Source organism: Actinocrinis puniceicyclus (assembly GCF_018283645.1).
Taxonomy (GTDB): domain Bacteria; phylum Actinomycetota; class Actinomycetes; order Streptomycetales; family Catenulisporaceae; genus Actinocrinis; species Actinocrinis puniceicyclus.
This window is the reverse complement of sequence record NZ_JAGSXH010000034.1, coordinates 1-52,726: the sequence shown is the minus strand read 5'-3', so window position 1 is coordinate 52,726 and position 52,726 is coordinate 1. Positions and strand designations below refer to the sequence as shown.

Genomic DNA, 52,726 nt, shown 5'->3' with positions numbered 1-52,726 from the left:
GCGGTCAGCAGCGTTCCGAACAGCACCGTCGCGGTCAGCGCGGCACTCTTGCGGCGGGTCGCGGCGTGGGTGGGCCGCGGACGCCCGAAGCTCTTCATATGCGTCCTTATATAGTGGGTGTGTCCGGACAGAACGGACACCATCAGAGTACTGCGAGCTGACGGTGATTTTCCGTAAGCATCCGGTAAAGAACCGGTTGCCGCCCGGTGCTCGCCCGGTCGCCGCGCGGTCCGCCACCCGGTTCACCGCGCCGTTCACCGCGCGGTCCTGCGATCATCACCGTGTGGACCCGCTCACCGCGATTCTTGTCAACGGCCTGCCGGGGGCGGGCAAGACGACTCTCGCCCGCGCCCTGTCACGCAGGATGCTGCTGCCGCTGCTGAGCAAGGACGTGATCAAGGAGGCGCACGCCGACGTGTTCGGCGCGCAGCCCGCGGACGGCCTCCCGCAGCGGCGCTGGAACCAGGCCTTCGGCGCGGCCGCGAGCGAGACGATGTGGGCGCTGCTCGCCGACGCGCCCGGCGGCGCGATCCTGGAGTCCTTCTGGCCGGCCGACTATCACCGCCTCGCGGCCGGAGGTCTGGCCCGCGCCGGCGTCGAGCGGCCGTTGGAGCTCTGGTGCGAGGTGCCGCCCGAACTGGCCAGGCAGCGCTACGAGCAGCGCCTTCCCCGCCATCCCATCCACGGGGCGCTCGCCGACGACGAGGAATGGGAGCACTGGCGGCGCACCGCCAGGCCGATCGGTCTCGGGCCGGTTCTTCGCGTGAACACCGGCGTGCAGGTGGACGTCGAACAGGTCGCGGCGTGGATCGGTCAGCACAGGAGCTGAACGGCGTCCCGAAGCCGGAACGCGTGCGCCGGCCGCGCCGTTCAGGCGGCCGAGGGGCAGGTGCGTGTGCGCGAACCGCGACGAGGACGGCCGGCGTTCAGCGGCCCGCGCAGACGTTCGCGAGCAGCATGCGCACCTGCGCGCGGCTGCGCAGCCCGTTCGGGGACTGCGGACGGAACCACGCGAACTGCGGTGCGCGCCCGTCGCTGCCGCGTACCGGATCGACCTGGAGCACCCCCGAGACGAGCGGCACTTCCCCGGCCCGGAACGTGATAGGCGCCCACAGGTACAGCAGACAGGCTTCCTCCGCGCGCTGCATGCTCGCCTCGTCCCGTGGGTCGAGGGCCAACCGCCTGGCGATGTCGGCCGCGTCGTCGCGCGGCCGCGCAAGCACCGGGCCGTACTGCACGTTGACCGTCGGGCCGGCCGCGGCCGAAAGCCAGCCGTCCTGGCCGAGCCGGAAGGGCGTATAGAGCGTTTCAGGCTCCTGATGGTTTTCGGCGTAGGCGGCGCCGAGGTCGGCGTTGGACGGGAAGAGGTACCACAGATCCCCGGGCATGAACCCCAGCGGCACTCCCGCCATCTGCACCAGCCACTCGGACAGCGCCCCGGCGAGCGTCGGCGCCAGGTCCCGGCGCACCTCGCCCGGGTCGATCCGGTGTCGCGGCCGGGTGTGCCCGAGCGGTTCGAGCCCGCGCAGCGCCGGATGGCTCCAGTCGATGCGATGCGGGCCGCCCGACACGAGGTAGGACGCTTCGTTCGCGCGGTCGTGGCCCAGACCCCATGCGTGCCGCTGCGTGTCGTACGGCCGCCGGCTCGGCAGCCCCGCATCCGACAACGCGCCCCGGTCGCCGACGGCGAGGCGGCTGAGCACGGCGTGACCGTGCGCGACGCCACGCAGTCGCGTGACGATCCGCGGCGCACCGTCGACGGCCGTCGGCACGTCGGTCTGTTCCACTGCCGCGCCGCGGTCGCGGCCTCGGCCGCCCGACGGCTCATGGAACGGAAGGTGGCGAAACATCATGGACCGCCTCCGGGTTCGGGTGATCCCCGCGGCCGTGCCGTCGGGACGCCGCGCTAAGCCGCGCTGCATCTAGAAGAGGTGCGGTATGCGGCCGGTGATACACGCGGCCGGGGTCGTTGACCAAGCCGTGATTAACGAGTCCGCCACGCGGTTACCTGGACGAGCCGCTCCTGCGCGCAGCGCACGGCCGATCCGCGGGCGCATCCGCATGGACGCGGCCACCGGCGATGGGGATAATAAGGTTACTTTTGCTAAGCAAATTGGCGCGGGTGTCCGGTGAGCCGCGGCAGGGTGAGCGGCCCGCGCCGCCCGGGGCGCCGGCGAAAGGGCGGATGCGGATGACGAGCACGGGAACTCAGGGCGAGACCACGCCGGGAGAGACGCAGGAGGCGATCCGCGGCCGGCGGCGCGGGTGGGTGAGCGTCGACCACCCGCGCTACAAGTGGATCGCGCTGTCCAACACCACCCTGGGCATGTTGATCGCGACGATCAACAGCTCCATCGTGCTGATCTCGCTGCCGGCCATCTTCAACGGCATCCGCCTCGATCCGCTGCGGCCCGGCAATGTCAGCTACCTGCTGTGGATGCTCATGGGCTACATGCTGGTCTCGGCGGTGCTGGTGGTCGCCCTCGGCCGCCTCGGCGACATCTGGGGCCGGGTGCGCATCTACAACGCCGGATTCCTGATCTTCGCGGTCACCTCGGTCATCCTATCCCTCGACCCGCTACACGGCGGCGGCGGGGCGCTGTGGCTGATCCTGTGGCGCATCGCCCAGGCGGTCGGCGGCTCGATGCTCATGGCGAACTCCGCCGCGATCATCACCGACGCGTTCCCGGCCGCCCAGCGCGGCATGGCGCTCGGCGTGAACATGGTCGCCGCGATCGCGGGCTCCTTCATCGGGCTCGTCCTCGGCGGCGTACTGGCGGAATGGAACTGGCGCACGATCTTCTGGGTCAACGTGCCGATCGGCTTGATCGGCACGGTCTGGGCGTACCGCTCGCTGCACGAGACCGGCGTGCGCAGGGCCGCGCGGATCGACTGGTGGGGCAACATCACCTTCGCGGTCGGGCTGACCGCGCTGCTGGCCGGCATCACCTACGGGATCCAGCCCTACGGCGGGCACACCATGGGCTGGACCGATCCGTGGGTCATCGCCGGGCTGGCCGGCGGCCTCGGGCTGCTGGCGGTGTTCTGCGTGGTCGAGATGCGCGTGGCCGAGCCGATGTTCCCGCTGCGGCTGTTTCGCAACGCGGCCTTCACGGGCGGCAACGCGGCGGCGCTGCTCGGCTCGATCGGGCGCGGCGGCATGCAGTTCATGCTGATCATCTGGCTCCAGGGCATCTGGCTGCCGCTACACGGCTACGACTACGCGCGCACGCCGCTGTGGGCCGGGATCTACCTGCTGCCGCTGACCGTGGGGTTCCTGGCCGCCGGCCCCATATCCGGGCACCTGTCCGACCTGTTCGGCGCCCGGCTGTTCGCGGCCGGGGGACTGGTGGTGATGGCCGCGTCCTTCGCCGGCCTGCTGCTGCTGCCGACGGACTTCGGCTACCTGTGGTTCGCGCTGCTGGTCTTCCTCAACGGGCTCGGCGGCGGCCTGTTCGCCGCGCCCAACACCTCGATCATCATGTCGAACGTGCCGGCCGAACTGCGCGGCGCCGCCTCCGGGATGCGCGCGACCTTCCAGAACGCCGGCATGGTGCTCTCGATCGGAATCTTCTTCTCGCTGATGGTCGCGGGCCTGGCCGGCTCCCTGCCGCACACGCTCACCTCCGGCCTGACCGCGCAGGGCGTGCCGCTCGCCGACGCGCGCACGGTGGCCGCGCTGCCTCCGGTCGGCACGCTGTTCGCCGCGTTCCTCGGCTACAACCCGATCCAGCAGCTGCTCGGCCCGCGCGTGCTCGGGCAACTGCCGGCCGCGAACGCGCACACGCTCACCGGCCGGCAGTTCTTCCCCACCCTTATATCAGGCCCCTTTCACACCGGCCTGGTCGTCGTCTTCTCGCTCGCCATCGTCATGTCCCTGATCGCGGCCCTCGCCTGTCTGGCCCGCGAGAAGAAGCCACGGCCTGAGGCGTAGGCGTAGGGGCCGCCACCACTCTCAGGTTTGGATCACGACGCGCCCAGCCCGGCCGCTTCGAGGGCCTGAACGGCGATTTCGAGTTCTTCGTCGGTCGGCACGACCAGCACCGGCACCGGCGCCCCGTCGGGGGAGACGAACCGCTCGCCGCGCCCGCCCGACCGGTTGCGCCCGTCGTCGAGCGTGATGCCCAGCCGTTCCAGCCCCGCGAGCGACCGGGCCCTGACCTCGGGGTCGTTCTCGCCGACGCCCGCCGTGAACACGACCGCGTCGAGGCGGCCGAGGACCGCGTAGTAGGCACCCACGTACTTCTTGATGCGATGGCAGTACACGTCCAGGGCCAGTCGCGCATCCTCGTCGCCCCGCTCGCGGGCCTCGTGCAGATCCCGCAGATCGTTGCTGCCGGCCAGGCCGCGAAGCCCGCTGTCGTGGTTCAGCGCCGCGTCGATCCGCTCGGCGTCAAGACCCGCGACCCGGCGCAGGTACTCGGGCACGGCCGGGTCGAGATCCCCGCTGCGGGTACCCATCACCAGGCCCTCCAGCGGCGTCAGACCCATCGAGGTCTCCACGCTGCGCCCGCCTTCGACCGCGCAGGCGCTCGCGCCGTTGCCGAGGTGAAGCACGATCAGATTCGCCTCCTGCGCGGGCTTGCCCAGCAGCGCCGCCGCCCGCCTCGCCACGTACTGATGCGAGGTGCCGTGGAAGCCGTAGCGCCGCACCGAGTGCTCTTCCCGCCACTCGCGCGGCACGGCATAGGTGTAGGCGGCCGCGGGCAGCGTGCGGTGAAAGGCGGTGTCGAACACTGCGACGTGCGCGATGTCCGGGAAGGCCTTGCGAGCCACCTCGATCCCGGCCGCGTTCGCGGGATTGTGCAGCGGGGCGAGCGCACTGAGCTCCCTGATACCCGCGAGCACCGCGTCGTCGATCAGCGTCGGCCGGCCGTAACGCGTCCCGCCGTGCACGACCCGGTGTCCGACCGCCACCGGCGCCGTCCGGTCCAGGTCCGGCCCGGCCTGCTTGAACGCGGCCAGGATCGCGTCCAGGGCCTGCGCGTGATCGGCGAAGCGCTCCCGCGTCTCGTGCGGCGGGCCGTCGCCCGCACGGTGCTTCAGCAGCCCTTCGCCGCCCTCGCCGATCCGGTCGACCAGCCCGGTGGCCAGCCGCCCCCCGCCGTCCAGGTCGATCAGCTGATACTTCACCGACGACGATCCCGCGTTGAACACCAGCACGGCCCGCCCCATCCGCCACCTCCGCCGTCGTCCGGGACCCGCCCGGCCGCCTCGTCGAGACGCTTAGCGCGCCCGATCTTTACGTTCGCCGTTGCCGTGTACCCGCCCCAGGTGCGTTCGACCCGGCGCCGGTAGGACCAACGACCCATCCAGATCACCGGACTGAGCCACCACGCTGGTCTAGACGAAATACTGAAGGCAGAAGATCCGAAGAGGGAATGTGAAGCCGAAAGGGGCACCGGCCATGGCCGACCGCGAGGCGGGGGCGCTATCCCGTCGCGACCTGGACCTGATCGACGCCTATTGGCGTGCCGCCAACTATCTGTCGGTGGGACAGATCTACCTGCTCGACAACCCGCTGCTGCGCGAACCGCTGCGCGAGGAGCACATCAAGCCGAGGCTGCTGGGCCACTGGGGTACCACTCCCGGCCTGAACTTCCTCTACGCGCATCTCAACCGGCAGATCAAGGCGCGCGAGCTGGAAGCCATCTACATCACAGGGCCCGGACACGGCGGCCCCGGCCTGGTCGCCAACGCGTACCTGGAGGGCACTTACACCGAGGTCTACCCGCGCATCGGCCGGGACGAGGAGGGACTGCGGCGGCTCTTTCGCCAGTTCTCCTTCCCCGGCGGCATCCCCAGCCATGTCGCCCCGGAAACCCCGGGCTCCATCCACGAGGGCGGCGAACTGGGCTACTCGGTCGCGCACGCCTACGGTGCGGCATTCGACAATCCGAACCTGCTGGTCGCCTGCGTGGTCGGCGACGGCGAGGCCGAGACCGGGCCGCTGGCCGCGTCCTGGCACTCGAACAAGTTCCTCGACCCGGTGCGCGACGGCGCGGTGCTGCCGATCCTGCACCTGAACGCGTTCAAGATCGCCAACCCGACCGTGCTGGCCCGCATCCCGCACGAAGAGCTGGAGAAGCTTTTCGAAGGGTACGGATACCGTCCGATCACGGTCGAGATCACCGACCCGAAGGACCACGACGCGGCGCACCAGGCGATGGCCGCGGCCTTCGATGACGCCCTGGACGACATCAGGGCCATTCAGCAGTCGGCGCGCTCCGGCCCGGGCGCCGTCGAGGGCGGCGTCGTCGAACGGCCGCGCTGGCCGATGATCATCCTGCGCTCGCCCAAGGGCTGGACCGGTCCGCCCTCCGTCGACGGCAAGCGCACCGAGGGCAACTGGCGCTCGCACCAGGTGCCGCTGGCCAACCTGCGCGAGAACCCGGCGCACCTGGCCCAGCTGGAGCAGTGGCTCGCCTCGTACCGGCCCGCCGAGCTGTTCGACGAGGCCGGCGCGCTGATCCCGGAACTGGCGCAGCTGCCGCCGCGGGGAGCGCACCGGATGAGCGCCAACCCGCACGCCAACGGCGGCATCCTGCTGCGCGACCTGGACCTGCCCGACTTCCGCGACTACGCCGTCGACGTCAAGGAGCGCGGCACCACCTTCACGGAGGCCACCCGCGTGCTCGGGGTGTTCCTGCGCGATGTGATGAAGCGCAACGAGCGCAGCGCCAACTTCCGGGTCTTCGGCCCGGACGAGACGGCCTCCAACCGGCTCGGCGCGGTGCTGGAGGCCACCGGCCGCACCTGGCTGGCCGGCACCGAGCCCGACGACGACGCCGCCCTGGCCCCCGACGGCCGGGTGATGGAGGTGCTCTCCGAGCACATGTGCCAGGGCTGGCTGGAGGGCTACCTGCTCACCGGCAGGCACGGCTTCTTCTCCTGCTACGAGGCGTTCATCCACATCGTCGACTCGATGTTCAACCAGCACGCCAAGTGGCTCAAGACCACCCGCGAGATCCCGTGGCGCCGCCCGATCGCCTCGCTGAACTACCTGCTGACCTCGCACGTGTGGCGGCAGGACCACAACGGCTTCTCGCACCAGGACCCCGGCTTCATCGACCACGTGATCAACAAGAAGGCCGAGATCGTACGGGTCTATCTGCCGCCGGACACCAACACCCTGCTGTCCGTGGGCGACCACCTCCTGCGCAGCCGCCACTACGTCAACGTGGTCGTCGCGGGCAAGCAGCCCACGCACAACTGGCTGTCGATGGACGAGGCGGTGCTGCACTGCACCCGCGGCATCGGCATCTGGGACTGGGCCTCCACCGACGAGGGCGCCGAGCCCGACGCGGTTCTCGGCTGCGCCGGCGACATCCCGACACTGGAGGTTCTGGCCGCCTGCGCGATCCTGCGCGAGGCGTTCCCCGACCTGAAGCTGCGCGTGGTCAACGTCGTGGACCTGATGCGCCTGCAACCGGACACCGAGCACCCGCACGGCCTGTCCGACCGGGAGTTCGACTCCTTGTTCACCACGGACCGGCCGGTCGTGTTCGCGTACCACGGCTATCCGTGGCTGATCCACCGGCTGACCTACCGGCGCACCAACCACCACAACATCCACGTGCGCGGATACAAGGAGGAGGGCACCACCACGACGCCGTTCGACATGGTGATGCTCAACGACCTGGACCGCTACCACCTGGTCATCGACGTGATCGACCGGGTTCCCGGCCTGGCCGTGCGCGGCGCGCACCTGCGCCAGGCGATGATCGACGCGCGCGCCCGCGCCCGCGCGTACACCCGTGAGGTCGGCGACGACCTTCCCGAGGTGCGCGACTGGGTGTGGCCGTACAACTGATCACGGCCCGCTTGACAGCGGCGGCGGTCACGGCTCGTGCCGAGGCCGCCGCCGTTTTATCGGCGTGCCCTGCGAGAACCCGACCGGATAAGTTGGTCGCGTGCGACGGCGCGCACGATGCGACACCGAACGGCCGAGACCGGAGGCGCAGGATGACGACGGGGGAGATCAGCAGCCTGAGGAACCGCGGCCCGGCCGCCGGCGCCGGGCACGTGCTGGACCGTCCGGCCTGGTCGGCGCTCGTCGGCGGCCCGCACGCGCACCTCGCCGAACGCCGCGGGCGCGCCGTGCGCTACCGGCCGGAGGTCTCGCCCTTCGCCGCCCTGGAGGACCCCGCCGACGAGGAATGCTGGGCCGACGCGGCGGCGCTGCTCGGCGCTGGCGCGACACTGTTCTGCCTGCCCGGGACCACCGAGGCGCCCGCCGGCTGGGAGCCGGTATTCGCCGAAGAGTGCGTGCAGTTGACCGATGACGCGGTCGACGCGCGGCCCGATCCCGAGGCCGTCGTCCTCGGCCTCGGCGACCTGCCCGAGATCCTGGACCTGATCGAGCGCACCCGGCCGGGCCCGTTCCTGCCGGGCACCCTCGCGATGGGCACCTTCCTCGGTGCCAGGCGTGAGGGCCGGCTCGTGGCGATGGCCGGGCAGCGGCAGCGTCCGCCGGGCTGGACCGAGGTCAGCGCCGTGTGCACCGATCCGGCCTACCGCGGCCAGGGGCTGGCCACGCGCCTGGTGCGCGCCGTGGTCGCCGGCATCCGCGAGCGCGGCGAGCACGCCTACCTGCACGCGCTGGCGTCGAACACGGGTGCCGTCCGCGTGTACGAGTCGCTCGGCTTCACGCTGCGCCGCCGCGCCTGGGTCACCGGCTTCCGGCTGCGTTGACGCGGGGCGGGACGCCTGCTGCGGACCGGGCTCAGTCCTTGCGCGCCAGCAGCCCGTACGTGCGCAGAATGTGCTGGTGGCTCTCCACGTCCGGGCGCCACTCGTTGACCTGCACGATGCCCGGAGGCTCCAGCGTGAAGCCGTCGAGCCAGCCGGCCAACTGCTCCGGCGTGCGGTGGATGAACCGCACCCTGGTCGAGCGCTGGTAGTCGTCCACCATGCCCGCCTGCTCGGTGGGATGGTCCAGGTCCGGCGCGGCGTGCGAGAGGGCGAGGAAACTGCCGGGGCACAGCGCGTCCCGGTAGGCGTGCACGATCTGCTCCGGCTGCTCCTCGTCCGGCATGAAGTGCAGTACCGCGTTCATCAGCACGCCCACCGGACGGCTGAAGTCGAGCAGACGCCTGGTTTTCGGGTGTTCCAGCACCGTCGCGGGGTGCCGCAGGTCACCGTGAATCACCACGGCCTGCTCGTTGCCGGTCAGCAGCGCGTGCCCGTGCGCGACGGCCACCGGGTCGATGTCCACGTATACGATCCGGCACGACGGATCGGCGTCCTGCGCGATCTCGTGCACGTTCCCGACCGTCGGCACCCCCGAGCCCAGGTCCAGGAACTGGGTGACCCCGTACTCGGTGACCAGCGCCTTCACCACGCGGCGCAGGAACGCGCGGTTGGCCCAGATCGCCGCGCGCAGCGTCGGCATGGCCGCGGCGGCCCGCTCGGCCACCTCGCGGTCGGCGGCGAAGTTGTTGCTGCCGCCCAGCCAGTAGTCGTAGATGCGCGCCGGGCTGGGCCGCTCGATGTCCGCCGGGCTGAGGGCGGGCAGCCCGTCACTCGAATCCATGGGCGCAAGTCTGCCCCCAGCCGAAGCGGGGTGCTAATCCGGGGTCGCTCGTCGTTCGGTCGCCGTCGGCCCGTTCCCGGCCCGTTCCCGGCGTGTCGCCGGACCGTGGCGGACGGGCACGCACGGCTGAACGAACGCGCCGCACCCGGCGGCTGCACATGCGGGCGCACAGTGCTGAATCCGCAGGAAACCGCCCCCATCGGCCACGCTCGCGGGTACCGTGAAAACGTCGGCCGCACGCACCGGTCGCGAGGAAGGAGAGCGGCGCATGGACAACGCTGCGGTTGCGCGGGTGTTCGTGGGCATCGACCGCCGCCTTCCGGGACTGGCCGCGCTGCGCTTCGCGGTCGACCAGGCCAGGCGGCGCGACGGCGCACTCTACGCGGTCCGCGTCGCGCGCGGCATCTCGCCGGGGGAGGTGACGCTGATCGACGCGGCGTTCGCGGACGTCTTCGGCGGCGTGCCGGCCGATCTGGTCGTCCATCGCGAACTGCTGATCGGCCCGGTCGCGGAAACGCTGGTGCGTCGCGCCCGCGACCCGAGGGACCTGCTGGTCGTCGGCACCGACGGCTCCGGCCGCCGGCACGGCCTGGGGGTGCATTCCATCAGCCGCGACTGTGCGCGCAAGGCGCAGTGCCCGGTGCTGATCGTGCCGGGACCGCAGCCGTCGGCCGAGGTTCGCCGCCGCCGCTGGCTTCCGTACCACCGCGAACCGCTCTCCGGCCTGCGCTTGGAGGTTCCCGCGGCCTGATGCTGAACCGGCGGCCGGCCCGCCGCGGCGTTCGAGGCGCGCGTCCCGGGCAAAGACTCGGTCAAGCTTCGCGCCGGCAGCGATCGCGGGAGGCTGATTCCACGTGTGCACCGGCGCCGGGCGCATCGCGCGCGGCCGAGCCGCCGTCCGCCGGATGGGAGAGGAACCGTCACCGTGCGCCGAACCGCCGTCTTCATCACCACGACCGTACTCGCGATGCTGGCCCTGCTCGGTATGAAGGAGGGTGCGCGCGCCGGGTACGCCGCGAAGGTCGTGCGCGGCAACGACACCATGACCGTGACCGGCCCGCAGGTCGTCCTCGCGCACGGCATCGTGCAGGTGCGCGTGACGATCACCGGCGGGCGTATCGTCGACGTCGACGCAGTGTCGCTGCCGCACGACAACCCGCACTCCTGGGCCGGCGGCAACTACGCGGCGACCAGGCTGCGCGGCGAGGTGCTCGCGAAGCAGAGCGCCGAAGTGGACATCGTCTCCGGCGCGACCTACACCTCGCAGGGCTACATCAGTTCCCTGCAGGCCGCGCTCGACGCGGCCGGGCTGCACCGCTGAGGCCGCCGCTATCGCTTCTCGCCCGCGCCGAGGGCCCGAGACCAGCGCCGCTCGACCCCGGCCAGCTTCCAGTAAGCCAGCGCGGCCGCCCACACCGCCGCGAACGCGCCGACGATCAGGAAGCCCACGTTGTTCAGGTCCAGCCCGGCGACCCAGCCGGAGACCGGGTCGCGCAGCCCGAAGCGGTCGTGTGCCACCCCGACCAGTTCCACGGTGCCGACGACCAGCGCGACGGTGACCGAAAGCCCGGTCACGGCCAGGTTGTAGTAGATCTTGCGGACCGGGTGGGCGAAGGCCCAGTGGTAGGCGAAGTTCATGAACGTGCCGTCGAGCGTGTCGAACAGCGACATCCCGGCGGCGAACAGCAGCGGCAGGCACACGATCGCGTACCAGGGCAGCCCGGCTGCCGCCGAGCCGGCCGCCATGCCGAGCAGGAGCACCTCGGAGGCGGTGTCGAATCCGACGCCGAACAGTAATCCGATCGGGTACATCTGCCCGGGCCGGCCGACCGAACGGGTCAGCCGGCCCAGCAGCCGGTTGAGCAGGCCGCGCCGGGCCAGGCGCTGGTCGAGCGCCGCCTCGTCGTGCGCTCCCGCGCGCGCGGCCCGGTAGAGCCGGGCGATGCCGACGAGCGCGGCCAGGTTCAGCAGGCCGATCAGGTACAGGAAGACGCCGGAGGCGCCCGTGCCGATGATCTCCAGCGTCCGGTGCGTATCCGAGGTCTGACCGGTCAGCGCGGTGGCCTCGCGCGCCCCGGCCGCGATCAGCGCGGCGAGCAGCACCACCACGGTGGAGTGTCCGAGCGCGAACCAGAACCCGACCGAGATCGGCCGCTTGCCCTCTGCCATCAGCTTGCGCGTGGTGTTGTCGATCGCGGCGATGTGGTCGGCGTCGAAGGCGTGCCGCATGCCGAGCGTGTACGCGGTCAGCCCGAGGCCGAAGCCGAAGACCTGCTTTCCCACCGCGTAGTGGTGCGGCGCGACCAGCAGCGCGAGCACACCGAACGCCAGCGCGTGCATCAGAAGGATGACCAGCGCCAGCGCCGCGACGCGGTAGGTGTCCGAACGCTGCCAGGGGACGGCGGGACGGGGGACTGCGCTGCTGACGCACTGCTCGGGCACGCTCACGCGGGACCGCCTCCAGCACCTCGTGGATGGTCGAGTACAGTGCCGCGGCCGGTCTCCTGGCTGACGGGTCGAACGTTCCGGCTCCGCCTTCCCGGACACACGCGTCCAGTGGCCGCCCCGAGGGGCGAGGGAGCGGGAACTTCCCGATCACAGTGGCGAGGGCCGCTCCGGACTTGCCGCGGGCGCCCCCGCCGTCGGACGGCCGCGCCCGCCGCGCACCGGTCTTCCCGATCACCACGGCACCGCCAACGTACTGGGGAGCGCCACCTGCTGCAAGCCTCATCAGTTATGCAGGTGTCGCGCCGCGCTCCGGCCCAAGGGCGAGAATGGGCGCATGCATCTCGTGCCGGCCGAACACGCCCATCGCCGCACCATCGACGGGCACCGGGTCTGCGAGGCGATCGAGGGGGTGGGCGACCCGGCTGCGGTGCGCGCCTGGGCGCAGCGTTTCGCGCTGCTGTCCGACCCGGGTCGCCTCACGCTGCTGCGGGCGATCCGCCGCGTCCCCGGCATCAGCGTCTCGGACCTGGCGGTGGCCGCCGGCATGAACGACACCGCGGTCTCCCAGGCGCTGCGACTGCTGCGCGTCGCGGGCGCGGTCGCGGCGAGCAAGGACGGACGGATCGTGCGCTACCGGCTCGTGGACCAGACGGTGGCCGCGCTGCTCGATCTCGCCGCGGATCGCCCCGACGCGGCGAATCCGGGTACTGCGGCCGGCCCGGTCGATGCCGCGATCGATGCCCCGGACCGCGCGGACTGCTGAGCTGCGCGGGTCAGGTCACCGGGACGATGCGCGCGTGGACCAGCGCACCGCCGCCGATCTCCAGGACGCCGAGCGTCCCGCGCGGCTGCCGCCTGCGGTCCGTCGGCGAACCGGGATTGAAGATCCGCACGCCCTCGCCGCTCTCGTCGAGCGGTATGTGCGAGTGCCCGAATACGACCAGCCGCGCTTCGGGGAAACGACGGTGCATGCGCGCGATACGGCCCGCCGCCGGACCGGCGTCGTGAATCATCGCGACCGCGAGCCCGTCGATCTCGAACCGGTCCACGTCGCAAGCGCCCCACACCGCGACGTCCGGCCCGTCGTTGTTGCCGAGTACCGCACGGACCGGAGCGAATGCGGACAACTCGTCGAGCACGTCGGATGTGCACACGTCGCCGGCGTGCAGGATCAGGTCCGCCTCGCGCAGGTGTTCGGCGACCCCGGGCGGGCAGCCGCGCCACCGCCGGGGCGCGTGTGTGTCCGACAGGACGACGACCCGCATTCCGGCCGGCCAGGCTACTGCGTCGCCGGTTCGTCCATGGTCATGCGTCCTCTACGGTCACACCGCGCCAGAATGCCACGTGGTCGCGGATCTGCGCGGCCGCGTCCTTGGGCTCGGGGTAGTACCAGGCCGCGTCCGCGTTGCTCTCGCCGTCCACGGTGACGGTGTAGTAGCTCGCCACACCCTTCCACGGGCAGGTGGTGTGCGTGTCGCTCGGTGTGAAGTATTCCCGATGTACCGCGGCCGGAGGGAAGTAGTGGTTGCCCTCGACTACGACGGTTTCCGCGCTCTCCGCGAGCACCTTGCCGTTCCATACCGCTCGTACTGCCATGATTGGCCGCCTCCGCTCTCCGACGCCGTCTGTTCACCGCCGGCGATCGCCCGGTTGTCTCGCCCGCTGCGATCAACAGTCAATCAGTCGATCAGCTCGTCCGCGAGCAGATCCATCAGCAGGCCGTCGTGCCAGGTCCCGTCCGGCCCGCGCTCGTAGCCTCGCATGATCCCCACCGGCTTGAAACCGACCTTGGCGTAGCAGCGGATCGCGGCCGTGTTGTCCGCCGCCGGGTCGATCGTGATCCGATGGTGCCCGTGCTCGACGATGAGGTGCCGCGCGAGCGTACGCACCGCGTCGGCGCCCAGGCCGCGGCCGTGTGAAGCCGCGTCGAGGTAGATGTCGATGCTTGCGTGGCGGTAGTCCGGTTCGTCCTGCGCCGACCACTGGACGAGGCCGACGGTCCGGCCCGCGTGCTCGATGACGAAGCCGTACTCGTCCTCGACGGACAACTCCTCGGTGACGGCGGCGGTCAGGTCCGGGCCGCCGCGCCACCACCGATAGACCTGTGGCTGCGCGCGGATCGCGGCCAAAGCGGGTACGTCACCCGTGGTCGCTTGGCGCAGCGTGACCAGCGCGCCGCGCAGCGGCCCGCACCCGCCGGGCCGGTCAGTGCACTGTTTGTCAGTGCTCTGGCTGTCAGGGCCCTGCGCTTCAGCGCCCGGACTGTCGGCACCCGGCCTGTCAGTACTTTGTCTATCAGTATCAATACCCTGTTTGTCGCTGCCTTGTCGGTCCGCGCCCCGTCCGTCTGCGTCCATGATTCAGCACCCTAACGACCGGCGGCGGCGAGCTCACGCGCCTTGCGCCAGTCGGCGTAGCGGGCCGGATCCTCGATGATCCGGCGGATCGTCACGGTGGCGGCACCGAGCAGCGGGCCGCGCCGGCCCAGTTGCGAGAGCCGCAGCGCATCGGGGCTCCACGGCCGCACCGTGACGCGCGCGGCCAGCTCCCGCCGCATCTGCGGCAGCAGCCACTCGCCCAGTTCGGCGTACGCGCCGCCGAGTACGAGAGCCGAGGGATCCAGCAGGTTCACCGCGCCTGACAACGCCGTGCCCAGAGCCCGGCCCGCCTCCTCCAGCGCCTCCAGCACCAGCGGGTTGCCGCCCAGCGCCTGATCGGTCAACAGCCTGATACGGTCGCCGCCGGCGTCCGCCAGGCCCGAGGCGCGCAGCACGGTCTCCTCGCCCGCGTACTGCTCAAGGCAGCCGCGGGCGCCGCAACTGCACAGCGGGCCCTCCGGGTGCACGGGCACGTGCCCGAGTTCTCCCGCGAAGCCGCGCGCGCCGCGGAAAAGCCGCCCGTCGATCACCAGCGCCGCGCCGATGCCCGCCTCCGCGGAGATGTGGATGAAGTCGGGCGGCCGGGCCGGGGCGTGCCACAGTTCCGCCAGCGCCCCCAGGTTCGCCTCGTTCTCCAGCTCGATCGGCACCGGCCGCAGCGGCGCGGGCAGCCACTGGCCGAGCGACTGTGCGACCGGCACCGCGCGCCAGCCGAGGTTCGGCGCCTGCTCGACCGCGCCGTTCGCGGCGTCGACCAGGCCGGGCACCGCGACGACCGTTCCGACCGGGTGCAGGCCCTGCGCGGCGGCGTGCTGGAGCGCCGCCGCCGCCACGTCGCTCAGCTCGGCCAGCACTTCGCGCGGCGCGCGGCTCCGGTTCGGCGCCTCCGTCTCGACCCAGGTGCGCACCGTGCCGTGCAGGTCGATGACGCACGCGCCGAGCCGCTCGACCCCGATTTCCAGACCCAGGCCGGCCGGTCCGTGCTCGCTGAGCGCGAGCGCGGTGCCCGGCCGCCCGACCCGCCCGCTGGGGGCCAGGCCGAGATCGGTGGTCAGGCCCGCCGCGGCCAGTTCGTTGACGAGGCTGCCGACCGCGGCGCGGGTCAGCCCGGTGCGTTCGGCGACCTCGGCGCGCGAGCTGGGTCCGAGCGCTGCCAGCGCGTTCATGACGAGCGCGAGGTTCTGTCTGCGCATGCCCTGCTGCGACGCCGGGCCGGCGGCGCGGTGCCCGGCCGAGCGCTGCGGGCGTGCGACGTCGGTCCGGCCCAGCCCGCCCGCACTGCCCTGTTCGCCCGGATCGGCGGCGTCCGCGGCCGGTATTTCATCCGGGCCGCGCGCGCTGGCGCCACTCTCGCCGTCACGCGGCTGCGTTGACCGCGTCGAGCCGCCGCGCGCCGCAGCGCGCCGACTGGCCCGCGCCGGTAGCGCGGACTCCGCGCCGCTCTCCTCGCTCACGCTGCGTCTCCTGCCCTGTCGTGCCGTCCTGTTTTGTGATCCGTCGTCCGCCGCACCAGGGATCAGACGGTCTGTCGGGCTTGCCGGGTTCAGCGGTCCGCGGAAGCGCTTCCGATGTCATGACCGCCCGCGAACAGGCCGCCCTGCTCGGCACGTTGCAGGGTAGCCGCGATGAGGGCGCGGGCGGTGTCGTCGCGAGGCAACGGTTCGAGCACGGGCCCGGCCGCCGTGTTCCACCGCCGGGCCACCGCGTCCGCGCTCTCGCCGGTCAGCAGTCCCGCAGCCTGCGCCGCGGCCCCGAGCGCGACGATCTCCTCGGCCGCCGGGATGCGGACCGCGCGGCCGGAAAGCCTGCGCACCGTGTCCTGCCAGGCCGGGCCGCGGGCGCCGCCGCCGATCAGAAGCAGCGGGGTGTCGGACTCCGGCTGCTGCCCGCCGGCGCGAAGCACGTCGTCGAGGGCTGCGAGCAGCGAGTACGCCGCTCCGTCGTAGGCCGCTTGGAGCAGTTGGCCCGGCGTGGTGTCGTGGCGCAGCCCGGTCACCAGGCCGGAGGCGAGCGGCAGGTTCGGGGTGCGCTCGCCGTCGAGGTACGGCAGCACCACGGCGCTACCCGCCGGCTCCACGGCCTGCCGGTCCAGCCCGAGCAGGGCGGCGAACCGGTCCACCGCGAGGGTGCAGTTGAGCGTGCAGGCCAGCGGCAGCCAGCCGCCGAGCGCGTCCGCGAACCCTGCGACGATGCCGCTCGGGTCGGTCGGCCGGCCCCGGGTGACCGCGTATACGGTCCCTGATGTGCCGAGGCTGAGGACCGGGACGCCCGGCGCGAGACCGAGGCCGAGCGCGGCCGCCATGTTGTCGCCGGTTCCCGCGGCGACCAGCGTGCCTTCGCGCAGCGGCACGGCGCTGCCGAGTGCCGCGGCGCCGTCGCGCACCCGCACCTGCCCGGCAGCCTGGCCGGGCTCGACCACCCGGGGCAGCAACTCGGGGGAGAGGCCGACGTGGTCGAGCACCTCGTCGTCGTAGCCCTGGGGCGTCCACCAGCCGGTGCCCGAGGCGTCGCCGCGGTCCGTGGTCGCCTCCGCGGTCAGCCTTTCGGTCAGATAATCGTGCGGAAGCCGCACGGCCGCGACCCGCTGGGCGGCCTCCGGTTCCTGCTCGCGCAGCCACGCCCACTTGGTGACGGTGAACGATGCGGCCGGCACGCTGCCGACCCGCTGCGCCCACCACCCGGCGCCGAACCGCTCGACCAGCGCCGCGGCCTGCGGGGCGCTGCGCACGTCGTTCCACAGCAGCGCCGGGCGCACCGGCACGCCCTTCTCGTCGAGCGTCACCAGGCCGTGCTGCTGCCCGCCGATCGCGACCGCCTGCGCCGAGCCGGCGTGTCGCGTCTGTTCCAGCGCCGAGACCAGCGCCTCCCACCACTGCTGCGGATCGCTCTCCCGGCCCGCGCCGCCGCTGACCGTGTGCGGCGCCCGCCCGGTGCCCACCACCTTGCCCGAGTCGACGTCCACGGCCAGGGCCTTGGTCGACTGGGTGGAGCTGTCCACGCCGATGACGATGCGCGCTGCGGCCGGTGACATCTTCGTCCCCTCGGTCGGTCGATTCGCCGCCCGGGGGGATCCGGTGGGGGACGGATACCGCCCGGGGCCGCGAAGGAGTAAGTTGGGAGCGGAATTTGTATTCCGCGTTTACGAATGAGGCTAGCCCTCCGACACCGCTGGGAGCAAGCAATGACGCAGTCCCACACTGACCAGGGTCAGTACACGCCCACACCGGACGACAAGTTCACCTTCGGACTGTGGACGGTCGGCTGGGTGGGCCGCGACCCGTTCGGCGACGCCACGCGCGCGCCGCTCGACCCGGTCGAGTCGGTACACCGCCTCGCCGAGCTCGGTGCGTACGGAGTCACATTCCACGATGACGACCTGATCCCCTTCGGCTCCGCCGACGCCGATCGCGAGGCGCACATCAAGCGCTTCCGCGCCGCGCTCGACGAGACCGGGATGAAGGTCCCCATGGCCACCACGAACCTGTTCACCCACCCGGTGTTCAAGGACGGCGCCTTCACCGCGAACGACCGCGACGTGCGCCGTTTCGCGCTGCGCAAGACCATCCGCAACATCGACCTGGCGGTCGAGCTGGGCGCCAAGACGTACGTCGCGTGGGGCGGGCGCGAGGGTGCGGAGTCGGGCGCGGCCAAGGACGTGCGCGTCGCGCTCGACCGGCTCAAGGAGGCTTTCGACCTGCTTGGCCAGTACGTCCTGGACCAGGGCTACGACCTGCGCTTCGCGATCGAGCCCAAGCCGAACGAGCCGCGCGGCGACATCCTGCTGCCCACGGTCGGTCACGGCCTGGCCTTCATCGAGAAGCTCGCGCACCCCGAGTTGGTGGGCCTGAACCCGGAGGTCGGCCACGAGCAGATGGCCGGGCTGAACTTCCCGCACGGCATCGCGCAGGTGCTGTGGCACGGCAAACTGTTCCACATCGACCTCAACGGCCAGTCCGGGATCAAGTTCGACCAGGACCTGCGCTTCGGCGCCGGTGACCTGCGGGCGGCGTTCTGGCTGGTGGACCTTCTCGAGTCGGCCGGGTACCAGGGCCCGCGGCACTTCGACTTCAAGCCGCCGCGCACCGAGGACTACTCCGGTGTCTGGTCCTCGGCGGCCGGCTGCATGCGCAACTACCTGATCCTCAAGCAGAAGGCCGCGGCGTTCCGCGCCGACCCCGAGGTCCAGGCGGCGCTGCGTGCCTCCCGGCTCGACCAGCTCGCGCAGACCACGCTGGCCGAAGGCGAGACGATCGCCGACCTGCTGGCCGACCGCAGCGCGTTCGAGGACTTCGACCCGAACGCCGCCGCCGAGCGCGGCATGGCCTTCGAGCACCTCGACCAGCTCGCACTGGACCACCTGCTCGGTGCGCGCTAGCCGCATCGCAGGCCGCCAGGGATGTACGGACTCGCATGGGCCGCGTCGCAAGCTCCGCGGCCCATGCGACCTGACCCCCAGCGTCCCGCCGGCTTCGTGGTCGCCTTGTCGGCCGGCATTGCAGGGTGCTGACGGGGGAAGCGCATGGGTGTGTCCCGGTGCGCAAGAAGGTCGCCCGCAGGTGACTCACCGCCGCTTCGGCTGGGCCGCGTGAGGCATTGTGGCGCCGCCGAGCACCGGACTCTTGACAGTCTTCGAACCCTGTTTTAGCGTCCGAGCTACCGCCCGGCTCGCGACCGCTGCGCGAGCGGCCCGCGCCGTCCCTTACCGAGGACGCGGCGCCGGCGCCGCCGCAACCCGCCGATGGACGGAGTGTTCGAAGCGATGGCCCAACGCACGACCCGCAGCATCGCGTGCGCCCAACCCCGGTGACCGGCACCGTAGAGATACACGACGACGTCGCCGCCGTGCCCGACTGGGACGACCTCGCGGCGGACAGCGGAGCGCCGGTCTTCTACCGCAGCGCCTTCCTGTCCGCGTACCGCGAGTCCCGGCTGCTGCCCGCGGACGCCTACGCCTACCTCGTGTTGCGCGACGCCGACCGCCGCGCCCGCGCCGCGCTTCCGGTCGCGCTGCTGCCACGGATGGACCCGCTCGGCGCGCTCGCCGTATACGAACCCTCTATCGCCACTGAGCGCGGGCTGATCAGCCACACCTGGCACTGCTACGACACCTGGCTGCCGTCCCGCGAAGGGCCCGCGGACCTCGACGCGGTGCGCACCGTCCTGGCCGCGTTCCAGAGCCTGGCCGCCGAATTGTCAGCACCCTGGTACGGCCTGGTCAACGTGGACGCCACCGGACCGCTGGCCGCCGCGCTGACCGGCCTCGGCGCACACGGCGTGCCCATCGACCAGCGTTACGTCCTCGACCTGCCGCCCGGATTCGATCCGGCCGACCACCTCGCGGCCCTCCCCGGCCACCAGCGCTACACGCTGAGCCTGCACCGCCGCCGCGCCGAACGCGCCGGGGCGGTCACCCGCATCCTGGAACCCGGCCGCGGGCAGCCGGCGGCGCACGACGGGCTGGTCGCGTCCATGGAGGCCGGATACTTCGCGCCGGGCGGCCTGCACCGCTTACACCGCCTGCTCGGACCGGCCGCGCGGATCATCGAGGTCTGCGTCTCCGGTCGCGTGGTGGGCCTCGGGATCTGCCTGCTCGACGAGCGCAGCCTGCACCTGTGGACCTGCGCGGCCGACCGGTCCGCCGACGAGTTCAGCCCGTTCTACGTGCTCTTCTACGAGGCGCTGAAGTACGCCGCGCGGCTCGGTGTGACGCGGTTCGAATGCGGACGGCGCTACGGCGAGTTCAAGCGCCGCTGCGGCCTGCGTCCGGTGCCGCTGCTGGCATACGTCGCGCCTACCCACCGGCCGCTCGACCCGTCCGCACGTTGACGACCCCGTGAGAACCCACCCGACACGGGTGACAGGGTTCTGTCGGCGGCGCACGGTACACGGCACACGACGAGACCGAGCGCGCGGGCCGTACCCGGGTTCGACGCTCGTGCACTCGGGTGAACCGCTTCCCGGCGCCGGTTTCAACGTCGCCGGGCGGGTACTTGAACCGGGTGATCACGCTCGGGGTCGAGGAGGAGTACCTGCTGCTCGATCCGGTCAGCGGCCACCCGGTCGCAGCGGCCGACGCGGTGTGCAAGGCCGCCGGTCTGCAACCGGCTCTCGCCGCTGCCGAGGTGCAGCATGAGCTGCTGCTCGCGCAACTGGAGGTGGCCACCCCGGTGTGCGAGTCGCTCAACGAGGTGGGCGGCCACCTGCTGCGCCTGCGCCACGCGCTCGGCGAGGCCGCCCAGCAGAGCGGATGCCTGCTCGCGGCCACAGCGGCCGCCCCGTTCAGCGACGCCGGACCGGCCGTGATCACCGACACCCCGCGCTATCAGGTCATGTACCGCGACGCGCAGCAGCTCGTCGAGGAGCAACTGATCAACGGGATGCATGTGCACGTGGGGATTCCCGACCGGGACACCGGCGTCGTCATGCTCAACCGGCTGCGCCCCTGGCTACCGGTTCTGGTGGCGCTCTCAGGCAACTCCCCGTTCTGGCGCGGCCGTGACACCGGATTCGCCAGCTGGCGCACAGTGGTCTTCGGGCGCTGGCCCGTCAGCGGCCCGCCCCCGGTGTTCGCCGACGGCGCCGACTACGAACGCCGGGTGCGCGCGCTGGTGGACGGGGGAGCGGTACGTGACGCGCACCAGATGTACTGGCACGCCCGGCTGTCCGAGCGCTACCGCACTCTTGAGGTACGCGCGGCCGACGTCCAGCTGCGAGTGGAACAGGCGGTGATGATCGCGGGCCTGGTCAGGGGGCTGGCACAGACCGCGGTCTGGGAACATGAGGCCGGCGGGCCGCTGCCCTCCCCGCTGCCCGAGGTCACCGCGGCCTCCAGCTGGCACGCGGCCCGTCACGGCCTGGACGGCTCGCTGATCAGCCCGGAGGGAAAGCCGGTCGACGCGCGTTCGGCGGCGCGCGGGCTGCTGCGTCACGTGTCACCCGCACTGGCGGCGCACGGAGACGGGGAGCAGGTGGCCGCACTGCTTGAGCAGACCCTGCGCGATGGCAACGGCAGCCGGCGCCAGCGCGACGCGGTGGCCGGAAACGGGCTGCCCGAACTGGTCCGCTTCATCGCGGCCGAAACCACGAAGGACGCGCACGCTCGCGGCTGAGCCGGCCGTGTGGCCGTGCGGCCGTGCGGCGCCCGCCGCTACCGCAGCGCGCGTACGAACGCCTCGGCCCGTTCCGCGATCGCCGTGTGCTCGCCCTGCTCCACCAGGGTCGGCGGCACGATGTCCGCTCCGGCGCCCACGGCCAGCGCCCCGGCCTCCACGAAGTCCCCGGCGTTGGCCGCGTTCACCCCGCCGGTCGCGATCAGCCGCGCGTCCGGGAACGGGCCGAGAAGGTCGCGCAGGTAGGCGGGACCGCCGAGCCGCGCGGGGAACACCTTCACCGCCGCCGCGCCCAGGTCGACGGCGCGGCTCAGTTCGGTGGGCGTCAACGCGCCCATGATCAGCGGGACGCCGCAGGCCCGTGCCGCGGTCGCCACCTCCGGGCGGACGTCCGGCGTCAGCAGGAACCGCGCGCCCGCGGCCACAGCGTCGCGCGCATGGCCGGCCGTGAGCACCGTCCCGGCGCCGACCACGCTGCCCGGTACCTCCGCCGCCGCCTCGATCACGTCGAGCACCCCCGGGATGGTGAAGGTGAACTCCACCAGCCGGATGCCGGCGCCGGCCAGCGTGGCGGCCAGCCCGGCCGGGTCCGCCACCTGGTTGGCCCGCACGATGCACAGCACGCGGTCGCCGGCCAACACCTCCAGCGGGTCGAGACGCGCCGACGACGCGAACGCCTGCGCGTGCGCCGGGGAGTGCGCCTGCGGTGCCTGCATCCGAACCTCCGCCTCGGTCGGGACTGCCGTGGTTGCCGTGGTTGCCGGGTGCCGCGCCGCAGCGCCGTGCCGTGCCGTGCCGTCGACCAGAACGTACGCGGCCCCGCAAACGGTTCGGCACGGCCGTTCGAAGGTGAGCCTGTCCGCCACCGTCACGGGGTCGAACCACACTACGTCCGCGGCCGGTGCCTGCGCGACCCTTCCGCGGCCGCGTTCGAGCGCCACCGGTGCTCTGCCACCCGCGCCCGGTCGTGGCGGAGTGCGTCGGTCAGAAGAAGGTGCGCACCACGTCCACCACGTGCCCGTCCTCGACGACCGGGATCAGTTGCCACTTGTCAAAGGCCGTACACGGATGCGAGATGCCGCAGGAGACGATCTCACCGATCCGGAAGACCGTGTCGCCGCCGTATCGCAGGAACGCGTGCTGGTCCGCCAGAGCACTGACAGTGCAGTGCGCGAGCACTTCCACCGAACCGTCCGCGCGCTGCACCGAGTGCGGCTCGGGCAGGCCCAGGTCCATCGGAGCGTCGCGTTTGCCGAAGTCGAGCAGCACGAGCCCCGGCTCGGGCGCGGACACGACGCGGGAGCGGATGCTCAGCGCGGCCCGCAGGCCGTCCCCCATCGGTGTCAGCCTTCGATAATGACCGTCGTCATGCGTGATGTACGCGCCGCTGCGCAGCACTGTGCGAACCGGTCGCGACGCTTCCCACGCCCCGGCCAGGATTTCGACGACGTCGTCGAAGTAGGCGCTGCCGCCGGCGGTCGCGATGATCTCATCGGTCTCGTCGAACAGCCCGGCGTCGTCGATCCTGATCACCAGCTCCCGCAAGGAACGCAGATATTCGCGGATACGCTCGATGCTGCGCGGTTCGCGGTCCGGAGCGAGAGCCCCTTCGAAGCCCCCGGCGCCGACCAGGCGCAGCCGATCCGCCGCGTGCACGGCGCGGGCCACCGCCTCGGCTTCGTCCGCCGTCCGGCAGCCGGTCCGGCCGCCGGGCGCGCCCAGATCGATGACCACCTCAAGCGGCCGGGGCGCTTCCGCTGCCGACAGCGCCGCCTGCATCAGAGCGACCCCCGCGAGCGAGTCGGCGAAGCACAGCAACCTCAGACGGGGCGCGCGGCGCAGTTCTCCGGCCACCCAGCCGAGCGCGTCGGCGTCGATCAACTGGTTCGCCAAAACGATCGTCTCGACGCCGAACGCCCGGTATGCGCGCACGTGTGCGATCGTGGCGGCGGTGATTCCCCAGGCGCCGGCGTCCAACTGCCGCGCGAACAATTGGGGAGCCATCGTGGTCTTGCCGTGCGGCGCCAGGTCGACGCCGTGCGCCGCGCAGTACCGCGCCATCGAAGCCAGATTGTGCGTGAGCGCCGGGCCGTCGAGCGTCAGCAACGGGGTGCCGAACTCGGCCACCGGCGGCTCGGCCGCGATCAGTTCGCCGACGGTCAGGCCGTCGAAGCGGGCCGGGAATCCCTTGAAACGCCAGTCGATCCGCTCAGCGGCCAGCGCCCCGAGTGCTGCGGCGTCCACAGCGCCCCTCCTCCCCGGACAGCGTCCTGTTGCAGCATACGCAACGTGATCGCGTATGTCGCAGCTCGCGGCGCGAGATTGCGGGATCCCAAGCCGGCCTAAGCGGGTGCGGCGCGGCCCTCTTGCGGGCCGACGATCGGCCGGAACTGCGGGTCGGGCTGCAGCAGCGCGATCATCAGGCCGCTTTCGTCCGTGAGCAGGTCGTCGGCCTCGTCCCTGGTGGCCAGGTCGCCCGAGCGGAAGCCCGGGCCCTCGACACGCCACTGGTCGAACGGCGTCCCGGTCGAGCCGGCCACCTCTGCTACTGCATCCGGCCGCAGGCCGGGCGCCGCGAGACCCCGCCGGTCTCATCCGAAGATCACGTGCGCGACCTGCTTGACCGGGTACGAGAGCCCGGTCGGTGAAAGCGCGCCGCTCTCCGGGTCCAACCGCAGCACCGCGATGTCGTTCGACTGCTGATTCGCCACGAACAGGAAGCGGCCGTCCGGACTGAAGACGATGTGCCGCGGCCGGCTCCCGCCGCAAGGGTGGCGGCCGACCGGGCGCAGCCGCGCGCCGCCGTCGCAGACTTCGAATACGGTGATCGAATCGTCGCCCCGGTTCGACAGGTACGCGAACCGCGCGTCCGCGGACAGCACGATCCCCGCCGGTGCGTTCTGCCCGGCCCCGCCTTCGCCGACGGCCGGCAGTTCGGCCAGTTCCTTCACCGCGGCGGTCCCGGGATCGTATGCGCACACGGATACCGAGTTGCCGAGCTCGTTGGCCAGGTAGAAGTACTCGCCGGACGGGTGGAAGACCAGGTGCCGCGGGCCGCTGCCCGGCCGCAGCCGGTTCTGCGTGATGAGCGTGAGCCGCCCCGACAGCCCGTCGAGGGTGTACGCGTAGATGCTGTCGGTGCCCAGGTCGACCGCGAGCAGCACCTCGCCGCCCGGCGCTGCCGCGGTCATGTGCGCGTGCGGGCCGGCCTGGCGATCGCGCCGCGGTCCGGAACCGACGTGCTGCGAGACGTCGCTCGACGGGCCCAAGGCGCCGTCGGGCCGGATCGGGTGCACCGCCACGCTCCCGGCGGCGTAGTTCGCGGTCAGCAGGTGGCTCCCGCCCGGCTCGACCAGCAGATGGCACGGCAGCCCGCCGTGCGTGGGCTGCTTTCCGAGGAAGGTCAGCGCGCTGGTGCCCGCGTCGATCGAGAACGCCGCGGCCCGGCCGTCCGTCTCATCCTCCTGAACGGCGTACAGCACGCCGCCCGACGGATTGAGCGCGAGGAAGGACGCCTCGGGCAGCTGAGCGCCGCCGAGTGGCTCGATCGTGAGCCGCTCAGGATCGAACTCGGCGACGGTGATCCCGGGAGCGGGCTGCGGTGATGTGTCGCCCTCGGTATACCTGCCGATGAATAGCCTGACGCGGTCGCTCATTCAGACCCTCCTGTGATCGTAGGGAACAGTATCGCGCGTATGCCCACGTATGCCGGGCGTAGCGTGGCCGGCATGAGCAACCTCGACGTGCGCCCCGCGGCCACGGTCTGCGGAGGACGACAGGACGTGTCCGCGCGCCCAGTACACGAGCTGCTGACCGGCAAAGTCGTCCCCCTGGGCGAAAGCACGAAGGTGCGGCGGCTGCTGCCGAACCTGGGCCGCAGGATGGTCGGCGCCTGGTGCTTCGTCGACCACTACGGCCCCGACGACATCGCGCACGGACCTGGCATGCAGGTCCCGCCTCATCCGCACATGGGTCTTCAGACCGTCAGCTGGCTGCACGACGGCGAGGTGCTGCACCGCGACAGTCTCGGCAGCCTGCAGACCGTGCGCCCGTACCAGCTCGGCCTGATGACCGCGGGCCGCGGCATCGCGCACTCCGAGGAAAGCCCGGCGGACCACCCGGCGGTCCTGCACGGGGCGCAGCTGTGGGTGGCGCTGCCGGACGCGCACCGCGACACCGAGCCGAGCTTCGAGCACCACCCGGCGCTGCCCGCGATCACCGCGCCCGGACTGCGCGCGACGCTGATCCTCGGTGCGCTCGACGGCGCGCGCTCACCCGGTACGGTCTTCTCCGCGCTGGTGGGCGCCGACCTCGCGCTCGAAGTCGGGCGCGCGGGTCGCCCTGCCCGTCGAGCCCGACTTCGAGCACGCGGTCCTCGCGATGCAGGGCGCGGCCGAGGTGGACGGGGTGCCCGTGCGGGGCGAGATGCTCTATCTCGGGTGCGGGCGACGGGAGTTGCCGCTGCGCGCCGAGACGGCTGCCGGCCTGATGCTGCTCGGCGGCGAGCCCTTCGAGGAGCGGATCGTGATGTTCTGGAACTTCGTGGGGCGAACCGGGCAGGAGATGGCGCAGGCGCGTGAGGATTGGATGACCGGTGACCGCTTCGGGGAGGTCCACGGCTACGCCGGCCGGCGTCTCAGCGCCCCCGAGATGCCCGCCACGCCGCTCAAGCCGCGCGGCCGGGAGCGGTAGACCGTCAACCGGATTATCGCGCGGTAGACCGCCGTCCGGGCAACCGCCGCGTTCGATCGGAACCGCCGTCGTGCACCACCCGGCGCGGGCGTAGGGTCGAGGCGAGGACGAGCAGGAGGCCGCCATGCCCGCGTTTCCGACCACGACGGCACCGAAGGACCTGAAGCCGGCGCTCGAGCTGCGCCGCCCGCAGGACCGTTTCGCCACCCGGCTCCCGTGGCTGGACTCGAAGCACTCGTTCTCCTTCGGCCGCCACTACGACGCGCGCGACACCCACTTCGGGCTGCTGCTGGTCAACAACGACGACGTGGTCCGTGCCGGCACCGGGTTCGAGACCCATCCGCACGAGGACATGGAGATCGTCACCTGGGTGCTGCGCGGAGCACTCGTGCATCAGGACTCTGAGGGACACGGCGGCGTCATCTACCCGGGCCTCGCGCAGCGGATGAGCGCGGGCCGCGGCATCCTGCACTCGGAGAAGAACGACTGCTGGCGGTTGACCGGAGGCGCGCAGCACGACGAGCCGGTGCACTTCGTGCAGATGTGGGTCGTGCCCGACGAAGCCCGCATCGACCCCGGCTACGAGCAGTCGGAGATCGGCGACGAATCGCTGCGCGGCGGCCTGGTGCCGGTCGCCTCCGGGATGGCCCGGCACGACGGCGCGGCCGCGATCCGGATCAAGCAGAAGGACGCCGCGCTGTACGCCGCCCGGCTGGAGCCGGGCGGTTCGGTCGCTCTGCCCGCAGCGCCATACCTGCACCTGTTCGTCGCGCGCGGCTCGATCGACCTGGAAGGCGCCGGCCCGCTCGCCGCCGGGGCCGCCGCCCGCATCACGGCCGGTGACGGGCAGCGGGTCATCGCGACGCAGGCCGCCGAGATCCTGGTGTGGGAGATGCACGCGCGCCTCGGCGCCGGCTGAGCATCGCTTCGTCGGCGCCGCGGTGAGCCGCGAGGACGGCGCCCGCCAAGCAGGTCGCCGCATCAGTTCCGGGAGTGGGGCACCGGGCAGATCAGACCTCGACGATCAACGTCACCGGTCCGTCGTTGACCAGGCAGACCTTCATCTGCGCGCCGAACACGCCCTCCTGCACCCGCGCGCCGAGACCCCTTAGCGCCGCGGCCGTCGCCTCGACCAGCGGCTCGGCCACCGGGCCCGGCGCGGCAGCCTGCCACGTCGGCCGCCGCCCCTTGCGCGCGTCTCCGTAGAGGGTGAACTGCGAGACCAACAGGATCGGCGCGTCGATGTCCGAGCACGACCGCTCATCCCGCAGGATCCGCAGCGTCCACAGCTTCGCCGCCAGCCTGCGCGCGTGTTCCGGCGTGTCGTCGTGTGTGACACCGACCAACACGCACAGCCCGGGTTCGTCGATGCGGCCGACGACTTTCCCCTCGACCAGCACCGACGCCTCGGTCACCCGCTGAACGACTGCGCGCATGCCGCAGATCGTGCCATGTCGTGGCGCGAGCGCGGAATCTGTCGGCGGAAGGGTATAGAACATACGTACGACGAACATTCTTGCGAACGCCACACCGGGAGGGTCGGCCATGTCCACGATCGCGGTATCCCCGGCGCCGCCGTCTTCCGGGGCCGACCGGCTCCGCTGGGCGCTGTCGCTGGCAGAGCGCGGATTCGCGCTCTTCCCGCTGCGCCCGGACAGCAAGCAGCCCGCGCTGCGCGAGAACTGGGAGGGCGCGGCCGTGCGCGACCCGCGGCGGTTGCGGGAACTGGGCTGGCCCGCCGGCGGCAACATCGGCATAGCGTGCGGGCCGAGCGGGCTGCTCGTGCTCGACCTCGATGTGCCGAAGGAGCCTTACGCGCCCGGCGGCGCAGAGACACGCGACGGCGCGAGGGTGCTCAGGGAGCTGGCAGCAGGACGGCCGATACCGCGTACGTTCACCGTGCACACGCCATCAGGAGGTGTACACCTATACTTCCGTGTGCCTGCGGGACTGCGACTTCGCAACACGGTCGGGCGCCTCGGACCGCTGATCGACACCCGCGCGGCCGGCGGTTACGTCGTCGCGCCCGGCTCGCAGATCCACGGCAAGCGTTACGAGATCGCCGATGGCGTGCCGATCGCGCCCGTACCCCACTGGATCGTGCGCGAGCTCAGCTATCGAACGCGCACCGCCGAGCCACCGGCGTCTCCCGCACCGAACCGCCGCCCCGATGTGGCCGGCGCACGGACGTCAGGCGCCGCCGCGGCGGCCTACGGCGCGGCCGCGCTGCACAACGAGGTCGAACGAATGCTCGCCGCGAGAGTCGGCACGCGCAACGACACCCTCAATCGCACGGCATACGCCCTCGGCCGGCTCGTCGGGGCCGGGCTGCTCGACCGCGACCTCGTGGCCGCGGAACTGTTCCTCGCGGCGCGCCGCGCCGGGCTGCCCGCTCGCGAGTGCGCCTCGACGCTCGCCTCCGGCCTGAACGCGGGCACCGCCCGGCCGCGATTCCCGGCGCGGCGACGGCCCGGAGAACATCGCGCGGCCGAGCCGACGCCTTCCACTTTCACCGCGGCGAGCGAGGAGATCGGCACCCCTCGCGGCACCCCTCGCGGCACCCCTCGCGGCGCCGCTCGCGACGCGGCCGCGGCCGGCGCGTGGCGATCCGAGCCGGAGCCGATCCGCGACCAGGCCGACCTCGCGGCGCTCGGTTCCCTGCGGGCACTGGACGCGGCGTATGACGCCGTGGCACTTTGCGCCGCTTCCCTGGGTTCCAACAGCGACTGGAGACGTATACGCGCCCTCATGGACGCCCTGCGCGACATGGGCGACCTCGGAGACTTCACCGCGGCCCTGCGCGCCCGGGCAGCGGCGCTGTGCTCGGCCGTGTCACAGTCGGCCGCCGCCATCCGGCGCGCGGTCCCGGGCCCGGCTCGCCGCGCACCGGGCCGCAAACGTCCGCGCTCACCGCTCGCCCGGGCGCTGCGGGAACTCGAAACCCGCGCGGATGAAGCCCGTGCGACGGTGAGCGGCGAGGGCGGCACCCGCGTCGGCCGAGCGAGACCACCCTCCTCGCCCCGTCCGCCCGGCGCGTGACGCCGAGCGGCACTGTCGCCGCTGTCGGCGCTGTCGGCACCGCTTCCTAGGCTGGACCCCGGACGTGAGAAGGGAGCGGTCGGATGCCGGCGCCGGGTTCGCATCACCCACTGCCCGCGGGCTCGGCCCGGGGCGACATCGACTCGCCCGTCGGGCCGCTCGGCGCCGTGGTCGGCCCGCACGGACTGCTGCGCCTCACCTTCGGCTCGCTGGCGCGCTTCGCCGACGGCCTCGCGGCGTGCGCGCCCGGTGCGCCCGCGGAAGGCGCGCCGTCGCTGTCCGACCACGAACACGGCGCGTCGATCATCCGCGAACTGGGGGAGTACTTCGCCGGGCGCCGCACCAGCTTCACCATCGCGGTGGACTGGTCGCTGACCTCGGGGGCGCAACGCGCGATCCTGTCGACCCTGCACGCCGAGGTGCACTACGGCGAAACCATCGGTTACGGCGACCTCGCGGTGCTGGCGGGCCGCACACCGGGCGCCTCCCGGCTCGTCGGCACCGTCATGGGCAGCAACCCGATTGTGATCGTCGTGCCCTGCCACCGTGTCATCGCGGCCGACGGGGGCATCGGCGGATTCGGCGGCGGACTGGAGACCAAGCGCCGATTGCTCACCCTTGAAGGTTCCTTGCAACCGACTTTGTTCTAAGTCCTGGGCGATCCGCCCACCTGCCCGAGCGCCGCACAGAGCCCTGACGCGTCAGACCCCTTACCGCTCCGTCAAGGTGTTCGGGCGGCCGGAGGCCGTCACTGGCACACTTTTGCCACTTTCCTCCACGCAACGCAAGCGGTCGAACCCGGACTGTTAGCTTCCTGAGCACCGCGTTCCCGGGTTCCGGGTTCACTCGGGGAAGCCAAGCGGAGGGATGGGGATGTTCATCCGATTCACCGACCGCGTCGACGGACCGCCGGTCGGCGTGATCCGCGCGCAGCGGATCAAGCCGTACGGCGCGCAGGAGGAGGCCGTCGGCGAACTGTCCAGCCTGCCCGAGGCGGAGTGGGCGCTGTTGACCGCGTGTGCCGGTCCGGACTGGGAGGACCTTCTCCTCGAAGCGAGCATTCCGCAGCTGATCGCCGAACAGGTGTGCATCGACCCCGATGCGGTGGCGGTGGCCTTCGACGGCCACGAGCTCACCTACGGGCAGTTGTGGAGCCGTGCGGGGACGGTGGCGGCGAAGTTGCGTCTGACCGGTGTGCGTCGGGGCCATCCGGTCGGGCTGTGCTGTGAAAGTTCCATAGAGCTGGTGATCGGAATGCTCGGCATTCTGCGTTCCGGGGGCGCATACGTGCCGCTGGACCCCAGCTATTCGGCCGAGCGCCTTAACCTCATGCGCCAGGAGATAGGGCTGCGTGTGATCGTGGCTCAGGCGGGGATCGAACTGCCCGGCGGCCCGTACCGCCCGGCGCTGCTGCGCACGGTGATCGTGGACTGCGACCCGGCGATGCTGACCGATCTGGAGACCGCAGGGCTCTTCGAGGACGACCCCTGGGCCGCCGGGCCCGACGACCTGGCCTACCTCAGCTACCCCTCCGGGCCGGGCACCGCGCCGGCCATCATGGCCTCGCACCGCAACGTGCTGAGCCTGCTCGACACCACCCGGCGCTACGGCTGAGCCGGCCGGGGCGGGGGTAGCCGGGTACCGCGGGGCCGGCCCTGGTGCCGCAGCGGCGCGCGTAGAGGGCGCTCGGCCTGATTGCACGGCCGCGCGGACGAGTCGGTCGACCGCGGGATGCCCTGCTTCGCTCTGTGGTGCTTCTTCACACGACAGTGCTTCTTCACACGACAGTGCATCTTCGCACCAGTGCTTCTTCGGCATGACCGCACGGCATCGCGGGGCAACGCCGCTCCAGGTAACGGCGAGGCTTGCGTAAACCGCACGGCGTCGGTTGCCGGGCGACGTCACGGTGCCGAAAACGCGGCACGGATCGGCTGAGCGGCGAGCCTGGCGCGGTGCCGCGGCTTCCGCACTTCGGGCATGCGGTCGCGCTGGCGCCGGGCGGCGCCGGGAGCAGCGCTCCGGCGACGCGGCCAGGGTCGTAGATCGGCCGATCCGTCCCCCGCTGCCGGACCGGGCGCCCGGGTCAGACCAGTCCGCGGCGCGCGGCCTGCACGCCGACCTGGAACCGGCTGGTCGCCCCGAGGCTGTCCATCAGCGAGGCCACCCGGCGGGCGAAGGTGCGCCGGCTCATGTGCAGTTGCGCCGCCGCGTGGTCGTCGGTGACCCCGTTGCTGAGCACCTGCAGGATCTCCCGCTGCTCGGCGGTCACCTGCCCGGGCGGCGGGCTGTTCGGCGGCTGCCCGCACGCGGCGGCCCAGGCCAGGTCGAAGGCGACCGCCAGCGAGCGGGCCGCGACGACGTGGGGCTGCGGGGCCAGGCGCCCGGCCATCGGGTGGCGCGGGTCGGGGTGCGGCATGTAGAGCACCGAGCGGTCCCGCACGATCACCGGGTACGGCAGGCTGAACGTGGTCGGCGCGGCCGTGCCGAGCCGGGTGAGCGCCGGGAAGGGCGCCGGATCCCCGGGCCGGGCCGGGCCGTGCAGCACCCGCACGGTCAGCCCCTGGCGCAGCAGCTTGGAGAACAACCCGGCCGGCACCAGCCGGTCGAAGAGCCAGGGCTCCGGCACGAGCGCGATCAACTCGTCCCGTGTCAGCTCCTCGAGCTCCGCGCCGAGCAGCGCAGCGGCCCCGCGCGCCGGGCCGGAGCGTTCGGCCGCGGCGTCATTCCAGACGCGGCGCGCCGTCGCGGGTTCGCGGCGGTGCAGCCGCACCGGAGCGGAAAGGGTCTCTGTCATCGGTCAGTCCCAGGAGATGTTGGTGGCCGTGGACGCCTGGGCGGTGGTCACGGCGACCGGGGCGGCGGTGGGCGAGTCGACGGCCGCGGCGACGGCGACCGCGGGTGCGGCCGAGAGGAGAGCAGCGGCGACCAGCAGGCCCGCGGAACGGGTGGCACGCTTCATGGGAATGCCTCTTTCGCACAACTTCAAACGCAGGGTGGTAATTGCCGGAACGGTAGGTAATTCGAAGCCCGCGGTGCTTCGCAAGAACCTTTATCCGAGGCAGGATTTTGCCGGAGTGCGCCCGCCCCTGTCACCGTTGCGCGCTGACATGACCCTGCGGTGGCAACAAGCTGTTGCCCCGGTGTCACACACCCAGCAGGATCTTCTCCGCCCCCGGCACCACCCCGGCCCCGCAGTACTGCATGGACCATCCACGCAGCTCGGGGCAGGTCTTGAGGGCCCGCATGCACAGCTGCGCCGCGGCGGACTCGGCCGCCGCCAGATCCGGGTGGCACAGGAACAGCGCCAGGCGCGCCTCGCGTGGGTCGGTCTCGGCGTAGAGGTGTTCCAGGCAGTCGCCGGGGTCCGCGATATCCGTCAATAGACGGCGAAGATCGTCGGCGCTAATGCAGCTGTCCTCGGCGGTCAGGCGCGAATTGATGAGATACATATTCCCGATGTTCCGTCAGCCGAAGGCCACGGGCCAGGATTTCGGTGTGGCAGAATCTTGCGGTGCAGGGACCTGCACGCTTCACTGAGGAGCAACCGATCGTTGGGGGCTTGCCATGCTGGAAGCACTGGGCGTCAGTCTCGACGCGGAGAACGTCTACAAGACAATGCTCGCGGAGCCGCACATCGGGGTCTCCGCTCTGGCGGAACGCCTGGGGTTCTCCACCGAGCGTGTCCGCCGGGGGCTGGACGAACTGGCCCGGCTCTCCCTGCTGCGGCCCTCCGACGAGAATCCCGGCATGCTGCGGCTGGTCAGCCCCGAGGTCGGCCTGTCCTCGCTGCTCGCGCAGCGCGAGGCCGCGGTGCTGGAACAGCAGCGGCAGATCGCGGCCAGCCGGGCGGCGGTCGCCGCGGTGGTGGCCAACTACGCCAACCTGCACCCCTCGCGGCAGCATTCCGACATCGAGCAGCTCGCCGGCGTCGACGCGGTGCGCTCCTGGCTGGAGGAACGCGCGCACGCGGGCCTGACCGAGGTGATGGGCTTCAACACCGGCGGGGCGCAGAGCGAGGCCAGCATGGAGGCCAGCCGGCCGCTGGACCAGGAGGCGCTGGACCGCGGCACGATCATGCGCACCATCTACCTCGACAGCGCCCGCAACGACCCGCCGACGCTGAACTACCTGCGCTGGCTGGCCGAGGCCGGCGGGCAGGTGCGCACCGCGCCGACTCTGCCGCTGCGCATGGTCATCTTCGACCGCAAGCAGGCGCTGATCCCGACCAACCCGGAGCACAGCAAGGCCGGCGCGGTCGTGCAGCGCGGCCCGGGGATGGTCGCGGCGCTGTGCGCGCTGTTCGAGCAGATATGGCACACCGCGAAGCCGGTCGGCGAGGAGCGCCACCGCGACGGCCAGGGGCTGACCGGCCAGGAGCAGGCGGTGCTCAGCCTGCTGGCCGAGGGCTGGACCGACGACGTGATAGCCCGCAAGCTCGGCGTCTCGGTGCGCACCAGCCGCCGCGTCACCGCGGAGCTGACCGCCCGCCTCGGCGCGCGCAGCCGCTTCCAGGCCGGGGCGCGCGCAGTCGAGCGCGGCTGGATCAAGGCCGTCTGACGCTGGATCATGGCCCTTTGGGGCCGCCCCGGCGATACTTCTCGAACACGTTCTGACGCGCGGCCCGGCCGGGTTCCGGCGATCATCGCGGCTCGCTCCCCGCGGCGGTCCGGGCCGTCTGCAGCAGACCCCAGACGAATTCAGCGGTCACCGCCACCGGCGTGCCCGCGCCGTCCGGCGCGGTGAAGTCCATGGTCCAGCGGCTCGGCGCGGAGCCGTCGCGGTGCCTGACCGAGGCGAACGCCCGTTCGACGTCGCCGATCACGCAGGACCACGGCGTCAGGTCGTCGATCGTCTCCAGGCGGGGCTTGGCCGCGGCGGGATCGCGCACCAGTTGCTCCGTCAGCATGACACCGCCGGGGCCGGTCAGCGCCTCGAACAGCAGATCCGGCCACAGCGGCAGCTTCCAGCGCGTGATGTGGCAGGTCAGGTCTCCTATCCGGCGCTGCTCCTGCGCCAGCGGCTCGCCGAGGAATCCGCGCAACGCGGGCAGTGCGCCGCGATACGAGCGCGAGCGTTGCATCCGCTGCCAATGCGCGTTGACCTCGCGCTGCTCGCTGACCGTGGCGCCGAGCACGCGACGGGCCTGTTCGACCAGCTCGGGGTGGTAGTCGGCCATCCGGCGCAGCAGCACGAGCTGGAACTCACGCGGCGTGATGCGGAGTGCGGGCACCGCCCCAGCATAGGCCGAGGCGGTACCGCGTCGGGGAGCGCCGCATGCGGCCTTCCCCCGTCAGGCCTCGGCGTCGCGGTGCCTGTGCGCGAAGTCGAGCACCCTGCGCCACACGTCCGCGCACTCCTCCTGGAAGGCCAGCGCGTCGGCCTCGAAGAAACCGTGCGTCGTGCCCGGGTAGGTGACGATCTCGTGCGCGTTGCCCGCGGCGGCCAGCGCCTCGTCGAAGGCCGCGACCATGCTCGCCGGGATTCCCTCGTCCTGCCCGGCGAACAGGCCCAGGATCGGGGCGGTCAGCTCGCGGGCCAGCTGGATCGGGCCGGGCGCGCCGTTGAGCGCGTCCGGGAAGCCGTACAGCCCGATCGCGCCGGCCAGGGCGAAGCGGCGGTGCGCGGCGGTGAAGGCGAACCGGCCGCCCATGCAGAAACCGAGCGAGATCACCGCGCGGCAGGCCCCGCCCGCGGGCGAGCGCAGGTGCGCCAGCGCGGCGTCGAAGTCCGCGGACAGCGCTTCGCGCGTCAGCGCACGCAGATGCGTCATGTGCCGCGGCAGCGCGCCGAAGTCGGCGGGGCGGGCGCGGTAGTCGGTTCCGGCGCTGCGCCCGAAGTAGTCGACCGCGAGCGCGGGCAGGCCCTGCTCGGCCAGGCGTCGGGTCAGCTCCTCGTAGAACCGGGAAAGCCCTCGGTTGTCGGGCAGCACGAGCACGCCCGGCCCACTCGGCTCGGCCGGCAGCGAGAGATAGGCCGCGCACGAAGCGCCGTCGGAGGCGGTCAGCAGCAGGCCGGCGCTGGTCGTCGTGGTCAGTGCGGGGCCGTAGAACGGCGGAATGGCATCGGCTTCGTAACACATGCCGCCAGATTAGACCGGTAAACTGACATCATATCACATACGAGTATTTTCATCTAGATTGAGTGGATTGCGATTCGGTACCGATGGAGGGAAGTGCCGGCCGGGCGCCGACTCCCGAGACGGCCCGCGCCGCGAGGGCGCTGCCGGACCGCAGCGCATCGCCCACCGGACGACCGGCCAGCCACGCGCGCAGGAAACCGGCGGCGAACGCGTCACCCGCCCCGGTGCTGTCGACCGCGGCGCCGGGGTCGAGTGGCACGGCCCCAACGTGCTCACACTCGCCGCCGGAGGTACATGCCAACGCGCCCTCGGCGCCGAGCTTGACCACGGCCAAGCGGCAGTGCTCTGTCAGAACGCTGCCAATGGTCCGCGGCTGCGCACCGTGGACAAGCGGCGAGGAACCTACGGCTGCTGTCACAGCCGTCGATGGACCCTGCGATGCACGGGCCAGCGTCCGGGCCTCCGGCAGGTTCGCGAACAGTATCTCGATCCCCCCGATCCAGGAGAGGAACCGCGCCGCTCCCGCCGCCTCCAGCGGACCGGCCGACGCCGCGTCGACGGATACTGTCATACCCGCCGCGCGCGCCAGGCCGAGAGCCGCCAGGCCGGCGCCGCGGCTGCCCGGCCGCAGCAGGGTGTAGCCGGAAAGATGCAGGTGGGCAGCTCGGCGGAAGACCTGCGTCGGCAGGTCCTCGGCCGCGAGCGCCGCGTTCGCACCGGCGTCGGGCACCATCGTGCGTTCGCCGCCCGGCTCGACGAGGACGATGACCGTCCCGGTCGGCCGCTCGCGGTCGACCGCGAAGCGCGTCTCGACCCCGGCGGCGCGCAGCGCGCCCGTGGCCGACCGGCCCGCCGCGTCGTCGCCGACCCGCCCGAGCAGCACCGTGCGCACACCCAGACCGGCCAGCCAGGCGGCCGTGTTGGCCGCCGCCCCGCCGCCCTCGACGCTGATGCGCGCGGGACTGTCGCCGGCGGGCACCAGCGGTCCGTCGAGCCGGGCGACCAGGTCCGTCATCACGTCGCCGAGCAGCACGACCGCCGGGCCCCCGCCGCCGGGGCGGCCCGGGTTCACGCCGCGCCGGCCCGCGCGCCGCCGCCCGACAGTTCGACGGCGATCCGCCCCGCCAGTTGCGCGTTGCGCAGCACGAGACGCACGTTCGCGCGCAGGCTCTCGCCGCCGGTGTGCCGGTGGAAGAAGTCCAGCAGGAACGGCGTGACCGCCTTGCCGGCGACCCGCTGCGCCGCCGCCTGCTCCAGCGCCGCGGCCAGCACCTGCTCGTGCAGCGTCGCGTCGAGCTGCTCGTGCGGCGGCAGCGGATTGGCCACCACCAGACCCTGGTGCCCGAGCCCCAGCGCCGCGCGCGCTTGGATGACCTGCGCGACCTGTGCGGGCGAGTCGGCCCGCCAGTCGAGCCGGAAGCCGGAATCGGTGATGTAGAAGCCGGGGAAGGCGTGCGTGCGGTACCCGACGACCGGAACGTTGAGGCTCTCCAGCCGTTCCAGCGTCGCGCCGACGTCGAGGATCGACTTGACCCCGGAGCAGACCACGGCGATCCCGGTGCGCGCCAGCGCCACCAGGTCGGCCGATTCGTCCCAGCTCTCCCGCGCCGCGCGGTGCACGCCGCCGAGCCCGCCGGTCGCGAACAGCCGGATCCCCGCCCGCTCGGCCAGATGCGCGGTCGCCGCGACCGTCGTCGCCGCGCTGCCGCCGCGCGCCACGACGAAGCCGAGGTCGCGCACGCTCGCCTTGGCCACGTCCTGGCGTTCGGCGATCGCGGCGAGCGCCGCCTCGTCGAGGCCGACCCGGGCCACCCCGTCCACGACCGCGACCGTCGCCGGGACCGCGCCGGCCTGCCGCACCGCCTGCTCGATCTGTCGCGCGACACGCAGGTTGTCCGGCCTGGGCAGGCCGTGGCTGATGATGGTCGACTCCAGCGCGACGACCGGCGCGCCGGCGGCCAGCGCCTCGGCGACCTCCGCCGCCACCCGCAGCGCCGGATCCTCCGGGCGGCGAGTCAGCCCGCGTACGTCCATACCGTTGATCATAACCGCGCGGATGACGCGAAGGCGCGCCGCGGCGCTGCCGGTTGGCCGCCGCGCGGCGTCGGCGCGCTGCGCCTGATTGACTGCGCCTGATTGACTGCGCCTGATTGATAATGAACCTGTGAGCGCACAGGGTGACGCCGGGGTCGCGGACGCGGACGCCGCCGCACGGCGGGGCAGGCCCGGTCGGCGGCCCGGCGGCGGCGACACCCGCCAGGTCATCCTCGACGCGGCCCGCGCCGAATTCGCCGCGCGCGGCTACGAGAACACCAGCATGCGCGCCATCGCCCGCGCCGCGGCGGTGAACCCCGCCCTGCTGCACCACTACTTCGGCACCAAGGACCAGCTCTTCCTCGCCGCACTCGAGTTCCCGCTCCAGCCGCGCGAACTGGTGGCCCGGATCGTCGGCGGCGGCCGTGAAGCCGTCGGCGAGCGCCTGGTGCGCTTCGCCTTCGGGCTGCTGGAGAATCCCGCCGCGCGGGACCGCGTGCTGGCGGTGCTGCGCGCCGCGGCCACCAACGAGCAGATGGCCAGGCTCATGCGCGGCTTCATCATGCGGGAGCTGGCCCGCCCGGTCGCCGCCGTGCTCGACCTGCCGCAGCCCGAACTGCGCGCGCAGCTGGCGATGACGCAGATGGTCGGCATGATCATGGGCCGCTATGTGCTCGCCGTCGAGCCGCTTGCCTCGGCGCCGGTGGAGGAACTGGTGCCGCTGCTCGCGCCGACGCTGCAGCGTTACCTCGTCGGCTGACGACCGCTGACGACCGCTGACGACCGCCGACTACCGCGCGCGGAGATTGACAGGACCGCCGCGCCCATCGAAACTAATCGTGTGGTTAATTTCTTGGCCGGCTCGCCCGAGCCGGCGGTACAAGTGCGCGAGCTGCGCGTGGTGCGCGGCGGCCGGGCGGTGCTCGACGGTCTGAGCCTGGATATCGCCCGCGGCAGCGTGACCGGTCTGCTCGGCCCGAGCGGCTGCGGCAAGACCACGCTCATGCGTTCGATCGTCGGGGTCCAGAAGACCGCCGGCGGCCGGGTCACCGTGCTCGGCCGCCCGGCCGGTGACGCCCGGTTGCGCCGCCGCGTCGGCTACGTCACGCAGGCGCCCTCGGTCTATTCGGACCTGACCGTCGCGGAGAACCTGCGCTACTTCGCCGCCGTGCTCGGCGTGCCGCGCGCCGACGCCGAGCGCGTGGCCGCGCAGGTCGGGCTCCGGGGCCGGGAACGCGACGTGGTCGGACGGCTTTCCGGTGGGCAGCACGCCCGCGTCTCGCTCGCCGCCGCGCTGCTCGGCGAGCCCGAACTGCTCGTGCTCGACGAGCCGACCGTCGGCCTCGATCCGGTGCTGCGGCGCGAACTGTGGGACCTGTTCCACCGTCTGGCCGGCGCGGGAGCCACGCTGCTGATCTCAAGCCACGTCATGGACGAGGCGACCCGCTGCGACCACCTGCTGCTGATGCGCGACGGGGCGATCATCGCCGACGACACACCGGCCGCGCTGCTCGCGCGCACCGGGGCCCGCGAGATCGAGCAGGCGTTCCTCGCGCTCGTCGAGGAGGATCAGCGCCCGGATACCGCGACGGGTACGGGCACGAGCGCCGGTGTGTCAGGGTCCGATCGGTCCGAACCGGCGAAGGAGGCGTCCCGATGAGCGTCCCGACGAGTGAGTCGACAAGTGAGTCGACGAGCGCTGCGACGGCCGCGCGTCCGCCCGAGCGCCCCGCAGCCGCGCCCCGGGCGCGTGCCAGCGCGCTGCGCACCCTGGCCACCGCTCAGCGCGTGCTGTCCCAACTGCGGCACGATCCGCGCACCATCGGCCTGCTCATCGTCGTTCCCTGCGTACTGCTGATCCTGCTCAAGTACGTCTTCGACGCCGAACCGCGCATCTTCGACCACTCCGGCGCGCCGCTGCTGGGCATCTTCCCGCTGACCGTGATGTTCCTGGTCACCTCGGTCGCGACGCTGCGCGAGCGGTCCAGCGGGACCCTGGAGCGGTTGCTGACCATGCCGCTGGGCAAGCTGGATCTGCTGCTCGGCTACGCGTTCGCCTTCGGCGCGCTGGCCCTGGTGCAGGCCGCCGTGGCCTTCGGCCTGACCCTCGGTCCGCTCGGGCTGCACGTGAGCGGTCCGACCTGGCTGCTGTTCGCGGTGGCGCTGGCCGACGGCCTGCTCGGCACCGCGCTGGGCCTGTTCGTCTCCGCGTTCGCCGCCACCGAGTTCCAGGCCGTGCAGTTCCTGCCGGCGTTCATCCTGCCGCAGTTCCTGCTGTGCGGATTGTTCACGCCGCGCGGGGACATGCAGCCGGTGCTGCGGTGGATCTCCGACGTGATGCCGCTGTCCTACGCGGTCGACGCGATGAACCGGCTGACCGCGCGGCCCGGCGTGGACGGCCTGGTCGTCAGGGACCTGATCGTCATCGTCGGTATCACGCTCGTCTCGCTCGCGCTCGGCGCGGTCACCCTGCGCCGCCGCACCGCGTGACCGGTGCCCGCCCGAGCGCACCGGATCTCGCCGGATCGCGCGGAGACAAGGGGGCCACGTCTTGTCGGCCCTCGGGCCGGGCGCCCGCGGACGTAGCGCGCCCGGCCCGCTCGCACCCCGGTCAGGACAGCGCGAGACCGACCAGCGCCGCGACCACGCCCAACGCGCCCGCGCCGAGCAGGGCGCTGACCACGCCGCGCCGCAGCACCAGCAGCCAGAGACCCGCCGCGGCCAGCACCGCGAACTGCCAGGGCTCGGCCAGCGCCAGCCCGAGCGTGAACGCCGACCCGCCGATCGCGCCGATCGTGGCCGGCCCCGCGCCGTCGAGGAACGCCTGCACGGTCTGGCTGCCGCGCAGCCGGTCGAACCGCCCGGCCCCGAACAACACCAGCAGGAACGAGGGCGAGAACGCGACCGCCGCGGCGAGCAGCGCGCCGAGCGCCCCCGCCGCGCCGTATCCGACCACGGCGACCGTCTGCACCACCGGCCCCGGGGTGATCTGCCCGAGCGCCACCGCCGCGGTGAACTGGCCCGCGGTCAGGAAGTGGTACCGGTGTACGGCGTCCGCCTGCATCAGCGGAATGATGACGAAGCCGCCGCCGTACGAGAGGGCGCCGACCTTGAACGCGGTCCAGGCCAGCGCGCCGAGCACGCCGGACGGCGCCGCCGCGGCCGCGGCCAGCGGCCACAGCGAGACCTGCGCCCCCGGTGCCGCGCGCCTGCGCCACAGCGCCTCGGCGCCGCCGCACGCCACCAGGACCAGTACCAGGTACGGTCCGATCAGAATCGCCGCCGCCGCGCCAAGCCCGAGATAACCGGCCCACCGGCGCCGCTGTCCCGGCCGGTGCGCGCGCCGGCGGCTCGCCGGCAGCAGCGTGGCCGCCGCGTTCAGCGCCACCGCGGCCACCGCGGCGCCTGCCCCCGCGGCCGCCCCGCGCACCCACAGCGGTGCATGTTCGGAGAGGAACAGCGCCGACAAGCCGATGATCAGAAGAAGTCCGGGCACGATGAAACACAGCCCGCCGACGATCGCCCCCGGCGCCCTGCGCAGCCTCCAGGCGCAGAAGATCGCCAGCTGGGTCGAGGCGGGCCCGGGCAGCAGGTTCGTCGCGGCGATCCCGTCCTCGAACTCGTCCGCGGCCAGCCATCCGCGCTGCTCGACGCACAGCCCTCGCAGCAGCGCGATGTGCGCCGGAGGACCGCCGAAGCCGATGCAGCCGATGCGGCCCCACTCCCGCGCGATCTCGCCCAGGCCCACCCGCGGCCGGGCCGCGCCGTCCTGCCCGGCCGCCTGAGCCGGCGCATACGGCACCTGCGGATCGGTCACATCGTGTCCTCGGTGTTGGGCAGGCAGACAGGCAACGCTGATCCCCCCGACGATACCGGTGCGGTCTCGAACTCCTTCGCCGAGCACCGAACACGGCGACGGGTTGCCACAGCGTGAACATACGCGCCGTCAGAACGCCCGGCCGCTGTGCCGATTACACCGCCGTGCTCCCGTACGGGCATAATCTGGGGACGTGAAGAAGCTGATCAACGCGCCCGACGACGTCGTCTCCGACGCGCTTGAGGGACTGGCCGCCGCGCATCCCTCACTCGCCGTGGACATGGACAGCCGCGTGGTGACGCGCGCGGGCGGGCCGCGACCGGGAAAGGTCGGCTTGGTCAGCGGAGGCGGCAGCGGTCACGAGCCGCTGCACGCGGGGTTCGTCGGCTACGGCATGCTCGACGCGGCGTGCCCCGGCGAGGTGTTCACCTCCCCGGTCCCGGACCAGATGCTGGCCGCGGCGCGGGCCGTCGACGGCGGCGCCGGGGTGCTGCAGATCGTCAAGAACTACACCGGCGACGTGCTCAACTTCCAGATGGCCGGGGAACTGGCCGGCGAGGAGGGCATCGAGGTGCGTTCCGTGCTGGTCAACGACGATGTGGCGGTGGAGGACTCGCTCTACACGGCCGGCCGGCGCGGCACCGGCGCCACCGTGTTCGTGGAGAAGATCGCCGGCGCGCTCGCCGAGCAGGGCGCGGACCTGGCCGCGCTGGTCACCGTCGCCGAGCAGGTCAATGCCCGGACCCGGTCGTTCGGCATCGCGCTGAGCCCCGCCACCACTCCGGCGTCCGGCCGGCCCGGTTTCACGCTGGCCGAGGACGAGATCGAGATCGGCGTCGGCATCCACGGCGAGCCCGGGCGCCGCCGCGGTCCGATCGGCACGGCGGCGCAGCTGGCCGAGACCGCGCTCGACGCGATCCACCAGGATCTGCCGCTGGACGGCGAGGTGCTGGTGATGGTCAACGGCATGGGCGGCACGCCGCTGATCGAGCTCTACATCGTCTTCCGCGAGGTGCGGCGCCTGCTCGCGGCCCGCGGCGTGGCCGTCGCGCGCAACCTCGTCGGCAACTACGTCACCAGCCTGGAGATGCAGGGCTTCTCCCTGACCGTGTGCAAACTCACCGAGCAGTTCACCGAGTTGTGGGACGCGCCCGTGCAGACGCCGGCGCTGCGTTGGGGACGGTAGCCGGTGACCACCCCGCGGCATTCCACGATTCTGGACACTGCGTTCTTCACCGCCTGGATCACGCGCGCGGCCGAGGCCGTGGAAGCGGACCGGGCCCGGCTGAGCGACCTGGACGCGGCCATCGGCGACGGCGACCACGGCACGAACCTCGACCGTGGTTTCGCCGGAGTGCTGCGGGTCCTGGACAGCACCGACGCGCGCACCCCGGCGAACGTGCTGGCGTTGACCGGTACGACGCTGATCTCGAAGGTGGGCGGGGCCTCGGGGCCGCTGTACGGCAGCGCGTTCCGCCGCGCGGCCAACATCTTGGGCGAGGCCGAACAGGTCGACCTGCCGGGTCTGGCCGCCGCGCTCGAGGCGGCCCTGGCCGCAGTGCGCAAGCTCGGCGCCGCGCGCGACGGGGACAAGACGATGGTCGACGCGCTGGCACCCGCGGTCGCGGCTCTCGGCGCGGCCGCCGCCGACGGCGCCGCCCTGCTCGACGCGCTCGACGCGATGGTCGACGCGGCGAACGCGGGCGCCGAAGCGACGATCCCGATGCAGGCTTCCAAGGGACGCGCCAGCTACCTCGGGCCGCGCAGCATCGGGCACCTGGACCCTGGCGCTGCCTCGACGGTGCTCATCCTGACCGCGCTGCGCGACACGGCGGCCGCCGCCGCGCGCAGCGGTCCCGACGTCGAGAAAGAGCCGGATGGCGATGACGGTGACTGAACAACCGCGGCACCTCGAAAGCCGGCCGGCGCCCGCGCCCGGACCGGTCGGCATGGTTCTGGTCTCACACAGCGCGCTGATCGCCGAAGGCACGGCCGAGCTCGTCCGGCAGCTCGCCGGCGGCGAGGTCGCGGTGCAGCCGGCCGGCGGCCTGCCCGAAGGCGGCCTCGGCACCAGCATCGAGCTGGTCGAGCAGGCGGTTCGCACCGCGGACCGCGGCGCGGGCGTCGTCATCCTGGCCGACCTGGGCAGCGCGGTGCTGACGGTCAAGCTGCTGCTCGACGACGCGGCGGGGCTGCCCGCCGTGCTGATCGCCGACGCGCCGCTGGTCGAGGGCGCGGTTTCGGCGGCGGTCGCGGCATCGTCGGGCGCTGATCTCGAGGCGGTCCGCGCGGCGGCCGAGGAGGCCCGCGCCTTCCGCAAGCTGTGAGTGCGTCGCAGGCTGTGGCGGCGTTGCGAACTGTGCCGGCGTTGCGAACTGCGAGACCGCCGCGAGCGGTGTGGCGCGGCGTCCCGGGACGGTCGCGGGCGCGCCCGCGCGTGGCATGCTGGGCTGCGTGACTGTGAACGTCGTCCTGCGGCCGGCCGCCGACCATCCCGAACTGCTCGCCGCGCCCACGGCCAAGGCCCTGGCCGAGCACGCGGACGCGCTCCCGCTCGCCCGCATCGAGGTCGGCGCGATCGATCCCGCGCTCGCGGACACCGCGGCCTTCTGCGCCGAGTACGGCGTCGCCTTGCACGAGTCCGCGAACTGCGTCGTCGTCGCGGCCAAGCGGGCCGGCCAGACGGCATTCGCGGCCTGCCTCGTGCTCGCCACGACCCGCGCGGACATCAACGGGCTGGTCCGCCGCCACCTCGGCGCGCGCAAGATCTCCTTCGCCCCGATGGACGAGGCGGTCGCGCGGACCGGCATGGAGTACGGCGGCATCACCCCGGTCGGCCTGCCCGCGCACTGGCCGGTCCTCATCGACGAGGCGGTCGCCGCCGCGCCCCGCGTGGTCGTCGGCTCCGGCATCCGCGGCTCGAAGCTGTGGCTGCCCGGCGGCGCGCTGACCCTGCTGCCGAACGCCGAGGTCCTGCCCGGTCTCGGGATGCCCGTCGCCCGGTAGTCGCGCGGGGCGGGCCTATGCGACGACGTCCGGTCCCCGGCGCCGATCGTTCAACGCCGCGATCACTTTCGCCAGCGCCTTGTCGGCGGGATGCCGTTTGATCAAGCCCTCGCGTCCCGCCGTACGAAGCGCCACCTGTACAGAGCCGTCCCGGGCCGGGCTGAGCACGGCGGTGACGACGACGGGATTCAGGCCGCCGAGTCCGACGCCGAGCATCGCGCGAAGGGCGATCGCGCCGTCCTCGCGCGTCTGCGTGCCCACCGGCTCGCCGACGGTCGCGAGGGTCTCGGCGACCGTGTGCGCCGCCGTCCCGATCGGGCCGTCAAGCGAGACCGCGCCGGTGCTGACGTCCTTCTTCGTCCACTTGTAACCCCGCGCCGCGCCGCGCGCGCCGCCCCGGCCGCCCGCCGCGCCGAGCCCGTGCTGTCCGGTGATCGATCCGCCGATGCCCGCGCCGATGGACCCGCCGGCCGCGCCCAGGCGCATCATCGCCGCGAGGAGCAGTTCGTCCTCGCCCGCCTCGTCGAACATGGCTGCATCCACTTCGTCGCGGTTCACGGCCCGCCGCTCAGTCCGTACAGGATGTACTGGCCGCCGCCCCGCTTCAGCACGAGCCCCATCGTGCACGGCAGGCCCGCCGCCTGCACTCGCGTGGTGCCAACGGGAAGTTGCGCATACACCGGCCAGCCGGCCGGTTCGACCGTCATCACCTGCGGGTACGTATACCCGGGCAACAATGCGTCCACCGTACGGCCCTCGAGGTAGTCGCGTCCGCAGTAAGTCACCGACGGAGGTACCGACCACCAGGCGAATGTGTGGAACGTGACCCTGTAGTACAGCAGCCAGCTGGCAGCCGCGAGCACGAGCGCGCCGGAGAACAGCCAAACGATGATCGCCGCCACTCGGCGACGACTGCGCTTGGACGGCATGGATTGACCGACCCCTGATTCCGTCACGCAGCAAGGATGCCACGGATACCATCGGGGCCGGACACCTGGGCGGGTAGGCTTCGCACGTGCCGCGCTTCGAACTCGTCACCTCGATCGCCGCTGCGCCGGCCGAGGTCTTCGGTGCGTCGCTGGACGTTGAGGTACACACCGGGTCCATGGCCAAGTCCGCCGAGCGCGCGGTCGGCGGGGTCACCGCCGGGCGCCTCAAACTCGGCGACTGCGTCACCTGGCGGGCGCGACACTTCGCGATCTGGTGGCGGATGACCTCGAAGATCAGCGCCTGCGCCCCTCCCGAGCACTTCACCGACGAGCAGGTCGTCGGGCCCTTCAAGTACTGGCGGCACGAACATCGCTTCGAAGCCGACTCACGCGGCGGCACCGTGATGCGCGACGAGGTGGATTTCGAAGCCCCCTTCGGCTTGCTCGGCGCTTTCGCGCAGGTCGTGGTTCTGCGCCGCTACCTGATTCGGCTGATCCGGATCCGCAACCAGCACATCAAGACCGTCACCGAGTCCGCGGCTCCGGGCAGCGCGGGATGAAGCGCTCGTAGGCACCGGCGCGGCGCAACGATGCGTGATCAAGTACAGCGCGTGATGCGCGCGTGGGCGCAAGAGCGGGATAATCGTCGCGCAACGGCCGAACCGGCCTGTGTCGACCCCGACCGGCGAGCGGAGCCGCCATGCAAAAGCTTCCCCTTGCGAACACCATCACGCTCGGAGTGCTGGACATCGAGCGGGAGCGGGCCTTCTACCGCGCTCTGGGCTGGCCGCTGGCCTTCGACTCGGACGACTTCGCCGTCTTCGAACTGCGCGGCGCGCTGCTGGCCCTGTTCCCGGCGGACAAGCTCGCGCAGGACGCCCGCGCGCGGGCGCAGACCGAACGGGAGGGAATCCGCTTCGCCGTCATCATCAGCGCCGAGACGCCCGAGCAGGTCGACGAAATGGCTGCGCGCGTAGAACAGGCCGGCGGCCGCCTGACCAAGGCGCCCACCGAGCCCGAGTTCTTCGATGGCCGCGACGCCTACTTCGCGGACCCGGAGGGCAACTACTGGGAGATCGCCTGGGCGCCGGGGGAGAACCCGGTCACCGCCGCGGCGCGGCGCGCGGCCGGACTGACCCCGTAGCCGCGCCGCCGGACCGGTCCCACAGCCGCGTTCGACGCGCTGGCCCTGCTCCAAACCTGGTCTAATCCTTGGTCTGATCCTCGGTCTAATCCGGTCTAATCCCGCTCTGACCCATCTGCGCAACGACGTCCTGACCGTAGGCCCAGAGCGTCTGCTGCGGCTGGTCGTGCATGAGGTACAGCGCGAACTGGTTCACCCCGAGCTCGGCCAGTTCGGCGAGGCGGTCCCGGTGCGCCGACGCCGGGCCGAGCAGGCAGAAGCGGTCCACGATCTCGTCCGGGACGAACTCGGCGGACGGATTGCCGGCCCGGCCGTGGTGCGCGTAGTCGTAGCCGTCCCGGCCCTTGATGTAATCGGTCAGCGCCCTCGGCACCGGCCCGTGCGTGCCGTAGCGTTCCACCAGGTCCGCCACGTGGTTGCCGACCATCCCGCCGAACCAGCGGGTCTGCTCCCGGGCGTGCTCCAGGTCCGGCCCGACGTACGCGGGCGCCGCGACACAGATCGTGATCGCGTCCGGGTCGCGGCCCGCCTCGCCGGCCGCGTCGCGCACCGCGCCGATCGTCCAGCGGGCGATGTCGGGATCCGCGCACTGCAACACGAAGCCGTCCGCCTGCTCGCCGGCCAGCTTCAGCGCCTTGGGCCCGTAACCGGCCATCCACATCGGCAGCCGCCCCTCGCGCACCCACGGGATCTTGACCGTCACGTCGTTGAGCAGCGCCTCGCGGCCCTCCGCCAGGTCCTTGACCGTCCGCATGCACGCGGCGACCTCGGCCAGGCTCTGCGGCCTGCGGCCGATCACCCGCAGCGCCGAGTCGCCGCGGCCGATGCCGCAGACCGTGCGGTTGCCGTACATGTCGTTCAGCGTCGCGAACAGCGAGGCGAGTACCGACCAGTCCCGGGTGCCCGGATTGGTCACCAGCGGCCCGACCCGCAGCCGCTGCGTGGCCGCCAGGATCCGCGAATAGATCACGAACGGCTCCTGCCACAGCACCGTGGAATCGAAGGTCCAGCCGTAGCCGAAGCCCAGTTCCTCCGCCTGCCGCATCGTCTCCACCAGCCGGGTGGCCGGCGGATCGGTCTGCATCACCACGCCGAAGTCCATGACCTGCCGCCTTTCCCGGGTCAGACGAGGTACTGGGACAAGCCCCTGGGCACGAACCGGCCGTGCCCCGGCCTGCCGTGGAACGCGCCGTCGCGCACGACGAGCGCACCGCGGGAGAGCACCGTCTCCACCCGGCCGGTGATCTCCATGCCCTCATACGCCGAGTAGTCCACGTTCATGTGGTGTGTCGCGGCACTGATGGTCTGCTGCGCGTCCGGGTCGTAGACCACGATGTCGGCGTCCGCGCCGGGGGCGATCACACCCTTGCGGCCGTAGAGCCCGAACATGCGCGCCGGGGTCGTCGAACACAGCTCGACCCACCGCTGCCTGCTGATCTTCCCGGCCACCACGCCCTGGTAGATCAGGTCCATGCGATGCTCGACGCCCGGCATCCCGTTGGGGATCTTGGAGAAGTCGCCGCGGCCCAGCTCCTTCTGGTCCTTGAAGCAGAACGGACAGTGGTCGGTGGAGACCACCGCCAGGTCATTGGTGCGCAGACCCTTCCACAGCGCCGCGGCGTGCTCGCGCGGGCGCAGCGGCGGGGAGGCGACGTACTTGGCGCCCTCGAAGCCGGGCTTGGCCAGGTCCTCCAGGGCCAGATACAGGTACTGCGGACAGGTCTCCGCGAACACGTTCTGCCCGCCGTCGCGCGCCTCCGCCACCGCGTCAAGGGCCTGCGACGCGGTCAGGTGCACGACGTACAGCGGCGCGCCGGTGACCTCCGCCAGCGCGATCGCGCGGCTGGTGGCCTCGCCCTCCAGCTGCGGCGGGCGGGTCAGGCCGTGGTACACCGGGTCGGTGTGGCCCTGCGCGAGCGCCTGCGCGACCAACTGGTCGATCGCGATGCCGTTCTCGGCGTGCATCATGATGACCGCGCCGTTGGCCTTCGCCTTCTGCATCGCCAGCAGAATCTCGCCGTCGGTGCTGTAGAACACGCCCGGGTACGCCATGAACATCTTGAAGCTGGTGACCCCGGCCGCCACCGCGGCGTCCATCTCCTTCAGCGCGGCCTCGTTCACGTCGGACAGGATCGCGTGGAAACCGTAGTCGACCGCGCAGTTGCCCGCAGCCTTGGCGTGCCAGGACTCGATGCCGGCGAGCAGGGACGCGCCCTTGCTCTGCACCGCGAAGTCCACGATCGTGGTCGTGCCGCCCCAGGCCGCCGCGATCGTGCCGGTCTCGAAGGTGTCGGAGGCGAAGGTGCCGCCGAAGGGCAGTTGCATGTGCGTGTGGACATCGACTCCGCCGGGGATCACGTACTTCCCGGTCGCGTCGAGGACCGTGTCGGCCAGCGCCGCCCACGAGTCGGCCGCCGGGGTGCCGGGCGCGGCGAGCGCCGCCACGCGCTCGCCCTCCACGAGGACGTCCGCCGATGCCGAGCCGGTGGCCGAGACGACCAGGCCGCCGCGGATCAGGATGCTCATCTGCCCGCGCCCCCGCTCAGGCCTGCGTCAGCGGGCCGTAGGTGTCCGGGCGCCGGTCGCGGTAGAACGCCCACAGGTCGCGCACCTCCTGCAACGCGCCCATGTCCAGGTCGCGCACGACGACCTCCTCCTCGGTGTCCGACGCCGCGTCGCCGACCAGCTGCCCGCGCGGGTCCACGAAGTAGGACTGGCCGTAGAAGTCGTTGTCGCCCAGCGGCTCCACGCCCACCCGGTTGATCGCGCCGATGAAGTACTCGTTGGCCACAGCCGCCGCGGGCTGCTCCAGCCGCCACAGGTACTGTGACAGGCCCCTGCTGGTCGCCGAGGGGTTGAACACGATGCGCGCCCCGGCCAGGCCCAGCGCCCGCCAGCCCTCCGGGAAGTGCCGCTCGTAGCAGATGTACACCCCGATCCGGCCGACCGCGGTGTCGAACACCGGGTAGCCGAGGTTGCCGGGCCGGAAGTAGAACTTCTCCCAGAACCCGCGCACCTGCGGGATGTGGTTCTTGCGGTGCTTGCCCAGGAAGGCGCCGTCCGCGTCGATGACGGCCGCGGTGTTGTAGTAGACGCCGGGCTGTTCCTGCTCGTACATCGGCACGATCAGCACCACGCCGTTGTCCCGCGCGACCTCCCGCATCAGCCGGGTCGTCGGCCCGTCCGGGATCGCCTCGGTGTAGGAGAAGTACTCGGGCTCCTGCACCTGGCAGAAGTACGGCCCGTAGAACAGCTCCTGAAGGCAGACGACCTGCGCGCCCCGGGCGGCGGCCGCCTGCACGTGCGCCACCGCGTTCTCGATCATGGTCTTCTTCTCGCCGGTCCACTTCTGCTGGACCAGCGCCGCCCGCACGATCTGCGACACCCTCACCACGTCCTTCCGAACACCGGGTTCCGACTCCATGGAATGCCGCTCATTGCTGCGGCGCCACCGCGGGCCGCGCGGCCACCCCCGCCCGCCGCGGCGCGGCCAGCAGCAGATAGATCACCAGGCCGGCGCCGAAGCCCACCGCCCAGCTGTACGAGTACAACGGCTTGAGCAACGGGATCAGCCCGTTCGCCGGGAACGGTCCCGCGGTGCCCGGCGCGGTGTTCGCCCCGCCGACGGCCAGCACCGCGCCGAGCAGCGTCGCGGCCACCGCGGGCAGGCTCCAGCCGGCAGTGAACCAGTACCTCCCACCGCGCCGGTACAGGTCCGCCGGGTCCAGCCGGGTGCGCCGCACGAACCAGTACCCTGCGACCAGTACCCCGGCCACCGCGCCGAGCACGCCGCCGTAGAAGTCCAGCCAGGCGAAGACGTACACGTGCGGGTCGCTCACCAGCTTCCACGGCATCAGCGCCACGCCGACCACCCCGGCGATCAGGCCGCCGACCCGCCGCGAGATCACCCGCGGCGCCAGATTGGAGAAGTCGTACGACGGGCTGACCACGTTCGCCGCCACGTTCACCGAGACGGTCGCCACCAGCAGGGTGACCAGCCCGAGCGTCACCACGAACGGGTTGGAGAACTTCGCCGCCAGCGCCGTGGGATCCCAGATCGCCTTGCCGTAGATGATCGCGGTGCCGGAGGAGATCATCACCGCGATCAGCGAGAAGAAGGTCATCGTCGTCGGCAGGCCCAGCACCTGGCCCCAGGCCTGGCCGCGCTGCGAGCGGGAGAAGCGGGTGAAGTCGGGCATGTTCAGCGACAGCGTCGCCCAGAACGCGATCATCGCCATCAGCGAGGGCCAGAACACCGGCCAGAACCGCCCGCCCCAGCCCAGTGCGGCCGGCTGCGAGAGCAGGTCGCCCACCCCGTGCGCCCGGTAGATCACCCAGCCGAGTACCGCGAGGAAGACCACGAGCACGAACGGCGCGGCCCAGTTCTCGAAGCGGCGCAGCGTGTCCATGCCGCGCCAGATGATCGCCATCTGGATCACCCAGAACAGGGCGAAGGCCGGCCACAGCGTCCACGGGTGGCCGAGCAGCGGGGAGGCGTTCGTCCACCAGGCGCCGAAAAGCTTTCCGGCCACCACGCTGATGCCCTCGCCGCCGATCCAGGTCTGGATGCCGAACCAGCCGCACGCCACGAGCGCGCGCAGCAGCGCCGCGAGGTTCGCCCCGCGGATGCCGTAGAAGGCGCGGGCGAACACCGGGAACGGGATGCCGTACTTGGTCCCGGCGTGGCTGTTGAGCAGCATCGGCACCAGCACGATCAGGTTGCCCAGGGCGATGGTGAGCAGCGCCTGCACCGGGTTCATCCCGGCGGCGATGAGACTGGCGGCCAGCGTGTAGGTCACCAGGTTGTGCGACATGCCGATCCACAGGGCCGCGTAGTTGTAGAGCGACCAGGTGCGCTGCGCCACCGGGACGGGCAGCAGTTCGGGGTTGGCGTACGGGCCGTCGGCGAGTTCGCCCAGGTCGGCGAGCTCGACCTGGCCCTCGGTACCGAGGAAGGCCATGCGGCGGTGCTCCGATCGCGAGGGGGTCGGGCCGGTCACCCCACCCTGCGCCGCGGCGCCCGCGCGCGCCCTGCCGCCCGCGCGGCCGGATCGGCGCCGATGATGCTGGTGGAGGGCAAGATGATGCCCGATACCGCAGATCGGCGAACCACACCGCGCGCTAAATCTTCCTGACGCGCCGCGCGGGCCGCGAACACCACGGGTGTCCGTGTGGACACGCCGCGTCGAGAATTCGGCGGTTCCTCCAACCGCGCCGCCCGCGACGCCGCCGGCCTACGAGCGGGCGTCGTGCGCGGCTTGCCGCGCGGTTCACTCGTAGCCGGCCGCCGGCGCCGGCGCGCTGGCGATTGCTCCAACGCGCGCGGGGCGCCGCTGCCCCGGGATCGTGGTGTGATCCGGGTCACAGGACTCGACGTGCAGGTGCGGCAGGATCCGGTCCAGCCAGGCCGGCAGCCACCAGTTGGCCCGGCCGAACAGGTGCATCGCCGCCGGCACCAGCACCGTGCGCAGCACGAACGCGTCGATCGCGACCGCGCTGGCCAGGCCGATGCCGAACTCGCCGATCACCCGCTGGCTGCCGAACGCGAACGCGCAGAACACCGAGATCATGATGGTGGCCGCGGCGGTGATCACCCGCGAGGTCTCCACCTGCCCGATCTTCACCGCGCGCGCGTTGTCCCGGTGGCGCACCCACTCCTCGTGCATCCGCGAGACCAGGAAGACCTGGTAGTCCATCGACAGGCCGAACAGGATCGCCACGAGCATCACCGGCAGGAACGCCTCCACCGGCCCCGCCCCGCCCATGCCGAGCTTGTCCGAGCCCCAGCCCCACTCGAAGAACGCGGTGACCACGCCGAAGGAGGCGGCCGCCGCCAGCAGGTTCATCACCGCCGCGGTCAGCGGCACCACCAGGCAGCGGAACGCGATCACCAGCAGCAGGAAGCCGAGCGCCGCGATCAGCCCGACGAACAGCGGCAGTTTGCCGCCGAGCACCGAGGCGAAGTCGGCGTACACGGCGGTCAGCCCGCCGACGTAGACGTGCACGCCGGTGCCCGCCAGCGCCTCCGGGACCACCTGCCCGCGCAGCGTCGTGATCAGCTTCGCGGTCGCGCTGGACTCCGGAGAACCGGTCGGCACCACCTCGAACACCGCGACGCGGCCGTCCGCGGACCGCGGCCCGGCGTGCACCGCGGCCACGCCCGGCGTGCGCCCGACCGCGCCCGCCAGTGCGCTGAGCGCGGCCGCGTCCCGGGCCGCGGCGGCGCGGACGCCCGAGCCGGAGCCCGGGCCCGGGCCGGCGGGCATCTCGGCCACGAGCTCCAGAGGTCCGTTCACTCCCGGCCCGAAGCCCTGCGCCATCAGGTCGTAAGCCTTGCGCGTGGTCGTGCCCGAGGGATCGTTGCCCGAATCGGAGGCGCCGAGCCGGAGCGTGAGCACCGGCACCGCCAGCGCGACCATCACCCCCAGCGCCAGCAGGCTCGTCATCCGCGGCCGCCGCTCGACCGAACCGGCCCAGCGGCGCCACAGCCCCCGCGGCTCCTCGCCGCCGCTGCCC

General features: G+C 72.2%; 53 protein-coding genes, 1 pseudogene and 1 riboswitch. Of the genes and pseudogenes, 25 read left to right on the top strand and 29 right to left on the bottom strand.

The window, feature by feature from the left end; genetic code table 11:
* Positions 1 to 283: 283 nt before the first annotated feature.
* Positions 284 to 829, top strand: a complete 546-nt coding sequence (locus KGA66_RS12160; RefSeq protein ID WP_211467837.1) for a P-loop nucleotide/nucleoside kinase family protein — start codon at positions 284 to 286, stop codon at positions 827 to 829.
* Between the two features lie 97 nt (positions 830 to 926).
* Here KGA66_RS12160 and KGA66_RS12155 read toward each other — a convergent pair whose 3' ends face one another.
* Complete coding sequence (locus KGA66_RS12155) at positions 927 to 1,787, bottom strand: hypothetical protein (RefSeq protein WP_211467835.1); 861 nt, start codon at positions 1,785 to 1,787, stop codon at positions 927 to 929.
* 404 nt (positions 1,788 to 2,191) lie between these two features.
* On the opposite strand from KGA66_RS12155, the gene KGA66_RS12150 reads away from it, so the two are divergent.
* On the top strand, positions 2,192 to 3,934 hold the full coding sequence (locus tag KGA66_RS12150) for an MFS transporter (RefSeq protein WP_211467833.1): 1,743 nt from the start codon (positions 2,192 to 2,194) through the stop codon (positions 3,932 to 3,934).
* Positions 3,935 to 3,966: 32 nt separating this feature from the next.
* Here KGA66_RS12150 and KGA66_RS12145 read toward each other — a convergent pair whose 3' ends face one another.
* Complete coding sequence (locus KGA66_RS12145; protein ID WP_211467831.1) at positions 3,967 to 5,175, bottom strand: acetate/propionate family kinase; 1,209 nt, start codon at positions 5,173 to 5,175, stop codon at positions 3,967 to 3,969.
* A 232-nt stretch (positions 5,176 to 5,407) separates the two neighbouring features.
* Between KGA66_RS12145 and KGA66_RS12140 the strand changes: the two genes are divergently transcribed.
* Both KGA66_RS12140 and KGA66_RS12135 read left to right on the top strand, forming a co-directional pair.
* Positions 5,408 to 7,813, top strand: coding sequence for a phosphoketolase family protein (locus KGA66_RS12140; protein ID WP_211467829.1), 2,406 nt, complete (start codon positions 5,408 to 5,410; stop codon positions 7,811 to 7,813).
* A 152-nt stretch (positions 7,814 to 7,965) separates the two neighbouring features.
* On the top strand, positions 7,966 to 8,694 hold the full coding sequence (locus tag KGA66_RS12135) for a GNAT family N-acetyltransferase (protein ID WP_211467827.1): 729 nt from the start codon (positions 7,966 to 7,968) through the stop codon (positions 8,692 to 8,694).
* A gap of 31 nt (positions 8,695 to 8,725) precedes the next feature.
* Here the strand turns inward: KGA66_RS12135 and KGA66_RS12130 are convergent, their stop codons facing one another.
* Positions 8,726 to 9,535: an SAM-dependent methyltransferase gene (locus KGA66_RS12130; RefSeq protein WP_211467825.1), complete on the bottom strand. Its 810-nt coding sequence runs from the start codon at positions 9,533 to 9,535 to the stop codon at positions 8,726 to 8,728.
* Between the two features lie 268 nt (positions 9,536 to 9,803).
* On the opposite strand from KGA66_RS12130, the gene KGA66_RS12125 reads away from it, so the two are divergent.
* A complete protein-coding gene (locus KGA66_RS12125; protein ID WP_211467823.1) occupies positions 9,804 to 10,286 on the top strand; it encodes a universal stress protein in 483 nt (160 codons plus the stop codon).
* 174 nt (positions 10,287 to 10,460) lie between these two features.
* Positions 10,461 to 10,856 (top strand): FMN-binding protein, encoded by a 396-nt coding sequence (locus tag KGA66_RS12120; RefSeq protein WP_211467821.1) that lies wholly within the window; start codon positions 10,461 to 10,463, stop codon positions 10,854 to 10,856.
* An 8-nt stretch (positions 10,857 to 10,864) separates the two neighbouring features.
* Here KGA66_RS12120 and nicT read toward each other — a convergent pair whose 3' ends face one another.
* Positions 10,865 to 11,875, bottom strand: coding sequence for a Nickel transporter NicT (nicT, locus tag KGA66_RS12115; RefSeq protein WP_281416576.1), 1,011 nt, complete (start codon positions 11,873 to 11,875; stop codon positions 10,865 to 10,867).
* A gap of 137 nt (positions 11,876 to 12,012) precedes the next feature.
* A riboswitch (cobalamin riboswitch) is annotated at positions 12,013 to 12,237 on the bottom strand.
* An 80-nt stretch (positions 12,238 to 12,317) separates the two neighbouring features.
* On the opposite strand from nicT, the gene KGA66_RS12110 reads away from it, so the two are divergent.
* Positions 12,318 to 12,746, top strand: a complete 429-nt coding sequence (locus KGA66_RS12110; RefSeq protein WP_211467817.1) for an ArsR/SmtB family transcription factor — start codon at positions 12,318 to 12,320, stop codon at positions 12,744 to 12,746.
* A 10-nt stretch (positions 12,747 to 12,756) separates the two neighbouring features.
* On the opposite strand, the gene KGA66_RS12105 is transcribed toward KGA66_RS12110, so the two are convergent.
* The 5 genes from KGA66_RS12105 to xylB form a co-directional block, all read right to left on the bottom strand.
* On the bottom strand, positions 12,757 to 13,248 hold the full coding sequence (locus KGA66_RS12105; RefSeq protein ID WP_211467815.1) for a metallophosphoesterase family protein: 492 nt from the start codon (positions 13,246 to 13,248) through the stop codon (positions 12,757 to 12,759).
* Between the two features lie 40 nt (positions 13,249 to 13,288).
* Positions 13,289 to 13,579 (bottom strand): DUF427 domain-containing protein, encoded by a 291-nt coding sequence (locus KGA66_RS12100; protein WP_211467813.1) that lies wholly within the window; start codon positions 13,577 to 13,579, stop codon positions 13,289 to 13,291.
* A gap of 83 nt (positions 13,580 to 13,662) precedes the next feature.
* A complete protein-coding gene (locus tag KGA66_RS12095) occupies positions 13,663 to 14,166 on the bottom strand; it encodes a GNAT family N-acetyltransferase (RefSeq protein ID WP_369015857.1) in 504 nt (167 codons plus the stop codon).
* Between the two features lie 185 nt (positions 14,167 to 14,351).
* Positions 14,352 to 15,815, bottom strand: a complete 1,464-nt coding sequence (locus KGA66_RS12090) for an ROK family transcriptional regulator (RefSeq protein ID WP_211467809.1) — start codon at positions 15,813 to 15,815, stop codon at positions 14,352 to 14,354.
* Positions 15,816 to 15,904: 89 nt separating this feature from the next.
* A complete protein-coding gene (gene xylB / locus KGA66_RS12085; RefSeq protein WP_211467807.1) occupies positions 15,905 to 17,392 on the bottom strand; it encodes a xylulokinase in 1,488 nt (495 codons plus the stop codon).
* Between the two features lie 150 nt (positions 17,393 to 17,542).
* On the opposite strand from xylB, the gene xylA reads away from it, so the two are divergent.
* From xylA to KGA66_RS12070, 3 genes are all read left to right on the top strand, one after another.
* Entirely contained in the window at positions 17,543 to 18,736 is a 1,194-nt protein-coding gene (gene xylA / locus KGA66_RS12080; RefSeq protein WP_211467805.1) for a xylose isomerase, read from the top strand.
* 428 nt (positions 18,737 to 19,164) lie between these two features.
* Positions 19,165 to 20,187 carry a GNAT family N-acetyltransferase gene (locus KGA66_RS12075; RefSeq protein ID WP_211467804.1) on the top strand — a complete coding sequence of 341 codons (1,023 nt, stop codon included), beginning with the start codon at positions 19,165 to 19,167 and terminating at the stop codon, positions 20,185 to 20,187.
* Between the two features lie 173 nt (positions 20,188 to 20,360).
* Positions 20,361 to 21,470 carry a carboxylate-amine ligase gene (locus KGA66_RS12070; RefSeq protein WP_312886878.1) on the top strand — a complete coding sequence of 370 codons (1,110 nt, stop codon included), beginning with the start codon at positions 20,361 to 20,363 and terminating at the stop codon, positions 21,468 to 21,470.
* 38 nt (positions 21,471 to 21,508) lie between these two features.
* Here the strand turns inward: KGA66_RS12070 and KGA66_RS12065 are convergent, their stop codons facing one another.
* The 4 genes from KGA66_RS12065 to KGA66_RS12055 all read right to left on the bottom strand — a co-directional run bounded on the left by KGA66_RS12065 (position 21,509) and on the right by KGA66_RS12055 (position 25,126).
* The gene (locus KGA66_RS12065; protein ID WP_211467800.1) at positions 21,509 to 22,186 is read right to left on the bottom strand and encodes a bifunctional 4-hydroxy-2-oxoglutarate aldolase/2-dehydro-3-deoxy-phosphogluconate aldolase; all 678 of its coding nucleotides are present in this window, start codon (positions 22,184 to 22,186) and stop codon (positions 21,509 to 21,511) included.
* A gap of 268 nt (positions 22,187 to 22,454) precedes the next feature.
* Positions 22,455 to 23,714: an alanine racemase gene (locus tag KGA66_RS12060; RefSeq protein WP_312886877.1), complete on the bottom strand. Its 1,260-nt coding sequence runs from the start codon at positions 23,712 to 23,714 to the stop codon at positions 22,455 to 22,457.
* 98 nt (positions 23,715 to 23,812) lie between these two features.
* A complete protein-coding gene (locus tag KGA66_RS30050) occupies positions 23,813 to 24,010 on the bottom strand; it encodes a hypothetical protein (protein WP_246507583.1) in 198 nt (65 codons plus the stop codon).
* Between the two features lie 51 nt (positions 24,011 to 24,061).
* Positions 24,062 to 25,126: a lactonase family protein gene (locus tag KGA66_RS12055; RefSeq protein WP_211467796.1), complete on the bottom strand. Its 1,065-nt coding sequence runs from the start codon at positions 25,124 to 25,126 to the stop codon at positions 24,062 to 24,064.
* Between the two features lie 72 nt (positions 25,127 to 25,198).
* On the opposite strand from KGA66_RS12055, the pseudogene KGA66_RS32075 reads away from it, so the two are divergent.
* Positions 25,199 to 26,162, top strand: a pseudogene (locus KGA66_RS32075) (pirin family protein).
* A gap of 124 nt (positions 26,163 to 26,286) precedes the next feature.
* Positions 26,287 to 27,081 carry a pirin family protein gene (locus KGA66_RS12040; RefSeq protein ID WP_211467792.1) on the top strand — a complete coding sequence of 265 codons (795 nt, stop codon included), beginning with the start codon at positions 26,287 to 26,289 and terminating at the stop codon, positions 27,079 to 27,081.
* A 91-nt stretch (positions 27,082 to 27,172) separates the two neighbouring features.
* Here the strand turns inward: KGA66_RS12040 and dtd are convergent, their stop codons facing one another.
* Entirely contained in the window at positions 27,173 to 27,598 is a 426-nt protein-coding gene (gene dtd, locus KGA66_RS12035; RefSeq protein WP_211467790.1) for a D-aminoacyl-tRNA deacylase, read from the bottom strand.
* 109 nt (positions 27,599 to 27,707) lie between these two features.
* Between dtd and KGA66_RS12030 the strand changes: the two genes are divergently transcribed.
* The 3 genes from KGA66_RS12030 to KGA66_RS12020 all read left to right on the top strand — a co-directional run bounded on the left by KGA66_RS12030 (position 27,708) and on the right by KGA66_RS12020 (position 30,815).
* Positions 27,708 to 29,201: a bifunctional DNA primase/polymerase gene (locus KGA66_RS12030; protein ID WP_211467788.1), complete on the top strand. Its 1,494-nt coding sequence runs from the start codon at positions 27,708 to 27,710 to the stop codon at positions 29,199 to 29,201.
* Between the two features lie 83 nt (positions 29,202 to 29,284).
* Positions 29,285 to 29,851 (top strand): methylated-DNA--[protein]-cysteine S-methyltransferase, encoded by a 567-nt coding sequence (locus KGA66_RS12025; RefSeq protein WP_211467786.1) that lies wholly within the window; start codon positions 29,285 to 29,287, stop codon positions 29,849 to 29,851.
* Positions 29,852 to 30,074: 223 nt separating this feature from the next.
* The gene (locus KGA66_RS12020) at positions 30,075 to 30,815 is read left to right on the top strand and encodes an AMP-binding protein (RefSeq protein WP_211467785.1); all 741 of its coding nucleotides are present in this window, start codon (positions 30,075 to 30,077) and stop codon (positions 30,813 to 30,815) included.
* A gap of 469 nt (positions 30,816 to 31,284) precedes the next feature.
* On the opposite strand, the gene KGA66_RS12015 is transcribed toward KGA66_RS12020, so the two are convergent.
* The 3 genes from KGA66_RS12015 to KGA66_RS12005 all read right to left on the bottom strand — a co-directional run bounded on the left by KGA66_RS12015 (position 31,285) and on the right by KGA66_RS12005 (position 32,650).
* On the bottom strand, positions 31,285 to 31,995 hold the full coding sequence (locus KGA66_RS12015) for a helix-turn-helix transcriptional regulator (protein WP_211467784.1): 711 nt from the start codon (positions 31,993 to 31,995) through the stop codon (positions 31,285 to 31,287).
* Between the two features lie 3 nt (positions 31,996 to 31,998).
* Positions 31,999 to 32,160, bottom strand: a complete 162-nt coding sequence (locus tag KGA66_RS12010) for a hypothetical protein (RefSeq protein WP_211467783.1) — start codon at positions 32,158 to 32,160, stop codon at positions 31,999 to 32,001.
* 184 nt (positions 32,161 to 32,344) lie between these two features.
* The gene (locus KGA66_RS12005; protein ID WP_211467782.1) at positions 32,345 to 32,650 is read right to left on the bottom strand and encodes a hypothetical protein; all 306 of its coding nucleotides are present in this window, start codon (positions 32,648 to 32,650) and stop codon (positions 32,345 to 32,347) included.
* Between the two features lie 115 nt (positions 32,651 to 32,765).
* Here KGA66_RS12005 and KGA66_RS12000 point away from each other — a divergent pair, with 115 nt between their 5' ends.
* The gene (locus KGA66_RS12000) at positions 32,766 to 33,758 is read left to right on the top strand and encodes a helix-turn-helix transcriptional regulator (RefSeq protein ID WP_211467781.1); all 993 of its coding nucleotides are present in this window, start codon (positions 32,766 to 32,768) and stop codon (positions 33,756 to 33,758) included.
* Between the two features lie 82 nt (positions 33,759 to 33,840).
* On the opposite strand, the gene KGA66_RS11995 is transcribed toward KGA66_RS12000, so the two are convergent.
* From KGA66_RS11995 to KGA66_RS11980, 4 genes are read right to left on the bottom strand one after another with little or no spacing between them, the layout of a single operon-like run.
* Positions 33,841 to 34,431, bottom strand: coding sequence for a hypothetical protein (locus tag KGA66_RS11995; RefSeq protein WP_211467780.1), 591 nt, complete (start codon positions 34,429 to 34,431; stop codon positions 33,841 to 33,843).
* A 60-nt stretch (positions 34,432 to 34,491) separates the two neighbouring features.
* Positions 34,492 to 35,280 (bottom strand): dienelactone hydrolase family protein, encoded by a 789-nt coding sequence (locus KGA66_RS11990; RefSeq protein WP_211467779.1) that lies wholly within the window; start codon positions 35,278 to 35,280, stop codon positions 34,492 to 34,494.
* A 49-nt stretch (positions 35,281 to 35,329) separates the two neighbouring features.
* Positions 35,330 to 36,352, bottom strand: coding sequence for a carbohydrate kinase family protein (locus KGA66_RS11985; protein ID WP_211467778.1), 1,023 nt, complete (start codon positions 36,350 to 36,352; stop codon positions 35,330 to 35,332).
* Positions 36,349 to 37,314, bottom strand: a complete 966-nt coding sequence (locus KGA66_RS11980) for a pseudouridine-5'-phosphate glycosidase (protein ID WP_211467776.1) — start codon at positions 37,312 to 37,314, stop codon at positions 36,349 to 36,351. The genes KGA66_RS11985 and KGA66_RS11980 overlap by 4 nt, the downstream gene beginning before the upstream one ends.
* A gap of 130 nt (positions 37,315 to 37,444) precedes the next feature.
* Here KGA66_RS11980 and KGA66_RS11975 point away from each other — a divergent pair, with 130 nt between their 5' ends.
* The 3 genes from KGA66_RS11975 (at position 37,445) to KGA66_RS11965 (ending at position 39,804) form a co-directional block, all read left to right on the top strand.
* Positions 37,445 to 38,074 (top strand): TetR/AcrR family transcriptional regulator, encoded by a 630-nt coding sequence (locus KGA66_RS11975; protein WP_211467774.1) that lies wholly within the window; start codon positions 37,445 to 37,447, stop codon positions 38,072 to 38,074.
* A gap of 81 nt (positions 38,075 to 38,155) precedes the next feature.
* The gene (locus tag KGA66_RS11970) at positions 38,156 to 38,974 is read left to right on the top strand and encodes an ABC transporter ATP-binding protein (protein ID WP_312886876.1); all 819 of its coding nucleotides are present in this window, start codon (positions 38,156 to 38,158) and stop codon (positions 38,972 to 38,974) included.
* Positions 38,971 to 39,804 carry an ABC transporter permease gene (locus KGA66_RS11965; protein WP_211467772.1) on the top strand — a complete coding sequence of 278 codons (834 nt, stop codon included), beginning with the start codon at positions 38,971 to 38,973 and terminating at the stop codon, positions 39,802 to 39,804. Before KGA66_RS11970 ends, KGA66_RS11965 begins: the two co-directional genes overlap by 4 nt.
* A 121-nt stretch (positions 39,805 to 39,925) precedes the next feature.
* Here the strand turns inward: KGA66_RS11965 and chrA are convergent, their stop codons facing one another.
* Positions 39,926 to 41,131 carry a chromate efflux transporter gene (gene chrA, locus KGA66_RS11960; protein ID WP_211467771.1) on the bottom strand — a complete coding sequence of 402 codons (1,206 nt, stop codon included), beginning with the start codon at positions 41,129 to 41,131 and terminating at the stop codon, positions 39,926 to 39,928.
* A 193-nt stretch (positions 41,132 to 41,324) separates the two neighbouring features.
* On the opposite strand from chrA, the gene dhaK reads away from it, so the two are divergent.
* From dhaK to KGA66_RS11940, 4 genes are all read left to right on the top strand, one after another.
* Positions 41,325 to 42,317, top strand: a complete 993-nt coding sequence (dhaK, locus tag KGA66_RS11955; protein ID WP_211467769.1) for a dihydroxyacetone kinase subunit DhaK — start codon at positions 41,325 to 41,327, stop codon at positions 42,315 to 42,317.
* A gap of 3 nt (positions 42,318 to 42,320) precedes the next feature.
* On the top strand, positions 42,321 to 43,028 hold the full coding sequence (gene dhaL / locus KGA66_RS11950) for a dihydroxyacetone kinase subunit DhaL (RefSeq protein WP_312886875.1): 708 nt from the start codon (positions 42,321 to 42,323) through the stop codon (positions 43,026 to 43,028).
* A 52-nt stretch (positions 43,029 to 43,080) separates the two neighbouring features.
* Complete coding sequence (gene dhaM, locus KGA66_RS11945; protein ID WP_246507586.1) at positions 43,081 to 43,458, top strand: dihydroxyacetone kinase phosphoryl donor subunit DhaM; 378 nt, start codon at positions 43,081 to 43,083, stop codon at positions 43,456 to 43,458.
* A gap of 115 nt (positions 43,459 to 43,573) precedes the next feature.
* On the top strand, positions 43,574 to 44,137 hold the full coding sequence (locus KGA66_RS11940; RefSeq protein ID WP_211467839.1) for a YbaK/EbsC family protein: 564 nt from the start codon (positions 43,574 to 43,576) through the stop codon (positions 44,135 to 44,137).
* A 15-nt stretch (positions 44,138 to 44,152) separates the two neighbouring features.
* Here the strand turns inward: KGA66_RS11940 and KGA66_RS11935 are convergent, their stop codons facing one another.
* Together KGA66_RS11935 and KGA66_RS11930 are read right to left on the bottom strand one after the other, a co-directional pair.
* Complete coding sequence (locus KGA66_RS11935) at positions 44,153 to 44,695, bottom strand: hypothetical protein (RefSeq protein WP_211467765.1); 543 nt, start codon at positions 44,693 to 44,695, stop codon at positions 44,153 to 44,155.
* Positions 44,692 to 45,093, bottom strand: a complete 402-nt coding sequence (locus KGA66_RS11930; protein ID WP_211467763.1) for a hypothetical protein — start codon at positions 45,091 to 45,093, stop codon at positions 44,692 to 44,694. The genes KGA66_RS11935 and KGA66_RS11930 overlap by 4 nt, the downstream gene beginning before the upstream one ends.
* Positions 45,094 to 45,152: 59 nt before the next feature.
* On the opposite strand from KGA66_RS11930, the gene KGA66_RS11925 reads away from it, so the two are divergent.
* Positions 45,153 to 45,626 carry an SRPBCC family protein gene (locus tag KGA66_RS11925; protein WP_211467761.1) on the top strand — a complete coding sequence of 158 codons (474 nt, stop codon included), beginning with the start codon at positions 45,153 to 45,155 and terminating at the stop codon, positions 45,624 to 45,626.
* 140 nt (positions 45,627 to 45,766) lie between these two features.
* Positions 45,767 to 46,210 carry a VOC family protein gene (locus tag KGA66_RS11920; RefSeq protein WP_211467759.1) on the top strand — a complete coding sequence of 148 codons (444 nt, stop codon included), beginning with the start codon at positions 45,767 to 45,769 and terminating at the stop codon, positions 46,208 to 46,210.
* Between the two features lie 85 nt (positions 46,211 to 46,295).
* Here KGA66_RS11920 and KGA66_RS11915 read toward each other — a convergent pair whose 3' ends face one another.
* From KGA66_RS11915 to KGA66_RS11895, 5 genes are all read right to left on the bottom strand, one after another.
* Entirely contained in the window at positions 46,296 to 47,312 is a 1,017-nt protein-coding gene (locus KGA66_RS11915; RefSeq protein WP_211467757.1) for a TIGR03842 family LLM class F420-dependent oxidoreductase, read from the bottom strand.
* Positions 47,313 to 47,332: 20 nt separating this feature from the next.
* Positions 47,333 to 48,736, bottom strand: coding sequence for a dihydropyrimidinase (gene hydA, locus KGA66_RS11910; RefSeq protein WP_211467755.1), 1,404 nt, complete (start codon positions 48,734 to 48,736; stop codon positions 47,333 to 47,335).
* Positions 48,737 to 48,752: 16 nt separating this feature from the next.
* A complete protein-coding gene (locus KGA66_RS11905) occupies positions 48,753 to 49,595 on the bottom strand; it encodes a nitrilase-related carbon-nitrogen hydrolase (protein ID WP_369015855.1) in 843 nt (280 codons plus the stop codon).
* 49 nt (positions 49,596 to 49,644) lie between these two features.
* Complete coding sequence (locus tag KGA66_RS11900; protein ID WP_211467751.1) at positions 49,645 to 51,171, bottom strand: NCS1 family nucleobase:cation symporter-1; 1,527 nt, start codon at positions 51,169 to 51,171, stop codon at positions 49,645 to 49,647.
* Positions 51,172 to 51,480: 309 nt separating this feature from the next.
* Positions 51,481 to 52,726: MMPL family transporter (locus KGA66_RS11895; protein WP_211467749.1), on the bottom strand; the 1,246-nt coding region annotated here is incomplete at its 5' end.

Coding starts and splice junctions, on each gene's coding strand:
- KGA66_RS12150 (WP_211467833.1), top strand. CDS start 2,192: ATGACGAGCACGGGAACTCAGGGCGAGACCACGCCGGGAGAGACGCAG.
- KGA66_RS12145 (WP_211467831.1), bottom strand. CDS start 5,175: ATGGGGCGGGCCGTGCTGGTGTTCAACGCGGGATCGTCGTCGGTGAAG.
- KGA66_RS12140 (WP_211467829.1), top strand. CDS start 5,408: ATGGCCGACCGCGAGGCGGGGGCGCTATCCCGTCGCGACCTGGACCTG.
- KGA66_RS12135 (WP_211467827.1), top strand. CDS start 7,966: ATGACGACGGGGGAGATCAGCAGCCTGAGGAACCGCGGCCCGGCCGCC.
- KGA66_RS12130 (WP_211467825.1), bottom strand. CDS start 9,535: ATGGATTCGAGTGACGGGCTGCCCGCCCTCAGCCCGGCGGACATCGAG.
- KGA66_RS12125 (WP_211467823.1), top strand. CDS start 9,804: ATGGACAACGCTGCGGTTGCGCGGGTGTTCGTGGGCATCGACCGCCGC.
- nicT (WP_281416576.1), bottom strand. CDS start 11,875: ATGCACGCGCTGGCGTTCGGTGTGCTCGCGCTGCTGGTCGCGCCGCAC.
- KGA66_RS12110 (WP_211467817.1), top strand. CDS start 12,318: ATGCATCTCGTGCCGGCCGAACACGCCCATCGCCGCACCATCGACGGG.
- KGA66_RS12105 (WP_211467815.1), bottom strand. CDS start 13,248: ATGCGGGTCGTCGTCCTGTCGGACACACACGCGCCCCGGCGGTGGCGC.
- KGA66_RS12100 (WP_211467813.1), bottom strand. CDS start 13,579: ATGGCAGTACGAGCGGTATGGAACGGCAAGGTGCTCGCGGAGAGCGCG.
- xylB (WP_211467807.1), bottom strand. CDS start 17,392: ATGTCACCGGCCGCAGCGCGCATCGTCATCGGCGTGGACAGCTCCACC.
- xylA (WP_211467805.1), top strand. CDS start 17,543: ATGACGCAGTCCCACACTGACCAGGGTCAGTACACGCCCACACCGGAC.
- KGA66_RS12065 (WP_211467800.1), bottom strand. CDS start 22,186: ATGCAGGCACCGCAGGCGCACTCCCCGGCGCACGCGCAGGCGTTCGCG.
- KGA66_RS12055 (WP_211467796.1), bottom strand. CDS start 25,126: ATGAGCGACCGCGTCAGGCTATTCATCGGCAGGTATACCGAGGGCGAC.
- KGA66_RS12040 (WP_211467792.1), top strand. CDS start 26,287: ATGCCCGCGTTTCCGACCACGACGGCACCGAAGGACCTGAAGCCGGCG.
- dtd (WP_211467790.1), bottom strand. CDS start 27,598: ATGCGCGCAGTCGTTCAGCGGGTGACCGAGGCGTCGGTGCTGGTCGAG.
- KGA66_RS12030 (WP_211467788.1), top strand. CDS start 27,708: ATGTCCACGATCGCGGTATCCCCGGCGCCGCCGTCTTCCGGGGCCGAC.
- KGA66_RS12025 (WP_211467786.1), top strand. CDS start 29,285: ATGCCGGCGCCGGGTTCGCATCACCCACTGCCCGCGGGCTCGGCCCGG.
- KGA66_RS12020 (WP_211467785.1), top strand. CDS start 30,075: ATGTTCATCCGATTCACCGACCGCGTCGACGGACCGCCGGTCGGCGTG.
- KGA66_RS12015 (WP_211467784.1), bottom strand. CDS start 31,995: ATGACAGAGACCCTTTCCGCTCCGGTGCGGCTGCACCGCCGCGAACCC.
- KGA66_RS12010 (WP_211467783.1), bottom strand. CDS start 32,160: ATGAAGCGTGCCACCCGTTCCGCGGGCCTGCTGGTCGCCGCTGCTCTC.
- KGA66_RS12005 (WP_211467782.1), bottom strand. CDS start 32,650: ATGTATCTCATCAATTCGCGCCTGACCGCCGAGGACAGCTGCATTAGC.
- KGA66_RS12000 (WP_211467781.1), top strand. CDS start 32,766: ATGCTGGAAGCACTGGGCGTCAGTCTCGACGCGGAGAACGTCTACAAG.
- KGA66_RS11990 (WP_211467779.1), bottom strand. CDS start 35,280: ATGTGTTACGAAGCCGATGCCATTCCGCCGTTCTACGGCCCCGCACTG.
- KGA66_RS11980 (WP_211467776.1), bottom strand. CDS start 37,314: ATGGACGTACGCGGGCTGACTCGCCGCCCGGAGGATCCGGCGCTGCGG.
- KGA66_RS11965 (WP_211467772.1), top strand. CDS start 38,971: ATGAGCGTCCCGACGAGTGAGTCGACAAGTGAGTCGACGAGCGCTGCG.
- dhaM (WP_246507586.1), top strand. CDS start 43,081: ATGGTTCTGGTCTCACACAGCGCGCTGATCGCCGAAGGCACGGCCGAG.
- KGA66_RS11940 (WP_211467839.1), top strand. CDS start 43,574: ATGCTGGGCTGCGTGACTGTGAACGTCGTCCTGCGGCCGGCCGCCGAC.
- KGA66_RS11920 (WP_211467759.1), top strand. CDS start 45,767: ATGCAAAAGCTTCCCCTTGCGAACACCATCACGCTCGGAGTGCTGGAC.
- KGA66_RS11915 (WP_211467757.1), bottom strand. CDS start 47,312: ATGGACTTCGGCGTGGTGATGCAGACCGATCCGCCGGCCACCCGGCTG.
- hydA (WP_211467755.1), bottom strand. CDS start 48,736: ATGAGCATCCTGATCCGCGGCGGCCTGGTCGTCTCGGCCACCGGCTCG.
- KGA66_RS11900 (WP_211467751.1), bottom strand. CDS start 51,171: ATGGCCTTCCTCGGTACCGAGGGCCAGGTCGAGCTCGCCGACCTGGGC.